A 57,671-nucleotide genomic window follows, 5' to 3' on the forward strand; every position below is an offset into this window, starting at 1 on the left:
ATCTTGTGTGGTTTCAACTGTGAAGGTTTTGGTTGTTTCTCCAGTTGCAAAGGTGAGGGTTTCGGTTTTGGCTGTAAAATCTGTATTACTGGCTGTATCACCTGTATTTATGGCTGTGGATACAGTTACACTTTGATTAGCTTGTGCGTCTCCTGTGCGGGTGATGATGAAAGTGATTCCAGTTCCTTCTGTTGCTGATGCTGAAGCAATACTAAATACTGGCGCTGGGTCATCATTAGTTATAGTTCCTTTCGCTGCACCTGCGGTAGGACTAATAAGTGATTCACTTGAAGCATCACTTAAAGTCACACTAAAGGTTTCATCTGCTTCAAACAGACTATCTTCTGTTGTGGCAACTGTGAAGGTTTTGGTTGTTTCTCCTGTGGCAAAGGTGAGGGTTTCAGTTTTAGCTGTAAAGTCGTTAGTACTAGCTGTATCACCTTCATTTATGGCTGTGGATACAGTTACACTTTGATTAGCTTGTGTATCTCCTGTGCGGGTGATGGTGAAGGTAATTGCACTTCCTTCTTCTGCTGATGCTGAAGCGATGGAAAAAATAGAAGTCTCAAACCCAAAATCGTCAGGAGTAAGTGTATTAGCTTGGATACCTCTTAAAATTCCTAATTCTCTGACAGTACCGTTGATATTAGCCTTAACTGTTGTATCGTCTCCAGTTTGCTCTAGGATCAAGTCCGAAAATTGTTTAACTTGGGGGATGCCAGCAACTATGACTTTATCATCTCCTTGAGTAAAGTCATTGACTACCACAGGTACATCGGGAATAGCTGCACTGGTGAGATAGAAACGGTCTGCACCTGCGTCTCCTGTTAATTCGCTGCCTCCTTTGCCACCAAAGAGTAGGTCGTTACCTAATCCACCAAACAAGCGATCGCTCGCTACACCACCAATCAGAATATCATTATTTTCGCCACCTTCTAAAATGTTATTCCCTGTTGGGTTACTGGCATTTAGTATATCTTGACCCAAACCACCCCGGAGAATATTATTCCCTGTTCCACCAGATACAACTAGCTCATCGTCTCCTGCTCCACCTTCTAGTTCATTCTCACTACCTTCTAGCACAAAAAGGCGATCGCTGTCTTCTCCCCCATTCAGGTTGTTCTTACCTATACTGCCTACGGCAAATAAACTATCTTCTCCTATGCCTCCTATTAAAATATCATTATTGTTGGCTAAAAGGCGATCGTTCCCAGGTCCCCCATCAAGAGTGTTATTTCCTGCACCGTTGGAAGCATCTAAAATATCATCTCCCTCTAGTCCAAAGACTTCTTCATTTCCTGTCTGCACAAACAACTCATCATTATTAGCAGTACCATTAATAGCCATAATTATCCCTATTACCTACAAGATTTATTAAATACACACAATAGACATCTCATAAATATATTAATTTATCACTATTAAAACGTTATGAATATATTAAGATCAAATGAATTACTGAATATTTTTTGGATTCGGATGTGTGATTTCTTTTTTGGCATACATGATTTTTAAATTTTCAGTGACGCTAAACCCCTCACAAAGGAGCGAAGAAACTGGAAATTTAGTTCCCTCCCCTTGGCAAGAGGAGGGTTAGGGAAGGGTAAAACCCGGATTTACAATACCTTAGTCCCGCAAGGGAGGAGGCTATGCAAACACAAAGTTAGCAGATGTAAGACTACTAGATGTAATTCCCATCAATGATGCCAACTCGGTAGTACCGAGTTTCACTAAGGTGTTATTACCATCTTGCATTAATGTCAGTTGGTTGAACTGAGTCACACCAATACCACCAAGTCCCATCACATCTGTTCCTGGAACAAAGTCCATCACGATATTCTTGCTGGTTGGTAAACTAGCATTAGCAATCCAGAACTGGTCAGCACCACTACCACCGGTTAAACGATTACCACCTGCTTGACCGGCAAACAGTTGATCATTGCCATCACCACCATACAACCAATCATTCATGTTGGAGTAGAGTTTATCATCTCCAGAACCACCAAACAGACGGTTTTGCTCGCCACCACTGGTTAAGGTATCATTGCCAGAACCACCAAAGAGCATTTGACCTGAACCCTGGACTACTTCTAGATTATCCCCACCAGCAGCACCAAATAATTGATTGGCAGTTTGGCTTTCAACTATTTTCAGAGTATCATTACCTTCACCACCGTTGACATTGGTATTGCTGGCTGTGCCATTTTGACCGATAAACACACTATCATCACCCCCACCAGCAAAGACAGCAGAGTCGCTACCAACTAACACCAAGTCATTACCACTGCCGGCAAAGATGGTATTATCATCGGTTGAATTGATGGTGTCTGCACCATCTCCACTGAAGAAGGTTTGATTGGGTTGAATTGCTAGGTTATCATCACCAGTGCTACCGAAGTTGATAACTGCTGGTTGAGGTTGACCCACACCAGGAGCAAGATTGAGGGGTTGATCTAACTTTAACAGAATGATTTCGTTATTGTCTATCGCTGGAGGACGACCTACCGAGAAGGGATAGTTGTTATCGTTAGCAACCAAAATGGTGTCTTTGTCGATTACTATCACATTTTCAATGGTGACAAAGGGGAAATCAAAGGTAGTTTCACCATCTCCATTTAAGTCGTTGGGGTCTTGAATATTTAAGAGGTCTGCTACTTCTACCTTCTCAACAAAGCCGTTAGCATCTTTTTGGGAGATGTTAACTTTGAAGATTTTCTTGAACTGAGCATTTTCTCCTTGACCACCATCTCTTTCTATCACCAAGTATTCATTATCGTTGATGACGGCAAAATCACCAATAGCGTGATTGGGATTTTCCATTTTATAGAAACCTTGCAATCCTTGGTACTGCTTAGAATCTACATCAAATTTATAGATTCGCAGCGAACCAACTGGATCACCAAACACTGTTCCTTCTAATAATGGATAGAGGGTTTTTTCATCAGGACTAATAGCTAATCCTTCAAATCCTCTAGAACCTGCAAGGTTGGGGAGAATTTGTTCTCCCACGAATTGGTCACGAACTAAATCACCTGTACGGGGGAAGTCGGTAAAATAACCATCAACACCCAATTCGATAAACTGTTCGTATTCTTTTTTGGGGTCTCCTGCGTAGTCTGATGCGAGGAATAGTCCTTCGTTGCGGAAGGTGTAGGGATGTACTAACAAGTTGGCATTATGGGCATCTTGGACTAGGGTTGTAGGAGTACCCAGGACTCTATCGGCTTCGTTAATTGTTCCATCATTATTTAAATCATCTGGTTGACCATCACCATTTGCATCTACGGTGTTAGCGGGAATAATTAACCGTTTGCTAGGACCAATACCAGCAGCGTAGTCTGCAATTTTATCCAGTTCTGCGGGTGTGGTAAGATCGCCGTATGTGCGGGGGTCGTTACTAACTACAAAGTCGTAAGGTCTTCCTGTTGCTCCACCAAATAATTGAACTAATGGTAGGTCAATACCGGCCGCAGGCATGATAACGTCATTTAGTTCTTGGAGATTACCAACTTCAAAGGATTGGATAAATACCCGGTTAGGATCAGTAAACTCCTCAGCTACTAAAGTATTAACAAGTAGTTCACCCAAGTTGGTGTTAATTGGGGTTGTTCCATCCAAAAGTGTTCCTTCTGTGGCAAAGAAAGTAGGGTGTTTGGTTTCTGGATAGATACCAATTTTCCGACCTGTTTCTGTTTCTACCTGTTTGACTAAATCAATGATTTCACTGAGGGTGGGAACTTTGAGGTTGTCGTTGTCGTATCTTGTCCCCCGCAGGGCTGGTAGACGTTCAATGGATTTGAGGGTTTTGATTTCTGCTAGGGTTAAATCCTCGGTAAACCAACCTGTGATGGTGCGACCATCAACGACTTTGGTTGTGAGACGGTCGGCAAATTCTGGACGTTCATTAATATCGGTGCTGGTATCTGTGCGGTTGACGCTACCATCGGCATTGAGAATGGCTAGGGCGTTTTCGTGACGGGCAATGAGTATACCATCTTTGGTGGCTACTAAATCGGGTTCGATGAAATCTGCACCATCAGCGATCGCTAATTTGTACGCTTCTAAGGTATGCTCTGGCCGTGAACCACTCGCACCTCTATGACCAATTACTATCGGTGCATTACCACTGAGGGTGTTAAATTCAGTCTTAGCTAAAACGGCTGGGTTTTGGGGCGATCGCACCAACTCACTCACAATTTTATCCCTGGCTGCGTCTCCTGTGCCTGGGAAGTCGGTAAAATAACCATCAACCCCTAAATTGATGAATTGTTTAAATTCCTCCTCTGGGTTGCCCTTATAGTCGGAGGCTAAATAACGTCCTTCGTTACGGAAGGTGTAGGGGTGTACTAACAAACCGTTAGCATGGGCATCTTGGACAAGGGAACTGGCAGGAAGGATGGTTTTATCGGCATCATTAACTACACCGTCACCATTCACATCATCTGCTGCACCGTCACCGTTAGCATCTACACCTTTAACGGAAACAATCATCCGTTTCCAAGGTCCAATTCCATCGGCATATTCAGCAATTTCTGCTAATCCGGCGGGTGTTTGCAAGTCTCCATAGGTGCGAGTGTCACCGTTAACGGTAAAATCGTAGGGACGGGCGTTGACATCTTGATAAATCAGTGAACCGTCCAGGGCAACATCATAGGCATCCAATAACTGTACCAAGGGGAAATCAACACCAGCCCCTGGCATAATTGTGTCGTTCAAATCTTTGAGATTGCTGACTTCAAAGGATTGAATAAATACCCTTTCAGGATCTGTAAACCCAGTTTCTTTGAGAGTATTAATTAAGGGTTCTTCTAAAGATAAATCCAGTTCATCGTGGAAAGTTGGATGTTTGGTTTCTGGATAAATACCGATTTTGCGACCTGTTTGTACTTCTATCTGCTGAACCAATTCGATGATTTCCGCTAAGGTAGGAATTTCATACAAATTGTTAAATACTTGAGGACGGAAGCTTTGGGGCATTTTTGCCCGTAGGGTTTTGATTTCTGCTAAGGTAAAATCAGAAGCAAAGTAGGCAGTGTATTCTACACCATCTACCATCTTGGTAGATTTGCGATCTGCACCAAACACCTCTGCTACGTTGGTGGTATCATCCAACATAGGTTCATGACGGGCAATTAATACACCATCCTTAGTAGAAACTAGGTCTGGTTCGATGAAGTCTGCACCGCGTTCAATTGCCAGCTTATAAGCGCCTATAGTATGTTCTGGTAGTTCACCACTAGCACCACGGTGTCCAATAACTATGGGTGCTTTACCATCTAGGGTATTTAATGTTGTTAGTTTAGGGGTAGGTATGGGAGCAGCTAACAATTTACCACTAGCATCGAAGTGGAGTAAATAGGGTCCAAATTCTTCCCCAATCCAGATTGTACCATCTTCAGCAAAGACAAAAGATTCAAGATCAAAGTCTGCACCGGTTAGTAATCTTTCGCTAGTTCCTTCATTGACAATTTTAAAAGGAACTTTGTTATTAGGGTCAGATAGTTGAATATAGTCTAAAATTTTAACAGTGCGATCGCCTTCGGCGGGGCTTTGCCCATCGCCATTTTCTGTTCCCTTAAAGCTGGGATCTACGCGATGAATCCGTAGCAAATAGTCTGAACTATTATCTTTACTACCGTAACCGTTATCTGAAAGGAAGTACAAGTTATTGCTATCAGCAAATTGTACACCACTGAAACCTTGAATTGGTTGTCCAGAGAAAGGAACTGTTACACCGTTGGTGTTACCCGTGATCTGAGTACCAGATTGGGGTCCATCACCAATTGTATTAGCAGGTAAGGATGCGAAACCTATTAATTCAGTCATGTTTTTAAGCTGCGGTTATTTTATTGACTGCTATTCAGAATGGATAAATGAGGATGAAAAGGCCAGACTTACCCTGATAACTGATGTAGCGATATCAATAATTCCATTCGTAGTTTAAGAGAACAATAACTTGTATAAAATAACTGGTTAAATAAAAGATTAAAAAGATTAACGGATATTAGAGAAGTCCACAAAAAAAGATGATCCAATCTTGTGGCATGGGCATCCTGCCCGTCCTTATTATACTTCGCAAGGGCATAAATTGAGCTTTTGCTTAAAAAGGATATATGGATTAGGACTTATGCAAAAAACGTCTCAAACTCTTATTTCTCCGTGTCCTCTGCGTCCTCTGCGGTTTGATATTCCGTAATTCCTATGGATGTAAAAGCGCAAATTATGGACTTCTCAAGTATACAATCCCACTCTTTTAAGGGTGGGTTTCCTCCTGCCTCCTGCCTCCTGCCTTCTGCCTTCTGAAACAGATTGGTTTTATTATGACCACTTTACAGCTAACATGGTGACATCATCAAACTGTGGTGCATCGGCGATAAAATCAAACAAGTGGGTTTTGATATTATTGAGTAATTCTTCAGCCGAATTGTAAGGCTGTTCTAAGAGCGATCGCAATCTTTTATCTGTAAATAATTTACCATCGGGGTTTTTTCCTTCCGTTACTCCATCGGTATAACCAAGCAATATATCACCGGGTTCCATCTGTATTTGCTGGACGTTAAATTTCATATTTGGCATCATTCCCACTGCTGGACCAGTTGATTTGAGTGTTTTTTTAATGCCGCAATTGTTGATAATATAAACTGGTTCATGTCCACCGTTGATATAGGTAATTAAACCTGTTTCTGGTTCTAAAACTCCAAAAAACATTGTTGCAAACATACTCAATTGCCAGTGATTTTGAGATACATACTGATTAGTGAGGTGAACTGCTTGCAGAGCGTTAATGTGAGCTAAATTGGTAGATGTAGATTTACCAATCCATCCATCAGGAACAGGCTGTTTTTCCTTTAAAATTTGATTGGCTATACCTTGCCATTGAGTTTCTGAAGAGAATATGCGAATTAAACTCCGCATCAAAGCCATAAATAGTGCTGCACCCACACCTTTATCACAGACATCAGCAATTACCAGCCCTATGTGATTATTCTTGTTACCATTGATCTCAAAGGTGTCGTAAAAGTCTCCAGCTACCTGTCTGGCAGGATGGAAGCAAGCCGCAATTTCACATTTGGGCGATTTTAGGAGTTCATAAGGTAGAAAATCTATTTGAATTTGTCGCCCTTTTTCTAATTCAGCATCAAGGGCTTTAGAATATTTGTTCAGTTTAGAATAAAGACGAGCATTTTCTAAGACTAGGGACATTTGATCAGCCGTTAGCTGCATTAATCTAGCAGTTTCTTCAGTAAAGTGTCCTGGTTGGGAATGTAGGAGGGTGATAATTCCTAGCAGTTCTTCACCTCTGAGGATGGGTACGGCCAAAACAGAACGGACAATATAAGGCTGATCTGGAAATGTCAACCAGCGATCATCATGATCGGTATCTATAATCAATCCCACTTGACGATTACGGACTACCCAACCAGCGAGTCCCTTATCTATCACATTGCCGATCAGACTTTTCCGCCTTTCTGGTGTCACTTCTGTCCGTGATAAAATTGCGTCGGATACTTTGCCTGAAGGCTCAAGTAAAAATAGACTGCCTTTTTCTGAGTTTGTTTGGTCGGTAGCAACATCTAAAGTAGCTTGTAAAGCCTCTTTTAGCACCTCTCCTTCAGTAGAAGACCGTGCCATTGCCACTAACTTTTCTAGCAATTTACTTTGGGCTTTAAAAGCAGCTTCTTCATTTCTGAGTTCTGCTACTTCCCGACGCAGTGATTCTAATTCACTATAATTGCTTTCTTCGTCTTGATTTTTAAAATCCATATTTCCCCGCACCCAATGATTCAAACTGTCGATTTAAACTGAGTTGTCCTAAATAGATGTTTGAAACCTTTGTTTGATAAACTACACCTGAATTGATAGAGAACTGATTTTGATTAAGCTTGTTTAATTGCTTAACTTAGGTAATTTAAATTTAAGTATTGTACCACCTATTTGCAATTAACGATGAAAATATTGCGATTGCGATCGCCCACGCGCTCATAAAGATACTGATCTACGCCTTCTAGGGCTAAAAATACGCCTAATCCACCCATTTGGCGATCTTCTAAAGATTTATTAAACTCTTCTTCTTCCACACTTACCTTTTTAGTGGGATCATATTCGTGGCCAGTGTCTTCAATGGAAATGGTTAAGTTTGACTCATTAATTTCGGCAGAAAGGGCTAATTCTCCTGTTAATCCTGCTTCATCATAACCATGTGTAATGATGTTGGTAGCTATTTCGTCCACTGCTAACCGCAATTTATAGGCAGCTTTTTTATTCAAATCGGCAGATGTTGCGGCTTCCATAACGAATTGAGCGATCGCACTCAAAGAGTCTAATGTTCCCAATACTGTTAAACTTTTCATAGAAATACTAGGTAAGTGGGAAACTCAGTCATTTTACTGCTGAGAGGGAAACAACTTGTGCGATTTTTAGTCGCAGTCAATTTATCTTGAAATTATAAATCTACTCGGTAAATGTAAAAAGAGTGTATCTTGAAAACATAAGATTTGTTTCGAGTTCACGAATTTCCTTGATTAATAAGTATATTGAATAACTTTTTGTATTGACATTAATAAACATTATAACTGAGAACAAGATCAATAAAACTGTAGGATTTACGCACTGTACAAATTGACCGTCATGTGTTTAAACGAAATTAGGTTGTTTCAGGCTTTGGAGGATGAAATTCAGATCAATAGCGATCGCTCAAGTGATAATTTATAAGTTCTCTTACTTGAATTTATTAAATAGTTCATTAAAGAAATCTTCTGCTTTTTCTTTTCACTTTACTACATTTGTTCTAAGCCTAGTTTAACAAATCTTGATTAGTCTTATAAAGTTCTTCAACTATTTTTAGCATATCTAATATTAAAAAATTCCAATCATCAGGGGTTTCAGGTAATAAATCATTTTTTTGGTTTGGGCGTAAATGAACTATTTGATTTCTCAAATTATTCAAATAACTACTAGGGCTAGTATTTTGTTCATTATTTTTGTTAGGATATTTATATCGGTAATCTATATTTATTGATTCCAGCAACTTTTTAAAAGAATCTTGAAATCTAGGTTCTAATTTTGTATTTTCAAAAAAATCATTATAAAATTCTTCAAGAGATTTACCCGTCAATCCCAATTTATCATAAAAAGGCTTGAAAAAATACAGAGGTTGTAATCTTTCGATGCACCTATACAAGTCCAAATAAGCAAATTTAAAATCAGAAGCTACATAACTCGCCAAAATATTTTCAAAAGGAATATATTTGTTTCCATTATCGAATATATTTTTAAACTCTTGCAATACTTCTGGAATATATGGTAACAAACAATAACCTTTACTTTCGGTTAATACAATACCTGTAATTTGACTTAATTCTTCTTTTTGAGAAAACCTGCTAATTATTTTATATAAAGCAATACTTGGAAAGTAATCTTTTAAGCCAAATCCATTAATTTCTTTCTCAATATTGATTTCTTTATATCCCTTTTCACTAATTTTCCACTCATGGTCTAAAATCTCGTCTAATATTGATATATCAGGATCTTTTTTAACAGATAAATCTAATTCATCAATAATGGCTACCCAAGAACCTGAATTAATATCTTCTTCTTTTAAAAATCTGGGACTTGGAGGTAAAAATTTATGATTAACTAATACCAAATAATTATCATTTTTATAAGTAAGCCAAGCACTATAAAAATCAGGAAATAAACGTACTTTATTATCAATTTTGATGTATGTCAACCAATCTATACAAGTATCATCACCATCAATAGTGTAGTTTTCTTGTGTAGTAACAACAGATTTTATTTTGTTTATAACATTTTCAATTGATATTTTTATTGTTCTGCTCATATTTTTAGTACATTTTATTCCAGCAAACAGCAAAAGAGTTAATTTCAGGTTCAGAAAAAATCACTTTAAAGGCATCTAAAAAAGCTTGTCTATGCTTCTCTTTAGGAATAAAACGTAATTTTTCTGTTAAAGTATCCAAAGCCAGAAAAGTATGATTTTGTTGAATATCCTGAACTTGAATTTTATCTCTAAGCTTCTTTAATTTTAAAATTATATTGTTAAAATTATCCTCTACTTGTGCATGGTTTTTTTCAACATTGCTTCCCAATAAACCAAAAATTTTTTCTGCACAAGCTACCATAAATCCAACTCTTACAATTTGATCATTAAAAACATAGCGAGTTTCGATCTTTGAAAGTAGTTGATCAATTTCAGTCATCAAGATAAAAATTTCTTCAAATTTATCAATAATATGTGCCGATTTTTCTCTGATAAGACTCATAATATCTAAAGCAGCATGATATTCAGCTAATTGTTGTTTTTTGTTAATTCTTACTTTTCGAGAAGTAAATGCTAAAAATAATTCAACAATTTCTGCTTGTTTATATAATTTTTGTGTTGATATCAAAGATTCTAAACTAGGGAATCTAGATTTTAACTTTTGTATAATTGGCTTAAAAACTATTTCTAGTTGTTTATCAAGTCCCCAAGGAATTTGACCAGAATTAAGTACCAACATTCTATATAATAAAGCAGCTTCATCTTGAGTAAACCAAAATTCAACTCTAAGATTATGATTAATCTCTCGGTGTTTTATAGCATCTTTTAAGGCTTGTATTCTTTGCATCCCATCTAAAATACTGATATCTTGTTTCTTTTTAATTAGTTTATAAAAATTATCTTCATTTATATTGTTAGTGGAAATACTACCTAAAACAATAGGCGGTAGTATTCCTCCCTGTAGTAAATCTTCCACCATTTGATTACGAATAATTTTAGCAGACCTAGTTTGTAAAACTTCCCTCTGCTCATCAAGGTTGCCTTTTTGTTCATGAATATCATTGATAAATTCTATAAAATCAGGGATTCTCACTACTGTAAGCACAGAGTAGCAATTAAGATTTGTATCTTCTTGAATATCAATTATTTTGAACTTCATAGATAGATCCATATTTTGTCTACTTATATAGATATTTTAACTATACACTCAATACTCACTGTTATGTTAATTATAATTCAGGAAAACTATAATCCCCTCTTACCTACATACAAAAGTGCAAGGTTTTTCAGACACAAGACGCTATAACCTTGCACCTACCGTCTTTTTTATGAGCTTCAAGCCTTGAATTTATCAGGCTTTTGGGTTTATTAAGCAACCCCTATATAAGTAAAAAAAAGGGCGTATTGTAATACGCCCCTACCCCCTTCTGCCTTATCCCAACGACAATTTTTAAGGCTCTTTTTTAGTGCATGTATGGCTATACAGTTTCTATTTTTTCTGCGTCGTATTTATCTAGCAAATAAACACTCTGGTCAAAGCCAGTCTTTTGAATGGTATCTAAAACATTTTCTTGAGCGCCTACGATATAAATATCAACTGCACCCATTTGTTGTTTAGCGAAGATTAACATCCGCAGCCCAGCACTGGCCATATATTCTAGTTCTTCCATGATAAAAACCAGACGTTTGGGATGTTGCTTAACAGCTTCTTCGATCTTAGCTTTTAAATCTGGTGCTGTATTTGCATCCAGTTCTCCACTTACAGTAATTTTAGCGATGTCCCCAATGGTTTCTAGAGTTGCGGTGAAAGCCATAATTTTCTCTTGGTAGTTAAATTTGTAGAAAAAGTGGAAATTTGGATTATTTACCAACTAGAATGACTACAGAGCGATCGCCCAATAGTAATCCCCCTTGATTTTCTAGTACGGGTTCTGTACCGGGTCGCCAACTATCAGGATTTGCGCCAGTATTGGCTGAGATATGCCATTTCATACCCAGAGGTAAACCAGGAATCTCAAACCACAGGGATTGCCAGTGCATATTCATGGCTACATAAATGTAGTTATCTTCGACAGTTCCCTGTTTGGCGTGTTTTCCGCACAGCATAAAAGCCAGAGTGCGACTACCAGCAGACCAGTCTGCATTCCAAGCCCTTGTACCATGCCAGGTAATATCTGCATAACCACTACCGACATAATCACGATTTTGGAAATGCCATTGATTTCTCAATACTGGATGGGCATTACGGAAAGCAATACAGTTTTTAGCGAATTGAAACAAGTCGTTATTGGTCTTTAACAAGTTCCAATCTAACCAGTTCAAATCATTATCGTGACAATAAGTATTATTATTGCCGTATTGAGTGCGTCCCATCTCATCACCCATGAGAATCATCGGCACACCTTGACTTACCATCAGTATGGCTAGGGCATTTTTAATCTGACGGTGCCGCAAAGCATTAATTCCCTGGTCGTTTGTTTGTCCTTCCCAGCCACAGTTCCAACTATCATTATCATTAGTGCCATCGTTGTTGTTTTCCCCGTTGGCTTCGTTGTGTTTTCCGTTGTAAGAAAACAAATCCATCAAGGTAAAACCATCGTGGGCAGTGATAAAATTAATGGAAGTAGCCGGCGCACGACCAGACCAAGCATACAGATCAGGAGAACCTTGCAGTCGTTGGGCAGCGTCCCCAACTGTACCATCTCCCTTTAAAAACTTACGGATGCCATCACGGTATTTACCATTCCATTCTGCCCAACGGCCGTAAGCTGGGAAAGAACCTACTTGATATAAACCGCCGGCATCCCAAGCTTCAGCAATTAGTTTACATTTAGCCAAAATGGGGTCAAAGGCTAAAGATTCCAGCAAAGGGGGATTTGCTAAGGGTGCGCCCCAGGGATCCCGTCCTAAAATCGCTGCTAAGTCAAATCTAAACCCATCAATATGGTATTCTGAAGCCCAGTAACGCAGACAATCCAATACTATCCCCCGGACAATGGGGTTATTACAGTTGAGGGTATTACCAGTTCCACTGAAGTTGTAATAATACCCTTCTGGGGTAAGCATATAGTAGGTCTTATTGTCAATCCCCCGGAAGGAAATTGTTGGACCATGTTCGTTACCTTCTGCTGTGTGGTTAAAAACTACATCTAGTATTACTTCAATACCATTTTTATGTAATTCTTTTACCAGTGCCTTCAATTCATCCACTTGCATCCCAAATTTGCCTGTGGCTGCGTAACCAGCTTTAGGTGCAAAAAAGCCAACGGTGCTATAACCCCAGTAATTATATAGGGTTTCACCGGTTTGGGGATTAGGACGACTGTTTTCAAATTCATCAAATTCGTAAATGGGCATCAATTCCACAGCATTGACACCCAACTCTTTCAGGTAAGAGATTTTTTCGCGAATACCGGCAAAGGTTCCTTGATGTTTTTCCTTCACACCAGAGGAGGAATGACGGGTAAAACTGCGGACGTGCATTTCGTAAATGATCTGATCTTCGGGGGGAATTTCTAAAGGGCGATCGTCTTCCCAGTCAAAATCATCAAAAGCAATTCTAGCACGGTGGTGATAAACATCATTCCAATCTGGAGTAACACCCCAAACATCCCGTCCACCAATAATTTTGGCGTAGGGATCCATGACTATTTTACTGGTATCGAACCAATGACCTTGCTGGAAATTATTGGGACCATCCATCCGATAGCCATATTCCAAATTTTCGTAATCAAGGTCAAAAACTGTCATACAATAGACGTTACCAATCCGAAATGCTTCGGGAAAGGAAATTTCTATTAATGGTTCTTTGGCGTGTTTCTTAAATAAGACTAAAGTACAGGATGTAGAGTGACTGGAAAAAATCGAGAAGTTCACCCCACCTGGTACTAAGGTTGCCCCGAAGGGAAATGGTTTTCCGCAACGTAATTTGAAGTCTTTGTAAGTATGCGTTGGATGAATATCAATTCGTTCCATATTTTTCTCAAGAAATCTAGATGATTGGCTGATTTACTTTTTTAGGACTTACGCAAAATATCTCTCAAAACCTCATTTCTCTGTGAACTCTGTGCCTCTGTGGTTAGTTTTTCAGTGATTTGTGCGTAAGTCCTATTTTTATTTGAGTAATTCTAATCCGGTGGCGAGAGTCTCACTGGTAATAAAATGCTCTAAAAATCCGGTTACAGACATAGTATCTTGTACTTCTTCCACTAAACCTACTAAGACTAATTTGCCTTCTTTGGTAGCGGTTTGACGATGTAAAGAAAGTAGCATTCGCAGTCCAGCACTGGACATATATTCTACTTCTGTCATATCGAGGAGAATTTTACTATTTGGTGTAACTAAGGCCAAAACTTCTTTAGTTACTTCTTGGGCTGTATTGGCATCTATGTCGCCTACAAGCACTGCTACATTTACGTCTTCAATGGTCTTGATGTTAATTTCCATATTGCCAAAGTTTACTAAATTCGTATTCGGGAAGGGGAAGCAGGGGAAGCAGGGGAAGCAGGGGAAGCAGGGGAAGCAGGGGAAGCAGGGGAAGCAGGGGAGGTAGAGAAAATATTTTTCTTTCCTATTACCTATTACCTATTTCCTATTTCCTGTTCCCTGTTCCTTGCTATACAGGCACAATTTGTACCTTAACTTTGACTCTTTCGCTCGTTTTGGGTAAAGTAACGGTTAAAGCCTCAGCATCGAAGTTGCTGTAAGGTTCTCCGTCAATTTCACATTTACCAATTTTCACGCTACCAGGAGGCAGAATATCTGGTGATACTCTGAGAATGTTATCAGGGAATCCACCGGGTATGGGTTTGAAGTAAAAGTCCATTGGCTGCTTAGTAATTAGCAGGTTGGTATAAACTGCTGCCAAATAGCACAATTCAAAAGAGTGATAACCACTCATGGAGTGAGAACCTTTACCCCGTTCGTTACCACCAGCTAGGTAGGGAATACCATTGGCTAGAACGTTAAAATAAACGCCACCTTCTTCTAAATCTAAGAACCAAGCATTGTAGAAAGCTGCGGCTTCTCTGGCTAAACGATGATATTCTTTGTTATTGAGTGTGCCTGTGAGGATCATATAAGCTAGGATGGCCTGTTCTTGTTGCCACCAAGCCTTGCGATCGTGCCAAACAAAGCGGTAGCTATCTTCACCTTCAGCTAAGGTTCTTTCTACAACGTCATACCACCCGCCACGTTGTTGATCACTACCCACATCTGGCATCAAATCAGCGATTTTTTGGGCTAAATTCACATAGCTTTCCTTGGCTTTGAGGCTTTGCATCCGCATCAAGTTCCAAGAAATTTTCAGGTTATGACCAACTACAGCCCGGTTTTGTTGCCATCCCCAGCTTTGATCGTGGGACCAGTCTTCATGAAACCGTTCTTGGACAAAGGGGCTATTGTCATAGTCAGGGAAATATTTTTCGATGGTGTCGAAGGTGTACTCCAACATATCGGCGTATTCTTGTTTACCTGTAGCCAACCACAGGTTAATTAAGTAAGCTGGAGCATGATCGCCAACGGAGTTCCAATTCTTTGTCCCTTTGTTGTGTCCCAGTGTTTCGCTGCGGGGATCAAGGGTGAGGGGGTCGAGGTGGGAGAAATAACCACCTTTTTCGGTTTTATCAAGGAAAAACTCGTTAAAGAGCTTAATGGTTTTCTCAGTGTCATCCATAATCCGTGGATCGCCTGTACAGCGATAGGTTTGGATGGGTCCAGCTAGGGCGTAAATTTGCTCGTAAGCGGGGATGGCGTAGTAGTCGTCGCCAAATTCGGAAGCGAAGATTTTATCTTCTTTCTCTCCCTTGACATCAATACCGTGATACCAGTAGACGATGCCTTCATCTAAGTCCACAAATCTCATGTGTTCCCGCAGGTATTCTGTACCTCTTTCGGCGGCTTTGAGGAAGCTATCGTTGCCGGTCATCATGAATGCGGTGGCGAAACCATATACTAATCGGGAGATGGTATCGGTTTCTTGGCGGAAGTTGGTGGTTGATTGAATGCCGCTTAGATTGAGTGTGGTGCGATAGTTGCGGTAGTCGTATTCACCTTCGCCAAATTGAGCTTTTAGGTAAAATTTACCCAGGGCGTTGACTTGTTTCACCCACCAATCTTGTTTTTCAAAGACGTAATCGGTTCTTTGACGACCAGCAAAAACAATCTGTTTGGCATCAAAGCGATCGCTATCTGGATAAAATACCCCATAAGTAAATAAATACCGTCCAGGTAACAACATCGCTCTCATGGCAGCAGTCGCATCAGGATAGCCTTCGTCAAAGTTCTGAATTACTTTAGCAAAAGCCATGGGACTAATCTTAACTTGGAACTCTCTGCCATCAGAAGTTTTTAGTCCAAAGGTGTCGCTGTTACCGTCATATTCGGTTACATAGCCAGCGATTAAATCTGAAAAGGTAAATTCTACCTTTGTGGTCATAATATTTCCTCTTGTTGTTAATAGTTAAACAGCTAATTTTTTTCAATCTCTTTGACAAAAACATCCATAAATTGGTCTACCATTCCTGGATGTTTGCCTGTAATCAAATTTCCATCTATGACTAAATCTGCTGTCTGATCTCCCTCATATACAACTTCCGCTCCAGCATTTTCTACATCACAGATAATGTTATGGGCGCAGGTAACTTTCCGATCTTTAAGTAAATCGGTATCTGCACAAAATAGCCACAGACTATGGCAAATTGTTCCTAATTTTAGATTATCTGTATTTGCTGCTTTTCTGAGAAAAACCACGGCTGGGGCTTGATTTTTTTCACCTTTTTTCACAGTTGCTTGATACCGCAACCGATCCATTGCATAAGCACCTATACAAATGATCCCTTTATAGTCGGCAGGATCAATGTCTTTGACTTCTGTGGTGACAGTAACGTGATATTCTACTTGATCGTTTTCTGGGTTAGACCCGAAGTGTAGCTCTTTGTTTCCCCACAGGTGAGAAATATATTCTACTTCATAACCTTGTTCTGGGAAATATTCATTAAAACGGCGGAATTCTGTACCGTCAAAATGTTCTTCAATTAGTACACCTATTTTGCCTTTGTTTTCTGTTTTCATTATTTTTGTCTCACGCAGAGGCGCAGAGGCGCAGAGAGGAATCAAGAGGGTGGTCTGAATAGATGAAAATTACTGGGCTAGAAAACCGCCGTCTATGACTAAGGTGTGACCAGTAATATAGGATGCAGCATCGGAACAAAGCCAAATTAAGGCATTGGCAATGTCGGAGGGACTGCCGAGTTTTTTCATGGGGATAGCTTGGGCAAAGGCTTCTGTATGTCCACCACTAGCCATTCTCAGCATATCTGTTTCTATGCCACCAGGAGCGATCGCATTGATCCTAATTCCTGAATCTGCATATTCAAATGCCACACTTTTAGTCATGGTGACTACGGCTTGTTTGGAAGTATTATACAATGCCAAGCCTGGTGCAACTGACCTAAAGCCGTTAATTGAAGAAGTATTGACAATCACACCACTATTGTGTTTCAACATTTGCTGAATTTCGTATTTCATGCTCAAGAATAGACCCTTGAGGTTAATATCAAAAATGTGATTATATGAATCTTCACTTTGATCAGCTAGAAGTCCTGGTTGTCCTAAAATACCAGCATTGTTAAAGGCAAGATCTAAACGACCGTAGGTAGTTACTACCTTTTCAACCATTGCTTGTACATCTGAACTTTTAGAGACATCTGTTTGATGAAAAATTGCTTCACCACCGACATCTTTAATCAAATTTATTGTCTCTTCACCTTCATTTTCTCGACGACCTGCAACTAAAACCTTGGCTCCATTTTGGGCTAGGGTAATTGCGGCTGTACGACCAATTCCTGAAGTTCCGCCTGTTACTAAGGCTACTTTTTCAGCAAATATCATCATTGTTCTCCTTTACTTAATAAGTAAAATGTCTGAATCAGGATCTCCAGGATTAAAGGATTTACAGGATTAAAAAACAATACAGTTCAGTCAAAAATTTATTCTTATCATTTCTCTGTGTCCTCTGTGCTATGCCTACGGCACGCTACGCGAACGTTTAAAAAAGAGTTTCTGGCTTAACTGAACAGCCTCAACTAGATAACTAGCAACTTGAGTTAGTAGTTTGAGCAAAATTAGTTTTCACTCAAACTACTGTAGAAACCTATTAGGTTATCGCTTGATGATAAATTTCGTACATATGTCCATCTGGAGAGAACTCTTGTAATGGAATTTTACCACTCATTGCATTTTTAAAGAACTCTGCACTTTCCCATTGGGCATAATTTACAACCCTTGTTCCATCTAAACTCCTGTGTAAAGTAGAGGAAATAAATCCTGGTTGATGCTTCACATAACTTTCCAGGTACTCAACAATATTATTCAAAAGTTCTTGCTGCTTCCATGTTTCTACTTGAAACACCACAATTATAGGGAACACTTGGGAACTCTTGTTTTTATCCAGAGCAACGATTTTACCAGCAGCTTCACCCCAAGGGGTCATATCAGCGTAAACTCGCCATTCACTGACCTTATTACCCCGCATCCGATAAATATCACAGCAAGCTACCTTAACGTGCTTCTTACTTCCCACCATTTCATATTTAGCATCCATTTCAATGGTGATGATATCTGGTTCTATCCAAATTTTTCTGGCATCATGACCATAGAATTTGGCGGTATTTTTAAAGGTGTGTTTGAAGAAATCGACCACAGCATTGGGTCCATACATCGCTTCACCAGAACCGACTTTATACAGCAGATCATCAGTTAAATAAGTCTTGACCTTTTCCCAATCTTCCGCCATAATTGCGGCTGATAGTTCACCGATCGCTTGTAACTGTTCCGATGGCATTGGCACATTGCTATCTATAGCCCATTTCGGTCCAGCAGTTGACCATTTTGGTACAAATCCCTGAGCTACCCTTTGTTTACCTTCAGGATGTTCAGCAAAATGTCTCCGCATTGTTCCCGGAGGAATCATTTGCTTACCTTGGCTGAGTGTCAACACAGAAGCAGATGGGGGAACTGGAATTGAAGGATCAAATACTGGATTTACATCCATGAAAATCCGCAATTCACTAAATTTATCTCCCTCAACTCGGAAGATATCAAAACAAGGAAGTGAAACAACTGAACCATCTTTACGCCAGTATGTCACATCCATTTCTACAAAAACCGCATCCCCTTCTTCCCAGATCATTTTGATCTCGTGGTACACAGCGTCAATTTGACTGAAGAAGGCATCGGCTGATTTCTTAATTGATTCTTTATCCACACACACATCAAAGTTACCAAATTGATAAACTGGTGTGTCGGTGAAAAAAGTCACAAAACCTTCTGAATCAAAGGCTTCTCCTCTAGAAAACAACCGTTTAACTAAATCTGTATTTGTGCCAGAAATTGCTTCTGTTGTTGGTACTTTACCATTACCATTTGAGCCTTGTGCCATCAATTCACCCATCATTGATTCCACAACTTGGCCAAATACTAAATGAACTTTACCAAGTGCTGCTCCTAGTTCTTCTTGGCTTAATTCATAACCATTTTCTCTAGCAATCTTCACAAACTGCTCGGCTGTGTCAGCACCATGTAGTTTTTCTTGTAAATTTGGCTGATCAAACGCTGCTTGTAACAGATCAATTACTTTGTTTGACATCACTATACTCCTCAATTATTTTAATCAGGACTTAGGCAAAATATCTCTCAAAACCTCATTTCTCTGTGAACTCTGTGCCTCTGTGGTTGGTTTTTCAGTGACTTGTGCGTAAGTCCTATTAGCTTTGCCAAGGGGTCATATCAGCGTAAACCCGCCATTCACTCACCTTATTACCGCGCATTCGATAAATATCACAACAAGCTACTTTAACGTGCTTCTTACTTCCCACCATTTCATATTTAGCATCCATTTCAATGGTGATGATATCTGGTTCTATCCAAATTTTTCTGGCATCATGACCATAGAATTTGGCTGTATTTTTAAAGGTGTGTTTAAAGAAATCGACCACAGCATTGGGTCCATACATTGGCTCACCAGAACCAACTTTATACAGCAGATCATCAGTCAAATAAGTCTTGACCTTTTCCCATTCTTCCGCCATGATTGCGGCTGATAATTCACCAACTACTTTTAATTGTTCTGGGGAGGCTTTGCCGTTTTCAGATTCCACAGTTCCTATACTCCATTTAGGTCCAGCAATTGCCCATTTAGGTACAAATCCTTGAGCAACTCTTTCTTTACCTTCAGGATGTTCAGCAAAGTGTCTTCTCATTGTTCCCGGAGCAATCATTTCCTGTCCTTTACTGATTGTCAACACAGAAGCAGATTGAGGTACACAAATTCGCGGGTTAAATACAGGATTTACATCCATAAAAATCCGCAATTCACTGAATTTATCTCCCTCAACTCGGAAGATATCACTACAAGGAAGTGAAATCATTGAACCATCTTTACGCCAGTAAGCAACGTCCATTTCGACGAATACCACATCTCCGGCTTCCCAAATCATCTTGATTTCGTGGTAAACAGCGTCAATTTGACTGAAGAAGGCATCAGCAGATTTTTTAATTGAGGCTTTATCTAAACAGACATCGAAGTTACCAAACTGGTACACTGGTGTGTCAGTGAAGAAAGTGACAAAACCTTCTGAATCAAATGCCTCTCCTCTGGAGAACAAACGTTTTACTAAGTCTGTATTAGTCCCCGGTAATTTAGTTTTCATCAAGTTTTTCCTATCTGTTATTACTGCTACTTTTTGCTTTTCAACAAATTCTTTGGCGCTAAGTACAGATTGCTGCATAGCGTTGTAGAGTTTTTCTTGAATTTTGCCAGCTATTTTGTGACCTTCTTCATTCAAAGGTTCCCAGTTCAGGGTATAGCTAATAGTTGAGGGAGCATTAGTTGTGGGTCGGACAACTTGATTGATGATTTGTCCTTGAAAGTAAGGATTATCTACTAAGGTATGTGTAATTGAGCCTAATGCTTTGTTAATGGTAATTCTTTCTTTGATGATCATGCCCAGGGCATTCATTTGCCGCATCATCCCATCGCTATACCTCGCTAGAATTTGAGGATTTTGAGCTTCAGGATTGTAGCGTGATGTGTTTTCGATTTTGTCTAAAACTACATTCCAAACGTTTTCCCAATCAGCATTCACTGGAATACTAAATGTAAATTGTATTTGGTTTTTTGCTACTTGTTGATGATCTAATTTGCCATTACTAAGCTGATGAGATTTGCCATTTCCTACAATATTGTCGGGAAAGGTGAAGGATGTTCCATTGGCTTGGTTATATTCCTCCATTGCTGTTTGGAAGCTGGTTTTGACCTTGCGGGTAACTTGGTTAAATTCCAATTGTTCTCCATTTGGTCCTTTGCAGTAAAATAATGACCAGCCTTCCATTGGGTCATGACTCCAATCTATTTCTGGCTCACCTGCTGCTAATGATTCTGGTTCGTTCCAAAATTTAAAGGAATTGTATCTCAGGGCAACGGCTCTTCTTTCTGCTTCGGATTTGACGTGAACAATGCGGTTACAAATGACATTATTCATCCCTCTATTCCGACATTTTTCTTCTAATGCTTTGGCAAATTCACTTAAATCAACGCCTTCTTTAACGTTGAAGGAAATGTGCATGGCATTGACATGACCAATGTGGGAGGGAATGGTGGAAACTGAACTACGAGGAGCGTCTAGTTTTCCTGCGTCTCTGAAATAGATCAGTTCTACAACTGTGTTACCAAAGGAGATGAATTTAACATCTAAAGCGTCTTCTTTGCCGCTTCTGAGTTGGGGAAGATCCTGGCTTTGTAAGTTTTTATTTTGGGCGTAGGCTTCTAATTCTTCTTTTTGAAAAAGTGTATTTTGAATTACGTCGCCTACCAATTGGTTTTCACTAACAACAAGTTTCCCTCCTAAAACTTCGGTGTAAAATTCGAGGGATTTATTCATGTCTTCAACTGTTACGCCAACGTGTTGCACGCCTTGTAACAAATGACCTAAATCGGAACTTGTTTGTTGTTTATATTGGGAATAATCATGACCATTTTTGCTTGCACCATTGCCATTGGTATGATTACTTTCGCCACCAATCATCAAGGAAACTATGTCGTTGTTGATTTGATTGGCTGCACCAATTTTAGTAATTAAGTCGGCAACTTTGGCGCTTCTTTGACCGGCTAAGGTCATCTGGCCATCGTAGACAAAGGTATAGGCTGTGCGTTCTGGAAAGGGTTGGATTTGTCTGATGTATTTAGGAGCGTCTTGAATGGCTCTAGCATAGTCAGAAGAGGCGAAAAACTTTTCCCTTTCTAAATGATTGGCAAAGGCAATTTCATAGGCGGCATGATATTGTTTTGCTGGTGGTTCGTAGTGGCTGACTCCTGCTGCATCTGGTCGGGAGTTGTCTACTTCTTCAAATAGGTGCAATCTGAATTTGAGTAGGGCATCACTGTTGCTGATATGTCTGGCAAATGTGCCTGTGAGATACTGCCGGAAGGCTTCTGTACTCACGCCGTCGGCTTTTTTGACCATGACGTGAAATTTGATGGCTCCAACGTCACCGTTGGGGTCGCCGGTGGGGATTCCGTCTTTGTAGGTGATGGAGTTACCAGGGCTGCTGTTATAACCGATCGCTTTGCGGAACAGGTTATGCTCATCATCCATTAATATAGACGAAGCTTTGAACCATATATGGCGATCGCTCTCACTCTCGAAGGTTAATTCGGCTATGCCATCAAAGTTGTCTTCTTGATCCCAACTGTAGTCCAATCCAGGTATCTGTGGGCAGAAACCCCCCTGGTTATGGGCTACATGAAACTGCCAATATTGATATTGTCCGGGTAATCTGGCGCAGACGGGTCCGTGTACGTCTTTCCAGTAATTATCAAATAGGTCTAGGGAGATTCCTTGTCTTTTCCACAGGAGGACGTAGAAGGCTACTTTCCCTTTTTGATCCCGTGCTGAATAATCGGCGTTGGTTGCCTTTTTACTCTGTGCAAGCATTACTGCTGTCCTTGGTGTGCTGTTGATATGAGCAAAGATCAAATTCAGGGTAGGGAAGCAAGCCGCAACTTTGTTAAAACCTGCATAAACACAGAGGAATAACAGTAGTTCTTCAATTTCTTCAGGACTTGCTCCTTGCTGGAGTGCGGTGTTGACGTGGCTGGCAAAGAGGCTGCCAGAACCCAAATGATCCTGATTGACGACATGAATAGCGATCGCAATTAGGGCTTTGGTTTTTTGGTCAATTAGTGGTAAACTCCAGGCTTCACCTGCTACCCGAATCAAAAAGTCACCAAACTTGGGATTGATCTGTTTTAAACTCTTTTGAAGTTCTTGGTCGTCCAGAACTGCATTTTTAGATGCAATTTCTTGTTTCATCTCAAGCTGTGGTGATCAATGTCAACAGTTCGTTAGCAGCAAATACATCACGGTAGAAGGTCAGTTGTTCGGTTTTCAAGTAGCACGCCCCTCTATGACCACGACGCACCCAAGTCACGTTACCTTTAGCGAGGGTTTCGTTGGTTTCGTCGTCTACACATTTCCATTCAAAGTAAGTATGTTCACCAAAAAACATTACTATTGGCCAGCACATGGTAACGCCTGGTTGAGCAATCAACGCCCACCAATGCTTTTCTCTTTCTTTTTGTTGTTCTAAACCTTGGTAGGGTCCATCTTGACAGAAATAAACCAAATCATCCCGATATTCGCCAGTTAAGATGTCTCCTCTACCCTGTCTCAAGGCTTCACAATGGGTAGGCCACCAATATCTGTTTTCTTGTTCGATTTGTTCCAGGGTGTAATAGGGTCCAATTTCTGGCAATCTAGGCTCTTTCATGGCCACGATTTTTTCAGCATCCTCAATCAGCTTGTTAGCTACATAGGGACTTACTAAGCCAGGACGAGAATAATCGGCTGATAAACCTGCGTAATAATTGGTGCGCTTTTTGGTTGGCTTTGGTTGGGTTGCAGGGGTGGAAGAAAAACCGTTGGTGGTGGGGGTGTAAAGGGTGTGGTTTAACATGAGAGATTTTATATCCTCCTGAAGTTGATTTACTGCTCCAATTTCTGTCACCAGTTCAGCGACAGAAGAACTCCTTTGACCGGCAAGGGTCATCTGACCATCGTAAACAAAGGTGTATGCTGTGCGTTCTGGAAAGGGTTGGATTTGTCTGATGTATCTAGGAGCGTCTTGAATGGCTCTAGCATAGTCAGAAGAGGCGAAAAACTTTTCCCTTTCTAAATGATTGGCAAAAGCTATTTCATAAGCGGCATGATATTGTTTTGCTGGTGGTTCGTAGTGACTGACTCCTGCTGCATCTGGTCGGGAGTTGTCTACTTCTTCAAATAGGTGCAGTCTAAATTTGAGTAGGGCATCACTATTGCTGATATGTCTGGCAAAGGTGTCAGTTAAATAGCGTCGGAAGGCTTCTGTACTCACGCCGTCGGCTTTTTTGACCATGACGTGAAATTTGATTGCTCCAACGTCACCGTTGGGGTCGCCGGTGGGGATGCCATCTTTGTAGGTGATGGAGTTACCGGGGCTGCTGTTGTAACCTATGGCTTTACGGAACAGGTTATGCTCGTCATCCATCAATATGGCTGAGGCTTTGAACCATGTCTGACGGTCGGCTTCACTCTCAAAGGTTAGTTCGGCTATGCCATCAAAGTTGTCTTCTGAGTCCCAGGTGTAGTCTAGTCCTGGTATCTGGGGACAGAACCCTCCTTGGTTATGGGCTACATGGAATTGCCAATATTGATATTGTCCTGGTAGTCTGGCACAAACTGGACCATGTACGTCTCGCCAGTAGTCGTCGAAAAGCTCTAGTGAGATTCCTTGTCTTTTCCACAAAAGGACGTAAAAGGCTACTTTTCCTTTTTGATCTCTTGCGGAATAGTCTACCTTGGTTGGTTGATTGATGACTGAGAGCATTATTGCTATCCTTTTTCCATCACTACTGAATTTTGATTTGTATCACTTAATTTGTGATCAAGGCTAAAACTTGAGAAAAATTACTGTTTTTAAATCAAGCGATCGCCCTTTTTTGTTGTTTTCTATCTCTTGCTATTTGGATAGAACAAGTTTATACAGCGATAATGTTCAAATTGCGTGATGAATTTGGCTCAAATTTACCACATTTATCATGATCAACAATCAATGATTTTATTTTTCTGCTCTTAGTCCATTACAGTAGTTACTGATTAATACCGTTATCACGCTTAGAGTTCATTTGTTTAACTCTAAACATTTTCTTAACTTCGTTTACATCGCTGTAACTACTTGGTATTGATCAAGTTGGAACTTATTTCCCCAGAATTTCGTTCAAAGCACCAAAACATCCCGCTACTTTGTTGAATCCTGCATAAGCGCAAAGGAACAAGAGTAGTTCTTCAATTTCTTCAGGGGTTGCACCTTGCTTGAGAGCCATATTGACGTGAGCGCCAAAGGGACTTCCCGGACCGTTTTGTCCTTGATTAATCACATCCACAGCGATCGTGATTAGGGCTTTGGTTTTTTGATCAATTAGCGGTAAGCCCCATGCTTCACCTGCTACACGTGTTACAAAATCACCAAATTTAGGATTTATTTGTTTTAAGCCCTGTTGAAGTTCTAAGTCATCTAAAACTGCATTTTCGTACTTCATAGCTTGACTTTTCCCTAAGTGTTCTGACATTAATTAAATATCTAACCATTAACGCTGAAAATTAGTAACCCCTTATCAAGATGCTAATTATTACCCTCTACTTTCCATGAAGATGTAACTAACTTTTTGTAAATATACAATATAAACTCACATAATTTACCACATATTTCCACTCACCTTATTTTCCCGTAGCTGCTGACTTAATAACTTTTTACATAAGAGCAAATTACTGGAATTTACGGATTGACAAAAAATAGTATTTATGTTTTTTTAAATGGCTTGTACCTTGCACTCTCCACTCCATACAAGCACTCAAAAGAATCTAATCAGTACGGCGTAAATAAACCAACCATTTGAAATTGCTAAAAAGCCTATACTGTCTTCCTTTGGACTAGGATCAAGACAACAAGAAAAGATGTTCAACGTTAATTCAAATGTTGAGGTATCGCTAGTATTTAAATAGACATGGCATTACTGATTGTTTCTCAAATCTAATTGCACCTGTACACCATCATTACCATCAAAACTTTGACTTGCTGGTTGCAAAAAAACTGAATTGCTTGGTAGTGATATTGATTCAGTCAGAGGTAATTCTTCAGAACTACTGTTGTTCTCTCCTTGATTGCTAGAAAAGTTGCCAGAATTTTGCTCAAAAAATTTGCCAAAATCAGATTCTGAACTTCTTTGATCAATGTTGATCAAAGAATCACCATTTAAAATAAAACTTCCTGACTGTGGTTTCATTGGTGTTGACTGTGCATACATTGAGATATTCAGGCTTGAAACAGTAACGATAGTGACTAAAACAGTAGTAATTTTAGTGTTCATGATCATTTATCCAAATCTTTTAAAATCGCTTATCCTTAATTTTCTAACAAATTATCGAAAATAACCAGAGTATAGTCTCTGAATTAGATGAGCGTAGTAGAATATACGATATTTATTAATGCAACTTATTATTCAAAAACCACTGTTCGATTACCATAAACTAATACACGATTTTGTAAATGTAATCTGACAGCCCTAGCTAAAACGACTCGTTCTAAATCTTTACCTTTTCTAATTAAATCATCCACTTCATCTCGATGACTGACGCGCACAACATCCTGTTCAATAATTGGTCCTGCATCTAAATCAGCAGTAGCATAATGTGCCGTTGCTCCAATAATTTTTACCCCCCTTTCAAAAGCTTGATGATAGGGATTAGCACCAATAAAAGCTGGTAAAAATGAATGATGAATATTAATAATTTGGGGAAACTGTTTTATAAAATCGGCGCTAATAATCTGCATATATTTTGCTAAAACTACTAAATCAATGTTATAATGATTTAATATCTCTAGTTGTTTTATTTCTTGTGCTTGTCGATTTTCTTTAGTAATGGGAATATAATGATATTCAATATCAAATTTTTCTGCTACTTCTTGTAAATGTCTATGGTTACTGATAATAATGGGGATTTCAGCATTAAATTCTTTTGCTCTTTGTCGCCAAATTAAATCAAATAAACAATGATCTTGACGACTTACCCATATTGCTATGCGGGGAATAGTATGAGAAAAATGTAATTTCCAGGTAGCATTTAAAGGTTGGGCAATGGCATTAAAGGCTTGACTAATTAAATCTTTTGGTAAATTGAACCCATCCAATTGCCATTCTATGCGGTTAAGAAATAAACCTGCTTCAAAATCTGTATGTTGGTCTGCATGAATGATATTACCTCCATTAGAATAGATAAAATTTGCAAATTTTGCTACTAAACCCCGTTGATCAGGACAGGAAATTAAGAGTGTTGCTGTTGGTTTAATCATGTTTAAGGTTGATGATTATTTTTTGGGTAAATTTTCTAAATTCAGACTAGGCAAAGGTTGGGATTCCCTATCAGTTTTTAATTCTCTCCATTCAGATAATTGTCGATTTACGGCATTAGCAAAATCTTTAGATACCAGGAGTAAATTAATATTTTCATTGGTTGTAGGAATGGGATCTACTTGAGCATACAAAAAATTATTATTAAAATCAAGGTTTCCTAAAATTAATTGATGGGTTTGTTGATTTTTGAGCTTAATATCAATTTTTGCTTGGGGTTTATCTAAACCAAATTTCGATAATTCACCAGTTGATGTTGATACGGTTTTTTCACTTTTACCCTTGACTAATAAATCCATCAAATAAGAAACAATAGCATCATTAGCTGGTTCTGATATTGGGGATTTAATTAACCACTGAGGTTTTGCTGAGGAGGTTCTCTTTTCTAGTTGCAATGTAATATCTTTAGTTTTAATAGTCATAGCTTGGACATCTTCAGGTGTAAAAGAGAAAATTTCCTGCTGTTGTTGTTTAACTTCTTCTCGGTGATTTGCACCTTTAATTTCATAAAAATAAACGAATCCACCCAAACCAAGGGCTAATAATAACAAAATCAAAGTTGTTTTTGGCAATTTCATCAATTTTGAATAGATATTGGGAACTTTTAAGCCTGTGTCTATTACATATTACTAGAAAATTTGAGTGATTGTGCTTTACATTAAGTAACGTAAGTTGCTAGTTAGATCCAATAAGGTGCGTCAGAAACTTAAAATTAGCGATCTTAGCCTAAATTATTCTGTCTGACGTGGTTGGTGAGCTTGCCGAACCACACCCTACACAATATAAAATATCCGAAAAATTAATAACTAGCAACTTGAGTTAAGTAATTTATATCGTAATTAGCTAAAACATTTCTTGCCAAGTAAAATTAACATCAGGAAAAGCCAGCATAGAAAATGTATCATTCTCTTCGTAGCGCTGCATCCGTTTATAGCCTGTTGTTGATAGTTGAGAATATCCTTCAATCGCTTTTCTATTAAGATCAAATAACCACATTTCAGGGATTCCTGCCGCCGCATAGAGTGGCATTTTGATTTCCCGATCATAGGTGATTGTGCTGTCAGCAACCTCAATAATTAATAAAATATCTGGAGGTGTTGGTAAATTTTCTACATAAAAATCATCACGAAGTTTTAAAATAGCTAAATCTGGCTGTGGCTCTGAATTATTATCTAACCGAATTGGATTCTGTACCCAAACCATAGTGCGATCGCTGAGTTTTTTCTGCACTATTCTGTCGAGACGAGCCACACAAACGGCGTGTTTTTTACCAATTGGGGACATTTCTGTGATTTCTCCATTAATTAACTCCAGGCGATCGCTCTCTGAAAAAACACCTGCTTCGTGCATCAGATGATATTGCTCTGTTGTAAATTTATGTTTGAGTAGTTGAACTGTCATAAAATTAATGTTCCTGATTATAAGTTTTTGTATGAATCACTAAACCTTGAAATTAAATTGCATATTTTGTAATTTTTAATCCACAGAATTTACAACGTAATTAGCTAAAACATCTCTTGCCAAGTAAAATTAACATCAGGAAAAGCCAGCATGGAAAATATATCATTTTCCTCGTAGCGCTGCATCCGTTTATAGCCTGTTGTTGATGGTTGAGAATATCCTTCAATCGCTTTTTTATTAAGATCAAATAACCACATTTCAGGGATTTTTGTCGCCCCATAAAGTGGCATTTTGATTTCCCGATCATAGGCGATTGTGCTATCAGCAACCTCAATGACTAACAAAATATCTGAAGGTGTTGGTAAACCCTCTGCATAAAAATCATCACGCCGTTTTAAAATTGCTAAATCAGGCTGTGGTTCTGAACCATTATCTAAGAGGATTGGGTTTTGTGACCAGATTTGTACTTTATATAACAAACGTGTAAAAAATAACTCATTTAAACGAGCCACACAAACCGCGTGTTTTTTACCAATTGGGGACATTTCCGTAATTTCTCCATTAATTAACTCCAGGCGATCGCTCTCTGAAAAAACACCTGCTTCGTGCATCAGATGATATTGCTCTGTGGTAAATTTATGTTTGAGTAATTGAACTGTCATAAAATTTATGTTCCTGATTATAAAGGTTTAATCATTGTATATAAACCAATTTTACGCCTTTTCTGGGGATTTTAACTGTAGGGCGATCGCTAACTAATGCCCTTGACAGAAATGCCCCTTACCCTTTAATCTTAACCGTTGACCTTTGCTTGTGGTTCACACATCTATCTATGGTTAGAAAAAACCAACGGTTGTTACTACTTGTTATTTGTTGTAGTGTGTCGGGTGTGATTTTAGGGGGAACATCTGGATGGGCAGAAAGCAGAATATGTTTACAACAGAGTACAGTTTCCAGTGATTGCATTACTCAAAATCCCATACAGAGAACAATTCAAGGCATGAGTACGGGATTAGTAGCCGGGGCTGGGGCTGCTTTTGGTGCGACCTGGAATTTAGGACATAAAGAATAGACATCTCCAAAAAAGAATGTAGAGATGTCTTCTAGAACGTCTCTACAAAAATTGTAGATAACGCATATTTAATTTTTACCCAATAGACATCTCCGATAAAGTAGAGACGTTCCATGGAACGTCTCTACAGGGGTTTTAGTCCACACGTATTTAATTTTCGGAGATGGCTAATGTTAACCTTTAAAAACGATAATTGCGATAGCCTCCCCGACTTCTGTTATCGCGTATCCACAAACTAACCGGGACAGCATTACCTTGAGGATCAACTTTTAGCTGGACTATTATTCCCGATACTCTACCATTTCTAGTTGGCTGAGATTGCAATTCATTATTAATCCTTTGGCGTTGTTCATCAGGGATGTAATAATTGTCTAAACCGTAGTTAATGAAACCATCCTGATAATTACCTTTTAAAGCCACTTGATTGTTAGAAAGAGAAGTAGGGCGATCGCTACTCACACGTATAGGTCGCCAAGCAGTTGGAACACCTTGATTTCCAGAAAATCTCTCTTGCAAAATCAAATATAATGTGCTTCCAGGAGAAATCTGTCTATTTCTCAGAGTATTTCTGTTTACCCATTCCCTCCAACCAGGAAGTCTTCTCAAAGTTTGCAGCCTAGAAATATTGTAATTCAACGTTAAAGAATAACTCCGTAACAGATCATTACGATTAACAGGTAGGCTTTGCAAAATAACTGATTTACCCGCCACATCAGTATAAAGTGCTTGGCCTGGAACCGCCATAATTAGCCCAACTTGCAACAACAGAGGTGCAATTAATCGCCAAATTGGTAAAGGTTGATTTGCTTTCTGTTCAGTAGCTATCAAATAATCCCGAAAAGTCAACTTTTCAGAAAACTCCATCTCTGGAGTTAAGGTTTTTTTTGATTCAGATGAGTTACTTTTCATGACATTAATTCATAATTAAGAATAGACAAGAAGGGAGAAGCAAGAAATTAATCCTGTCACCCATTACTCAGAAATATTAGATAGGAATTTAAACGCAGAGATTTCTTGAAGAAGGAGTCAGGAGTCAGTAGCCAGGAGTCAGAATGAATTAGTGGGGGATTCATACTCACTACTTTCTTATTGACCACTAAATCTATGATTTTGTGGTGGTCTTAAACCCAATTATACATCCGCCAGTCGTACATAATTCATTCTGATTTCTGACTCCTGGCTCCTGTATTCTTTTTGATAAAATATCTTAGTTGAAAACGAGTAACTTCGATCTTACTTCTTATTACCAGAATTAGATCCAGAAGATAACCGACGTTCAAACCACAACCCAGCAGTAATCAAAGAATAACCGCAGGTCACAAATACTAACGACCTAAAAAGTAAATCTGTATCGTACTCCAACACCCGACTGATAACTTGCAAAGTTAACAACAACATCCCGCCCCAGAAAGAACGTCTGTTGCGTAACTTCAATCCTTCTTGAATTAACCCCCAGGCTAATGTTATCAACAAGATATTGAAAATAAAAAGACCGAGTTCTGTAATCCGACTAATTCCTTGATGCCAAAAAGGTATGATGACAATAAAACCTAGAAAAGTCAGAATTACAGCAGTCGTGAAAAATACTTCTTTTCGGGTTGGATTATTTCTTTGCCTCACTAAAAACAACCATTGCAATACTGCCAATCCACTAAGAATACCCAAATCAATTATTGGTAAAGATCGGAATACATTAGAAAATGTACTTGGTGAAGAAGTTCCTAAACCAAAAGATTGCCATTGCCAACGAAAAGACAACAGATAAAAAACAACACCAAAACAGATCAATCCTAAATTACGGGCTAAAGATTGAAATACCCGATAATTTACAGTGGGAAAAAGTAAATCATCATAACTCCATAATAACGCAGGTGGTAAAGCTAAAGCAAAAGAAGCTACCCAAGGCACCGCATCAGAAAAAGTTAGAAGTGGTAGAGGATTGATGTTGTATTGCAAGGAAATAATAAAGGCAAATATTCCCAGTCCAAATACCACCCGTGAACGACACAAGTAGGCTAAGGGAATGAAGAACAACCACGACAATAAGGGCATATGTCTAATAGCTAAACGCGCCCAATTTAAATCGCTAGGAGATGACCAAAATTCTCCTAATCCTACCCAATAGCCAATTTGAATGAGAATGATGGATAGTATTCCTAAAGAATTTAGGGATAGGCTATAAGCCATCACTAACACACCAAAACCCCAAGCCAAAAATAATTGAGAAGCTGAACCGCTAATATTAAATATTTGCGCCATCAGCAATAGGTTTGCCCCTAAAATTAAGGCACTGAGAACTATTAAAGCCTCCCCTAATAAGCGTTTACCCCGTTGTGATTTTTTGCCTTCGGAATTTCCTAATACAGGTTGTCTCCAAGTATAAAATCCAGTAATACTTGTTGATAAGAACAAACTCATTAATAAAATGAATTTGACATCTCTTGGCCAGATTAACCAATTTGCTGCTACAAAGGTCATTATACCTAATACTAAAAGCAAGCTACCTATAGCAATAGCAATTAGGACTGAGTTTTCCTTTGACTCTGATTCTAGTTTATTGAATTGGTAGCGATTTGATAGTTGATCGTACTGGGAAGAACTAATAAGTCCTTCATCTCGCCAACGTTGCGCTTCTTGGCGTAATTGTCTGGTAAAATTATTGAGTATCATCACCCTCTCTGGTGTTTTGGTTTGCTTGGTGTTAAGAAGAATATGGATTTAATCAACCGCAAAGAACGCAAAGAACGCAAAGAGAAGAAAGCAAGAAGATAGGTATTCTTGCGCTGGGATTTGAATGGTGTTCACGATATTTTCAGTATGGGGCTAAATATATTATTTGCGTTGTTCTGCTGTAACACTTTTTTATCTGACTTAATTAATAGAGATAGACAAGACATCTGATGAGAATTACAGCAATTTTCATGTATTTAGACCACACTCTTGATTTCTCTCCGCGCCTCTGCGTCTCTGCGTGAGACAGGAAAATGTGGTTTATTTACCCGAAAATCGCTGTAAATATGCGTTTCTTAGAACCGTTGTAGAGAAGTTCCATGGAACGTCTCCACTTTTCTGGAGATGTCTAATATATCCCCGACTTCTTGAACCCACATTCCGCACCCTGAACTGTCACATATCAAAAAAGCCTAGCGAGTAGTACATAATGACTAAGGATCATTCCAAGGGTAAGAAGCTTAATGAGAATAGTAGCATTAAGCTGGACATGGAGTGAGAAAGTGGAACTTCGTAACGGGACTGAAAGAAAGAGAAAATTCGATATGATTAAAAAATTAATTGTTCACAAAAGCAAGAAATGAGAGAATCACAATATAACAAGTAGAGGAATCTGTTGTGAAATTAAAACCCCAAGAAATAGAAATTCAAAACATAGATCATCTAGGGATAGTAGCAGGGATGATAGATTCAATCGGAATAGTAGAAATAATAAATGAATTAATAGGAGTTGAAAAAAGCGAGAAAGTAAGTGCAGGTCAAGTAGTAAAAAACAATTCATCATAGAAATGATATGTTCAGGAGATGGAGACATACCAATATTTTTAAAACTAGCATCAGGAAACCAAATAGATTCATCATACTTGGGTCAAATAGCAGTAGAATATCAAAAACAATTAGAAGTTAATAGTCTCATCGTTGCTGACGCTGCTTTATATACAGAATCAAACCTGAAAATGATGTCAGAATTACGTTGGTTATGTCGAGTACCCTTAAGCATAAAAGCAGCAAAATCATTAATATCAACATTAAATTAGAAATGCTCTGAAAGATTCTAAATCAACAATTAAAAATCAATTAGGTAAAGCAACTGACCGTCCTACTTTACGCTGGATTTTTCAATGCTGTCAGTGTATTCATGTAGTTGAATATAACAACGAACAACACGTCTCTAATTGGACTCAAGATAGCAATTTTATTCTGAATCTTTTACCAGATGATTGTTTTCGTTACTATCAATTAGCCACTTAATTCTTTTCTTCATTAATTTAATTAATATCAGATTTAGGAGCTAATCTGTTTGATTTATTGCTCTATTTTACTATGTCTATAATTTCGTTTTTTACTTCAATTTATTAGTCTAACTTATAATCTGTATCTTGAATATCTTCATTTATTGGGGTGCGGAATGTGGGTTATGGTTATAACGAAAATGAATACTTTGGAATGGAATGTAAGCGAGTTAGCAGTACAGAACCAAATAGATATTTAGCAACAGATTATGTTAGAGAAGGTGTAGAAAGATTTGTTGAAGGTACATACAGCTTAGGTCATGACTATGCAGCAATGTTAGGTTTTGTAATTGATGGTAAAATTAATAACTGTATTGATTTAATTTGCGATCGCCTGAATAAATATAAAAATGATATATGCTTAAAAGAGGATTGGGCTGATGAGCAAAGTTTTGGAACAACACAAAATATATATCGCACTCGTCATCTGCAAAATGGACAAAATATAATGTCTATCCTCCATTTATTTCTTGTAGTTAGTTAGTTTTAATGATTACAGAGTGATAGTCAATAATTATTGTTAACATAATCAAATTTTAGGGCAATTAATCTCAAAATTCTCAAATCGCTTCTGATACTTAGCCGTGATAGCAAAAGTCATCAAACATCGTTGACAAACTCCTAATTCCCATAAGGCAGGGATTTTAAACTTAGCTTCACACTTGGGAGACTTGGAAAGTAAACGCAAATTATGGCGATCGCTGTTTCCGCATAGCAAGCACTACATAACCGAATGGGTTCATGCTGCATACCCACCCCAGCAGGTGACGGCATTTTGGCTAACCTTTGGACATCTATTTCTACCACAGGTGCGAACTGCTTGCAGCAGCGCTTCCAACTCTCTTTGACTAGGACGAGGATTAAAATGAAACCTTTCCCTAGACCTAAAGGTGGGGTATTTATATTATACTGTATGAGAAGACAAAACTATTTTAAAATAAAAAATATGTCATAATTAGAGGCAGAGTAATATCTTAACCACTTATGTACACTTTGCAAAAAATCAAAACCCAAATCCCCATTGATTATGAGCAAATTGCCGCATTTTGCCAACAATGGAAAATTATAGAACTTGCTTTATTTGGTTCTGTGCTGAGAGATGACTTTCAGCCTGATAAAAGTGATGTTGATGTATTAGTGGTATTTGATCCAGATGCTCATTGGACGCTGTTCGACCTTGTTGATATTCAAGATAACTTAAAAGATATTTTGGGTAGGGATGTTGATTTAATTGAGCGTGAAAGCATAGAACAAAGTTTTAACCATCAACGCAAGAAAGAAATTTTAGGATCTTATAAAGTTGTATATGCTACCTCGTGAAGATAACTATTTGATGGATATGCTTAATGCTGCAAAATTAGCTCAGGAGTTTGTCGCAAACGTTAGTTGGGAAAACTTTCAGTCTGATTTAATGCGTCAAGCAGCAGTTACTCGTCAATTTGAGATTATTGGCGAAGCAGCCCGGAGAATTTCTGAAGATTCTCATGCAGAAATGCCCGAAATTCCTTGGCATCAAATTATTGGGATGAGAAATCGTATAGCCCATGAATATGATCGCATAAATTTGGTTCGACTTTGGGATACTATTCACATCGCTTTACCTGAATTAATTGCTGTGCTAGAAAAAATTATCAAGACTATAAAATCATCAGGAGTATAGATCATTGAGTTCTCAAAGAAGTTGGGGATCTGGGTATTGTATTTAGTAACCGCCCAAATATTGACGAAACATTACTCGATATCGTAAAATTATGGTATTAGTTTATCAGTAATAAATCACCTAGATCCCCGACTTATTAAAAAAATCTGGGATCTGAGTATAACCTAGTAATTGCACCTGTATTGTGGCTGAAGCGATGAAATGAGTTACCATAATTAAATAAATCACAGGCAACCAGCAATGATTACAGTACCTTATAATCTGCCCACTGCCGAAGACCTACCCGATGGCGACGAAACCCCAGTGGATAATGAACTACAAAACGATATTCCCAATATTCTCTTAAATATATTGAAATGGATTTGGAACAGTAGAGAAGATTGGTTTTGGGGTGTAGATATGTGCATCTACTATGAACCAAATATTGAAGAACCCATCAAATCTAAATCAATTGTTCCCGATGGGTTTTTAGCTTTAGGAGTAGAACGACTCAAAAATGAAGGAGGTAGATTAAGTTATGTACTGTGGCAAGAACAAGTATTACCAATTTTAGTATTAGAAGTAGTTTCCCATAAATACAACGGTGAATATGATGATAAATTACAGGAATATCAAAATTTAGGAATTTTATATTATGTGATTTACAATCCATTGAGTGGCAGAAGGGGATTATATAAAAAACACCAGTCTTTGGAAGTTTATAAATTAATTGATAGAAAATATGAATTAATACCAGCTATATCTAAATTAGCAGAAAATGGCAAAATGTTCTGGATGCCAGAAGTAGGGCTAGGAATTGGCTGTGAGCGTGGGAATAGTGGCAAATGGGAGCGAGAGTGGGTTTATTGGTACGATCGCTCTGGGGTGAGGTATCCCACTGCTGAGGAACGGGCTACAAGTGCTGAGGAACGGGCTACAAGTGCTGAGGAACGGGCTAAAAGTGCTGAAGAACGGGCTGAATTAGAACGGACTGCGAAAGAACAAGCAGAAATAGCTGTTCGTGAAGCATCTCGCATAGCACTTCAGGAGCGCCAAGAAAAAGAGAAACTAGCAGCTTACTTAAAATCTCTGAATATAAATCCCGATGAAATTTAATTTTACATTGTCGTGATGGCAAGACTTGGGGGACAAGGGAGAAAAACCGTACAAGCATTGACAGAAAATACCGAATATGTGTAGGGGTTTAGCAGTGCTGAAAAGGTGAAACTTTGATAGGATCTTCTTCTGGTAGTTCTTCTACAACTTTTGCCTCATATCCTGCCGTGAGGACTCTTTTAGAGACGTTCCAGGGAATCTCTCTACATTTTGCGAAAAGAAGATTATTTGTAGAAAACGCTTCATTTCTACAAGATTGTGATATGATATTATTTACGTTGGGTAATTATCTCTTATAAAAATAAGCGGCTAATTTGACTGCTAAAATCGGAAAGCTTTGTCTCAAATTATACAAATTTGCTCCTTATGCAACAGTAGTCCGGTTGATCAAAAACTGGATGATAATTTTACATCCTTAGCGATCGCTGGTAATATTGTTAATCTAAGCGGGTTTTAAGGATATAAACTCAAAATTGTCATCACTGAAAAAATGTTTTAGCAAAAGCGGCTGTTTGAGTCAGTGCGAAAAAAGACAAAAATAACTTACCATTTTAACACGAGTTACATCAAAACCAAACTCGACGTTAAAATTTTTTTCCCTAAATTTTGGTGATTATGTATTTCTGCATCACTAAAATTAGAAATTTTTTCTCAACAGTAGTGGCAAAATCCGTAACTCAATCTTTCAGGAACAGAGTATGAATCATCAGCATTTAGATCAGGGTCAAAACATCAAATTATCAGATATGCAAGGACAACCGTGGCTAGTGGAAGAACGAGATGCTTGTGGTGTGGGTTTTATCGCCCAGCGTCAAAACATTGCCAGCCATGAAGTTGTAGACAAAGCCCTAAAAGCCTTAACCTGTCTAGAACACAGGGGTGGTTGCAGTGCTGACCAAGATTCGGGAGATGGTGCAGGTATATTGACAGCAGTTCCTTGGGAATTGTTCCAAAATAATTATGTCTTGGGAGAGATTGACTTTTCTACTCCTGAAAACATGGCTGTGGGAATGATATTTTTACCACAAGACCCAGAAGCAGCAGCCAAAGCCAAAGCCACATTTACCCAAATAGCCACAGAAGAAAATTTGACTGTACTGGGCTGGCGAGTAGTCCCCGTGCGTCCAGACTTGTTAGGAGTGCAAGCCAGGGAAAATCAGCCCCAAATTGCCCAAGTTTTCTTAAAATCGGCTGATAAAACCGGAGAAGAATTAGAACGGAAACTGTACATTACCCGGAGACGGATTTTTCAAGTAGCCAAAGAAATTTCCGAAGAGTTCTATATTTGTTCTTTATCTAGTCGTACAATTGTCTATAAAGGCATGGTGCGATCGGCAGTATTGGGAGACTTTTATGAAGATCTGCAAAATCCCGCCTATAAAAGTGCCTTTGCAGTGTATCATCGACGGTTTAGCACCAATACCATGCCTAAATGGCCTTTAGCCCAACCAATGCGGCTGTTAGGACACAATGGCGAAATTAACACCTTATTAGGAAATATTAACTGGATGATGGCACGGGAAGCCACCTTAAATCATCCGGTGTGGGAAAATCGCTTCGACGAACTCAAGCCCTTAGTTAATATTGATAATAGTGATTCAGCTACCCTCGATAATATTTTAGAGTTGCTGGTACGTTCTGGACGAGCGCCCGAAGAAGCTCTGATGATTATGGTGCCGGAAGCCTATAAAAATCAACCATCTTTACAAAACTATCCAGAAATTGTTGATTTTTATGAATATTACAGTGGTCTACAAGAAGCCTGGGATGGACCGGCACTGTTAGTATTTAGTGATGGACAAAGAGTTGGAGCGACCTTAGACCGGAATGGTTTAAGACCAGCCCGTTATCTAATTACTAAAGATGACTATATTGTGGTGGCTTCAGAAGCGGGTGTGGTAGAGTTCCCAGAAGCAGATATTATTGAGAAAGGCAGATTGGGTCCTGGACAAATGATTGCGGTGGATTTAATTACCCAGGAAGTGCTGAAAAATTGGGAAATTAAACAGCGCATTGCTAATCATCATCCCTACGGAAAATGGTTGGAAGAGTATCGTCAAGAACTGAAGGAATTGGTTGGTAGTGAATCCTTGGGGGGAAATGGGAATGGAAATGGACACCATAGCAATGGAAACGGCCATTCACCTGTAGATAATAAACAGGTTTTACTCCAACAACAAATAGCTTTTGGCTATACTACAGAAGATGTGGAAATGGTGATTCAGCCCATGGCGGCGACCGGTGCAGAGGCGACTTTCTGCATGGGTGATGATATTCCTTTGGCTGTTTTATCAACCAAACCCCATTTGCTGTATGACTATTTTAAACAGCGTTTTGCTCAGGTGACAAATCCACCAATTGACCCTTTGCGGGAAAAATTGGTGATGTCTTTGACGGTGGAATTGGGTGAACGGGGGAATTTGTTAGAACCCAAGCCCGAATATGCTCGTCGATTGAAGTTAGATTCGCCGGTGTTGACGGAAGCAGAGTTAGACGCAATTAAACTGTCAGGATTTGCGACGGCTGAATTATCAACTTTATTCCCCATTGAATCTGGTCCACAGGGTTTAAAGGTGGCTGTGGAATCTTTACAAAAACAGGCGGCCGAGTCGGTACGGGCTGGGGTGAAGATATTAATATTGAGTGACAAAGCAAATCCAGGAATTGGGGCAGAATATAGTTATATTCCCCCTTTATTGGCTGTTGGTGCAGTTCACCATTACTTGATTCGCCAAGGGTTACGGATGAAAACGTCCTTGGTGGTGAATACGGCTCAATGTTGGAGTACCCATCATTTTGCTTGTTTGTTGGGTTATGGTGCGGGTGCTGTTTGTCCGTATATGGCTTTGGCTACGGTGCGAGATTGGTGGTCTGATTCCAAGACGCAGCAGTTTATGGAAAGAGGAAAAATTGCGGCGGTGAGCTTGGAAGGTGCGATCGCTAATTACCGGAAAGCGGTAGAATCAGGATTGCTGAAAATTCTCTCCAAAATGGGAATTTCCCTCCTTTCTAGTTATCAAGCCGCCCAAATCTTTGAAGCCATTGGAATCGGTGCAGATTTGTTAGCCCTGGGTTTCTGGGGAACAACTTCCCGCATTGGTGGGTTAACGATAAGTGAATTAGCCCAAGAGGTGCTATCCTTCCACAGCAAAGCCTTTCCAGAACTGACTACCAAAAAGTTAGAAAACTTGGGTTTTGTCCAATATCGCCCCGGTGGTGAATATCATAGCAACAGCCCAGAACTAGCAAAGGCGCTGCATAAAGCCGTAGATGGTAAGCAATACGACCATTATGCAGTTTACAAACAACATCTAAAAGATAGACCAATAACCGCGTTGCGTGATTTATTGGATTTTCAAAGTGACATCCCCTCTATCCCCATCGAAGAGGTAGAATCGGTTAGCGATATTGTCAAACGCTTCTGTACTGGGGGAATGTCTCTAGGTGCTTTATCGAGGGAAGCTCATGAAACCTTAGCGATCGCTATGAACCGCATTGGTGGTAAGTCTAACTCTGGGGAAGGTGGAGAAGATCCAGTTCGTTACAATATTTTAAATGATGTAGATGGTTCCGGTCATTCCCCGACTTTACCTCATCTAAAAGGCTTACAAAATGGCGATACAGCCGCCAGTGCTATCAGACAAGTAGCATCAGGACGGTTTGGTGTCACTCCCCAGTATCTCGCCACAGCCAAACAAATAGAAATCAAAATGGCGCAAGGTGCAAAACCAGGGGAAGGTGGACAGTTACCAGGACCCAAAGTTAGCCCTTATATCGCCATGTTGCGACGTTCCAAGCCTGGTGTAACATTAATTTCTCCACCACCACACCATGATATCTATTCCATTGAAGACCTAGCCCAGTTAATTTTTGATTTGCATCAAATTAGCCCAAAATCTAAAGTTTCGGTGAAATTGGTGGCAGAAATCGGTATTGGCACAATTGCGGCGGGTGTAGCTAAAGCTAACGCCGATATTATTCAAATTTCTGGTCATGATGGGGGAACTGGTGCATCACCTTTAAGTTCTATTAAACACGCTGGTTCACCCTGGGAATTGGGGTTAACAGAAGTACATCGGGTGTTGATGGAAAATAGTTTGCGCGATCGCGTAATATTAAGAGTTGATGGTGGACTCAAAAGCGGCTGGGATGTCCTCCTCGCTGCCTTAATGGGTGCAGAGGAGTTCGGCTTCGGTTCTATTGCCATGATTGCTGAGGGCTGCATTATGGCGCGGATTTGTCACACCAATAACTGTCCCGTCGGTGTCGCTTCCCAAAAAGAAGAACTGCGAAAACGGTTTACAGGTATACCAGAAAACGTCGTTAATTTCTTCTACTTCATCGCCGAAGAAGTCCGCAGTTTGTTAGCTAGACTAGGCTACCGTTCCCTATCAGAATTGATTGGTCGCGCAGATTTATTAACCACCCGCACTGATACTAAACTGACTAAAACCCAGTCCTTAAACCTCGATTGTTTAACTCAGTTACCCGATACAAAAACCAATCGTAGCTGGTTATTCCATGAAGAAGTCCACAGCAACGGTGCAGTTTTGGACGACCAAATTTTGGCAGATGCGGGTGTTCAAGTAGCAATTAAAAATCAGTCCACTGTTGACAAAACCTACGCTATTGTGAATACAGACCGGACTGTGGGGGCAAGATTGGCTGGCGCAATAGCTCGTCAGTACGGTGATAGTGGTTTTGAAGGGGCAATTAACCTTAACTTCCAAGGTAGTGTAGGACAAAGTTTTGGTGCATTTAACCTAGCTGGTGTCACCCTTAGCTTGTCAGGAGAGGCTAACGATTATGTTGGTAAGGGGATGAATGGAGGGGAAATTATCATTAAGCCCTCACCAGATGCTACCTACAATCCATCAGAAAACGTGATCGTTGGTAATACTTGCCTTTATGGTGCTACTGGTGGGGTGTTGTTTGCCAATGGTTTAGCCGGAGAACGGTTTGCTGTGCGTAATTCCAAAGGTACAGCCGTAATTGAAGGTGCTGGAGACCATTGTTGTGAATATATGACTGGTGGGGTGATTGTCGTCTTAGGTAAGGTGGGACGCAACGTTGGTGCAGGAATGACTGGGGGATTAGCTTATTTTCTAGATGAAGATGGTTCTTTCTCAGAATTGGTCAACCGTGCTATTGTTAAAACCCAGCGAGTGATCACAGTTGCAGGGGAAAAACAACTGCATGAGTTAATTAGATTGCACAGCGATCGCACAAGTTCCCCCAAAGCTAAACAGATTCTCGAAAATTGGACAGAATACCTACCTAAATTCTGGCAATTAGTTCCACCCTCTGAAGCAGACAGTCCAGAGGCTAACCCTGAAGTGGGAGTACAGATAAAACAGTTAAGTTCGGTAAATTAGTAATGGAAATCAGGATTTTCACGTCCTGAAAATGAACAGGATTAATTGAGACTAGATACTTTGTAGAGACGTTCCATGGAACGTCTCTACATAAGGGTTTTGATGGAACATATATTTAATTTTTGGAGATATCTTTTCATCAATTTTGAATGCTTCAGTATGAAAAAACTTTAGTAGGAATAGATAAATATTGATCTGGTTGTTCATGACTTTGATAAATTGCCAAGAAATATTGTTCGATTTTCTTTAATATTCAAAACATCATCCTTTCAACCAAAATCCTGAAAATCCTCAAATCCTGGACATCCTGATTCAGACAAATTATTGAACGCAGATAAACGCGGATAAACGCAGATGATTAATTCAGTTTCGCCTTGAGCAGTTCTTAATTTATCTTGACTTAAAAAAGACCAATCAAGACCTTGGATATCTTGTTTATTCATAGCTAAATGTTCAGTAAATCCTGTATCTAACATTGTTTCCACAGGAAAACTGAAATTATCTCCACCAATTAAATCAATTTCAAAATAAATTTGTCCATTTTCTCCAAATCTTCCCTCAATCATATTCTGCCACTAACTCCTGTTTCATTAATGCCAAAAATATGATGAATCACATTAGGATACTTTTCTTTCGCCATTTTACTTGCTATTTCTTTGTCTTGATCAATAAAATAATCACCACTATCAGGTTCAATGGCAATATACCAACCAGAGTATTTATCTAATATTTCTGGTTTTAACTGCTCGAAAATGATCCAACAACGCTCATAAAAAGCCTGTCTTCTAGCTTTGTCTTGGACTTTTTGTTCTTCAGTCCACTGAATTTCAGGAAACACTCGACCACGCCGGACAACTCTTTGGGGTGTAGATTGTGTCATGACTAAATTATCTAAAATTTACTGTCTATTATAATATATAAATTATTAGCCCCTCAAATTAATATTCATACACGTCATCCTTTCAACCAAAATCCTGTAAATCCTTAAATCATTGGCAATTGATGCCACCATCAGAAGTAGGTACACCCACAAAACAGTTAAGCTCAGTTATGGGTAATGCGTGATAGCTAGATCCCCGACTTCTTAGAGGATGTTTGAAAAGTTTCCGGCGATTATAAATCGCTACTACACAAACAAAGTCCGCCTGCGCGGACTAACGGAAAATAAAGGGTTTACAACCCACGGAGGTGGGTTTTGCCTGTGTAGCCGCGACTTCTAGTCGCCAGGGCGAGTATGAATTTAGACTTTTCAAACACCCTCTTAGAGAAGTCGGGGATCTGAAATTCTCCTGTTCCCTTACTTTTTATTAGCAATAACTTTTTGGCTTTGATCTTCCATTTCTAATAGTTCAGGAATAGTCACAAATTTATAGCCTTGCTTGCGAAATTTACTAATAATTTCTGGTAACGCTTGCACAGTTTGGGAACGATTACCACCACCGTCGTGCATTAACACAATCCCACCAGGTCTTGCTCCCTTAAAAATATTGTTAATTAACCTGGGGACAGAAGGGCGAGAATAGTCTACTGAATCAGAAGACCACATAATAATGGCGTACTTGTTGTTTTTTGCATAATTAACTACCCCATTGTGCATTATTCCCCCCGGTGGACGAAATAAACCTGTTTTTACACCAGTCGTTTGATAAATAATATCTGTTGTATTAGCAACTTCATAGGCCGCTGTTTGGGGATTCATGTAATGATACCAGTGATGCCAAGTATGATTCGCAATAGTGTGACCTTCTGTAACTACCCGCTTGGCTAAGTCTGGATAAAGCTTCACATTTTGCCCAACAACAAAAAATGTTCCTTTGATCTTGTTTTTATTGAGAATATCCAGGACTTGCGCGGTAGTCTGAGGCCAAGGACCATCATCAAAGGTGAGAGCAATAACTTTTTGATCTGGAGCGAGCTTTGCTTCTTTAATAGTTTTCCCTTGAAAGCGTGATGGTACATCAGAGATAACACCCCTAACTTTTGCCTCTTGCTGCCAAATGGTTAACATTGTTGCCTTAAATTGCTCAACTCGTTCCTGAGTTCCTAAATTTGCAGCGATATCTTTGACATTGGTTCTCTGGCTATCTTGAGCCTCAGAGATGTTTGGTTTAACAAGCATCATCATCCCAATGCTTAAAGTACCAGCCAAGCTAACCAACGCAATCAAAATCCCTTGCGTCCAAAAAAGTGACTTATTGTTTTCCACGGCATAGCTCCTTCAAGGGTTTAACCATCAGCTATAGTTCTGACGGTAGGTTATAACACATTTTTCTTAGAAATTAGTTACTCAGTTATTTACTGGTAATTATGAAAGTTGAAATACGCATTTAGATTAATTCCCCATTTTTAGTAAATAGATTACACTGACTTACTTGAAGTCTCGGTAATTCTAGTTTTCTAAAATTGCTAATTATGCCCCACTTACTCGCACGGTTCAATACTCACATTTGTATTGCTGTTAATGTATATCCTTGTGCAGGTTCAGTGCTTCCTTTTTTTAAAAAAGTTAAACTTTCAATCAAATATTCTTGTTGGTCAAATCCTACAAAATATATAGACGACTATTAACTCACCATAGTTTCTCATTTCTCAAGATAATTTAGTAGTTATGGTAGATACTGTTCCAGCATTCAGTAAAAATAATCTAGCAATCCGGGCTGACTTTATGTATATCTTAGTGGGTTCTATTAATTAAATATAAAATACATCCCCGGCTTATTGAAAAAATCCGGCATATCCACATTATATTTACACTCTAGATTAATGGAGTTAAGCGGATTCGAACCGCTGGCCCCCTCAATGCCATTGAGGTGCGCTACCAACTGCGCTATAACCCCGTGAAACTCATATCCTATATTGCCTTAATAATTGTGTTTTGTCAAGTATTTCTTGATTGACATGAGAACGTTAACCTTAGCTCTCATAATTTGTCAGTTGATTATGTTACTTGTAACAAATAGGTCATACAGTGACCCATGAGAAAGTAGACTACCAACATGGCCGCAGCAGCTAAAGCGACTAATGTACCAGCCAACATCAGGGAAAATTCCTTATTCTCGTAGGCTTTTTCCATTAGGTGCAGCGACCAGGCTACCAGTGCCACATCAAAAAGTAAAATAGGAATCAACATATTAGTTAATATTTCTTCATAGTAGTTAATTTATATTAACATTGTTTTGTCAAACTGTCTCTAACCTGGGATAGATGTATTTAGTTGCTACACTGTAAGTTCAAGATAGGAGTCGGACGGGAATAGTTCGCTCGTGTAAGTAATTTTTAATTTGCGCCACGCTTAACTGCCCGTAATGTAACAGAGATGCTAATAATGCGGCTTCTGCCTTACCTTGGGTCAAAGCGGCGTGGATGTGTTCACAATTACCTGCACCACCGGAGGCGATAACGGGAACTTCTACGGATTGAGCGATCGCTCTTGTTAACTCTAAATCGTAACCAGCTTGAGTACCATCTGCATCCATGCTTGTAACTAACAATTCACCCGCTCCCCGACTTACTACTTCTCGCGCCCACAATAGGGCATCTTTACCAGTATTTTCTCTACCCCCCCGCACATAAACATCCCAGCCTGGGTTCTGGGGATCTATCCTGCGTCTAGCATCAATAGCTACAATTATGCACTGATTACCGAAGCGATCGCTGGCCCGATTAATTAAATCAGGGTCGCGTACTGCCGCAGAATTAATACTAACCTTATCTGCGCCGGCTCGTAACAAACCTTTAACATTTTCTAATGTTTGGATTCCCCCACCGACAGTTAATGGAATAAAGACCTGTTCAGCCGTTCGGTAAACGACATCAATAATCGTATCCCGGTCTTCATGAGTGGCTGTAATATCTAGAAACACTAACTCATCTGCACCGGCTTCATTGTAAACCTTGGCCAGTTCTACCGGATCACCTGCATCTTTAAGATCAACAAAGTTCACCCCTTTCACAACCCTGCCCGCCTTGACATCTAAGCAAGGTAAGATTCTTTTACACAACATAATGACTTTTTGACTCCTGGTAATTGCCGGAATTTAAATTGTAAAGGTAATTGGCGAATAGGTGACAAGAGGATAAAAGACTTAGGGGCTGATAAGAGGTCAGGAGGAAGGGGGTAGGAGGCACTGACAGGTGTAGGTTTTTAATATTATCTGTGAAGGCAGGACTTGGAAGACAAGGAGGTATTGTAGACAAGGAAGATTTTATACAAGAAATGGTCTATTGAGCTTCAGTTTTTGTGACCAATCGTATATTCTTTGTACAGTTTTCCTCCCTTGTCGCCTTGTCTACCTTGTCCCCCAAGTCTTGCCCTTACGACAATGTAAAATACCTACCCTTGTGAGCCTCCTGCCTCCTGCCACTGTCACCTTTTTTCTAATTTAGCTTGATCAGCGCCAGTATAACCAGTTGCTAACCACATAATAGCTCTAGCTCCATCACGGATAGATTTTTCAATTGGTTCTGATGTGTTTTCCGATGGAACTGGTACTGCTTGGAAATCAATGCCCCGACTACCTAAAACAATTTGGGCAATAACTGAAGCACGACGCATATGAAAATCAGAAGTAATTAAATAAACTCTTTTGATGCCACGAGCGTGTAAATCATCTACTAATGTAGTAAAATTTGTAACTGTATCTATCGCTTCATAGTCCAAGTTTAAGCGCCTAGTATCAACTCCAGCCTTGGTAAACACCTGTTGAGTGAATTTCGGTGGACTTCCCCCAGTAATCCAAATTGGTATATTTGGATGCTGGTGAGCAAAATGGGCTGTAAACTTCTCTCGTTCTAAACGTCTGGTCGAACCACCTAAAACTAACATTGCTTGTGGCTGTACAAATTGGTTTTGTATTTCTTGGTATCCCCACAACACGAATAATGGTAGGGAAAAAGCCATCAGCCGGAATGATTTACCTGTAAAGAGTAGCTTATTCAAGGCTCTAGGGTTATATCTGGGAAAATTAGGATTTTTTGCAGAAATTAAGATAGATCAGAGCAATATTTGAGCTATATCTCACCAAATAGGATTTTGGGCGATTTTTCGCTCACTGTTCACTGTATCAAAATAATTTGATTTTATAGCGATGAGTAATTTTATCTTAGTATTTAGGAATTGATCAAAGGGGTTTAAACCCATCTAACATAATTTTATTTGTTTTGAGGTAACGGGACTGGTGCGACTTGAACGCACGACCTGTCGCTTAGGAGGCGACCGCTCTATCCAACTGAGCTACAACCCCAAGTATTGAGCATTTACAATATAGCAGTAGTTTTAGTCAGACTGCCAATTTTCATCCCAAGGACTACCTCCTATTTCTAATCCACAAAGGTTACTCTCTGCTTTCAGGATGATTTTAGATTTGCTGAGACTTAATTCTCGCAGTTCTAAAGTTAGTTTCCCTTGCATGGTGTCTCGGCAACAGTATGTTAAACCATTGGTGGTGGGCGCACGTAGAGGTGTACCTGGTAAATTGGTAGTTCCTATGAGTTCGATTTCGTAGTTTAGGTTTTTAGCTTGCATTTGCCATCTACCCCAGGGCTGAATTTTCCAAGTTACTTTTGAGTTCCAGGGTACAAATTCATAAAATTTGCCTTGGTGGTGAATCCCTATCATGGCTACTGATTCGGTCCACCACAATACACCACGTTTTCCGCCGCCGGCTGTTAGGGCTAGGTCTGGTTGATCGAGGAAGGAGTTACAATTTAACCAAAACCATTTTTGGGGAAATGCTCCACCCCAATTTTTTTCGCTGTATGCTGGGGCGTTGGTGAAGTGGTAGATTTTCCCATTCCAGTCTATCCAACCTGTGGCTAATGCGTGAGCCATTAAAATTTGCCATCCTGGTTCAAATATCTGTAAGAATGATAGCCAGCCGGCGGTTGATTGTTGTATGCTATTTTGATTACCCCAACCGTATATGGGTTTAATTTGGTATTCCCAACGGCAGTAGTTACCTGTGGCGGGATCAGTAATTATGCCTTGGTTTAAGGTGGCTGTGGCTTGATAGCCTTGTTGAATATGCTGTGTAAATTGTGGGGGTGGGAGTTGGTGGGGTGGTGTTTGTAAGTCGGTTTTACCCCAATGTCCTAAGCCTAATACATCTTCGGTAGCCCAAAATTTGTTAACATCAGGGAAGGTACGACACAGATATTCGTCGTTTGGTGCGAGTATTTGGGCTGCACCGCCACTGTGGGGTTTACCGCCAATGGGATCTTCGATAGAGTACATGAAGGCGAAGGTTTGCCCAATTTCAGGCAGTGTAACACGATAATACCAACCTTCAAAAAAACGGCGATCGCTCTGATCCCAATGGTAGCCGCTATGGGGTGTTTGTAGGGGGTTTGGGGGATTATTACGCATCATTATAAATTCGGCTGTATGTAAGAATATTATTTTCAGGGCGATCGCTCTGATTCTACATTAGTAAAATTTAAAGGTGCAACAGCTTAATAAATGTCTAGACGAGATGATTTACATTTTTCTCTGTGTCGTACTTTAATAAAAGATGGTTGGACAATCACTGATGATCCATTAGTCTTAGTTTTAGAGAAAACATTACTAAAAGCTGATATTGGTGCAGAGAAATTTTTTATGGCGGAAAAAGAAAACTATAAAATTGCAGTTGAAGTTAAAGATTTTGATGCTCCTTCTATAATTAGTGAATTGGAAAAAGCAATGGGTCAACTTCAGCTTTATCAATGGGCTTTAGAAGCACAAGAACCAGAACGGCAGCTTTTTTTAGCTGTGAGTGAGCCTGTTTATTTAAAACATTTCCAAAAACCTATTTTTCAGTTAGTTATAAAACGGAATAAAATTAATTTACTAGTTTATGAACCAATAGATGAGGTCATTGTCCAATGGATAATTCACTAAGATATTCTGAAATTTTAACGCGAGTATTACGGAAAGCGGCATCCGCACAACCCCGGTTACAGCCGATTTCAATTCATGCTGTATGTGATACTGAGTCAGGGCAATTTCTAATTATTGCCACAGGTTGGGAAAGAAATGTTTGGATCAATACCATTTTATTTCATGCTCGGTTGCTAAATGGCAAGGTTGTGATTGAAGATGATAATTTTGAGGAGGGTCTTACAGAGACATTAATTACTGATGGAATTGCACCAGAGGATATTATTACAGGACTTTCTGTAGAACAGCAATATTTGAGTTTACATTATTGAATAGGGATAAATACTGTCGTTCACTCTCTAATCTACATCAATAGTGCGTAGCAAAGCGAATTACATTGCTAAAGGAAGACTCTAGTACACTTTTTATTAACCTTTATTCTATGGAGTGTCATCAAAAACAGAGTTCAAATTACGACGACCACTCACTACTCGCAAGATTTCAATTCCATCATTTAAGACTCTATAAAAAACTATATATCCTTCAAGAGGTAATCCTCGTAAATCATCACGTATTTCTAAGTAGCTTTTACCGCTATTTGGAAAAAAAACTAATTGTTGACATTTACGATTAAATTCCTGGAAAAATTTCTCACCAGCTTCTAGATTGTTTTGTGAAAAGTATTCAGCAATTTCATTTAGATCACGACTAGCGAGAATATTGATAACGTAACGATTCATTTTTCTGTCTGTCTTTTTTGCTGAAATTGCTCTAGAATTTGATTTACAAATGTCTCGCCATCAATAGGTGGTGTGTGGTCTGAAATTTCAATCGCTGCATCAATTTTTTCTCGCACATCCCGAACCCATTCTGTTTCAGCACGATCATATTCATCTAGCAACCGGAGAGCTATTTCTAGAACTTCTTCTACAGAATGGTATTTTCCAGTTTCCAGCTTTGTTGCAATAAAGCGTTCTTGCTTAGGTGTGAGTGTGAGACTGATGCTCATAATCAATTTTGGTAAAATCGGCTGTAGATAAGAACCATTATAAGTCAAATTGAGTAGACATTCTTAAATAGCGATCGCTCTGTAATTTACATCAATAGTGTAGTGTGTAGCAAAGGTCACTGTTACTAAGGTAGCTTAGATTGAAACTTTGTTTAAAAAGTAGTTTAATATTAATAGTTAGAAGTATACAGAATTATTATGGATGCTTTAATTGAAGAACTAAGTACAAAGTTAAGTTACTGGCAACCTACTGTAGCAGAACAAGTTCGCCATTGTATTCTAGAAATCATCGAAATGGCAGATCAGGATGTTTTAGACATTCTCAGAACCCGTACAGTAGAGCAAGAAGTTTTGGATTTGTTAGATGAACCCTAAACTTGGTGAAATCTGGCTTGCTGATTTGGGGATAGCTGCAAAAACACGCCCAATTATCATTATATCCCGTGATGACCCAGATCCACCACGAGCTTTGGTGATTTATGTACCACTAACTACCCAAAATCGAGGAAGTCTTTATGAGGTTGTACTACCTCGACTACAATTTCTTGAACGGGATTCCATAGCTAATGTTCAAGGTATTGGATCTATTCCAACGGTAAGACTGGAGCGAAAATTGGGCAAATTACCAGAGGAAGTTATGCTGGAAATTCAGCAAGCGATTAAATTCGCACTTGATTTACAGGATGTAGCTGAATAATTGCTCTCAATACTAGATTAGAAATGCGATCGCGTAGGGTTCGGCACGAAAGTTATTGTTATGAATACTTATACATTGGCGTTGGTTCAGTTCGGAAAAAAAACTGTATGTTTCCACAAAGGTTACAACGAATAGCCTCGCAAGGAATTGACGAATCATTTGCACGATTTGTACCAGATTGAATGGGCTGATCATAACAAGAAGTTTTCAGAAAATCACAGTCAATCTTTTGATAAGTACCTTCACCACAAAAACGACATCGTGAACCAACTTTACCAGAATAGAAATGCTCATATATTAAGCGTCTAACTGTTTCAGCAACTTCTTTCAACTCTGAAACAGTTAGACGCTGATTAGGTTCTTCAACAACTGATTTGGCTAATATTCTTTGTGTTACATAATCGAGTTGAGGATTTTTACATACAGTTGATAAGTTGTTAGAGTCGTTGTAGTTTTCCCTAGCAAATATTGTTCCAGTCAGCAAAAAATACAATATTTTGCCTAATGCGTATGAATCGACAGCATCAGTGACTTGATCAGTGCGTCCATTTTCTAATTCAGGTGCAATATAATATAGAGAGCCGACTTGTTCCTTAGTCTCAGTGAAACGGTTATTTTCGTCTATGTCTATAAAGTAGCAGATACCAAAGTCAAGAATTATGGGATTATCATCTTGATCAAGAATGATATTATCGGGCTTTAAGTCACGATGTACTATACCTTTTTTATGTGCATAATCTACGATGTTGCATATATCTATAAAAACTGTCAGTGCTTTGATTGGTTCTAGGGGTGCTACTTTAGTTAGAACATTACCTTCATAGTATTTAGTTACAAAATAATAAGGTTCAGTTTCTAGATTTGTATCTAAAATTGGGGGAATCCGTTCATGCTTCAATTCTTTTCCAGCCCTAATTTCTTGCTTAAACCTGTCAAGTCGGTTAGGGTTTTTTAATCTTTTCAGAATACAGACTTCAGTAAATTCACCCGATAAATCTTTGACTCGATATACCCAAGACTGACCACCTTCACCAGATGAATCAATAATTTCCCATCTATTACCAAATTTTTTTCCCATATTTTAAAATTATACTAAATACGGCTGGGAGATGTACTTTTACAAGATTACAAAAGACCTGGATTTGTAGCGGTTTAGCAGTGCTAAACGTCTAGTTTAGAATGAAACTATTAAGCCTAAGCCGTTTTCAGTATACCTTATCATCTGAAATATTCTCAACCTGATTTTAGCGATCGCTCTCAATCATCCCCAATAAATTTTGCTACAATGTGATTAGGCTTTTGCTCTCACCCATGTTTAATGATTTGACTAACTCCCTAATTCCCAATACTGCGCTTTCAGTGGGGGGATTAACTGATTATCTGCGATCGCTCTTAGAACAAGATCAAATTTTACGCCAAGTATGGATCACTGGTGAAGTTTCTAGTGCCAATCATCATCGTAGTGGATTATTTTTTACCTTACAAGACCCTGATGGTACTGCGTCTATTAAGTGTGTAGCCTGGAATAATCAATTGGCAAAACTGGCACAAACACCAATTTCTGGGGAACAGTTAATCATTTTGGGCAGTATTCGTCTTTATCCCCAACGAGGCGAATATCAATTAACGGTGTGGCAATCTTTACCTGCTGGTGTGGGTTTACAGGCTTTACGCTATCAACAACTAAAAAATCGCTTACTGGCTGAGGGTTTGTTTGATCTCGAAAGAAAGCGATCGCTCCCTACCCATCCTCAAATTATAGCAGTTGTCACCTCACCCACTGCCGCAGCTTGGGGGGATATTCAAAAAACTCTCAAACACAGATACCCCGGTTTACAGGTGTTATTTTCTCCTGCTACAGTCCAAGGCGAACAAGCTCCAGAATCTATCGTTAAGGCGATTGAACGGGTAGAAAAGGATGGGCGGGCTGAAGTTCTCATTTTGTCAAGAGGAGGGGGTGCAGTTGAGGAATTAGCCTGTTTTAATGATGAACGGGTAATTATGGCTGTTGCTAATTGTCCGATTCCGGTAATTACTGGTATTGGTCATGAGAGGGATGAATCTTTGGCAGATTTGGTGGCTGATGTTTGCGTACATACACCTACAGCCGCAGCCGAAAGGGTTGTACCAGCGTTATCTGAGTTGTATTTTCAGCATCAACAGAGAATTACAGCTTTGTTGGAAACGGTAAATTCTGCTTTGGGAATGGGAGACAATCAACTCCAAAGTTTAAAAAATCGGTTGCGGCGGTTGGGTTTAGATAGACAATTACAGCAAGAAGCCCAGAGGTTAAGTTGGCAACGTCAGCAATTATTACAGGTGACTAAGGGTAAATTACAACAATCTACCCAGCATTTAGAGATGTTGCGGCAAAAGTTAGCTAGTATTGACCCGAAAGCTGTGTTACAGCGTGGTTATGCGGTGGTGAAACAAGAAAATCGCATTGTTCGTTCTGCTTCTGAATTAACTTTAGGTGAAGAGTTATTGATACAATTGGCGCAGGGTGAAGTGAAGGTTAAAGTTATGGAAGTAAACGAACCGCAGAGACGCAGAGGACGCAGAGGGGTTAATGGTTAAACGTAATAGTGCTGCTAATGATGATTTAGCAGGTAGGAGTTATGAGGAGAAGGTGGCGGAAATTGAGCAGATTATCCTCCGCATTGAAAAGGGTGAATTGGAATTGGCTGATGTGTTTGAACAGTTTACTCATGCTGTGGAATATTTACGCCAATGTGAAAGTTTTTTACAGCAACGACAACAACAGGTAGATTTATTAATTGAAACTTTGAAGGATGATTAGAAAGTTGATAACACGATTTGTTGGGAGAATAAAATGACTAAACGACCATTACTTGATCCCAATCGTTCATATACTTTTAGTAATTATTTTGAATTGGGATTTAGCGTTGGTGATTTAGTAACTGAATTTGGTTATTCTTTAGAACGCAAATTTATTGATTTACCACAATATTCTGGCAATTTAGACCGAATTATCGACCTTAAACAACGGATTGAGGAAGTTTTGCCTTATGTAGATTTAGAAAATGAAACCACACGCCGAGAAATATTAATTGCCCCAATTATTACTGATTTAATTCATTATTCCCACGCGAAGTTACGAATTGAGTATGCAATTAAAGTTGATAATAAACTTCAAGGGAATTTAGATTATTATCTTCACACAAAGTACAATTTAATTGTGATTGAAGCCAAGCAAGCAGATATAAACAGGGGTTTTACACAGTTAGCAGCAGAAATGATTGCCCTCGATAAATGGAGTGATTCTCCTCAAAAAGAAATATTAGGAGCAGTAACAACAGGTAATATTTGGCAATTTGGTATATTACATAGAGAAAGACAAAGTATAGAACAAGCAATTAATCTTTACCGCATCACTGAAGAGTTAGAATTGGTAATCAGAATTTTGTTAGCTGTACTCATTAACGAAAACTAATCCTTTAAAGATCATTGTCAAACCAACAGTTAAGGATTTTTGTAGGTTGGATTACAGCGCAACCCAACAAATGCTTATAAATGTTGGGTTATGCCTCCGGCACACTATAGACATCTTGCATAAATACTTTGGTGTCGCCAAGAATATTCTTGAAAAGCTCACGCAATCGCGCTTTTCTGCGAAACGCTACGCGAACGCGTTCGTGTAACGTGCCGGAGGCATATCCCGTTCGCGTAGCGTGCCGTAGGCATAGGGTAGGCGCAAAGACGCAAAGAAGAATTTGAAAATCACGACTTTTGCAAGAGGTCTTATGTGTTCACGCAGTGTCCCGCAAGGATACGTTCCTCAAACCAACCTTGTATCTTAGAGGATGCCTCAATCACTGAAGTAAGGTCAGGGAAAAACGAGAATCTACAAGATCAATAATTTCTAGATTGGACTTAGTTATCGTTTTTAGATTAAAAATCGAAATAACACATACAAAGCTGAAACCACAAGTTGTAGTAGCATCACCGGAATCCCATAACGAAGAAAAATCTTAAAGGAAATTCGTCTACCATGTTGTTCAGCGATGCCGGCAGCAATAATATTAGAAGATGCTCCCACCAATGTACCATTACCTCCCAAGGTCGCACCAAACATCATCGCGTAAAATAGTGGCAAGACTTCCGGGGGAAACTCTCCTTGAAAATTAGTTGCTAAAACTTCTGATGGTGCCAAACCTACAGTGACAAGATATTGTTTTAATAATGGAACCATTGCCACAACTAAAGGAATATTGGGAATAACACTAGATAATATTCCCACTAAAAATAACAATACCAAAGAACCGAGTAAAATATTTTTACCTAAAATAGTTGCGAAGATTCCTGATAAACCTTTAATTACACCTGTTTTATCTAATCCTCCTATTAATACAAAAACACTCATAAAAAATATTAATGTACTCCAATCTACATCTCTCAATATATTATTAACAGTATCAATTCTACTGTGATGAGAAAGCAACAAAGCTAAAGCTGCCCCTAATAAAGCTACAGCAGCAGGTGATATTGGTATTGGTAGAGATTCCCCAATTACAAAAAATATCAACACGAAAATAATAATTACTGTACCCGCAATTAAAACTCGTGGATGATTAATTTGGGGATGGGGTAATTCTTCCAGATTCTCTATAGTTGTATTCCAAATTTTACGAAATAAAAATGGTAATGTCAGCACTACAACCCCAACAGCCAAAACTCCCCCTAAACTTAATTGCCATAAATAATCTGTAAAGCTAATATTTACAGCATCACCAACAATATATGTAGCCGGATCTCCCACTATAGTTAACAAGCCAGCACTGTTAGCAACAAACACCATCAAAATTAATAATGGCACAAAATTGATGCCTAATTCTTCTGCCATGGGGGGAATTAACGGTGCTAACAACATGACTGTAGTGGCATTTGGTAAAACGGCACAAATTGGGGTAACTAATCCTACTATTCCTAATAGTAACCGCTTACCTTTTCCTTGAGCTAGAATAACAATTTGTGTAGCTATATAATCAAATATTTTAGTCGGTTCAAATGCCCGTACTAATACCATAACCCCAAAAAATAAACCCAGAGTTCCATAACTATTGCCAATGTAAGCAACTGCTTCTTGCAATGTCATGATGTTGACAAAAACAAGTAATAATGCTCCTAATAAAGCAGCAATTGTTAGATGCACCCATTCCGTCATAATTAAAGCAATGACGGTGATAAATGTGATTACACTCAAAATAGCTTGCCAGTTTTCCATATAATACCTTTCCAAATTTTACAATGTTGATACTAGCTAAAAAGCCACCTGAACAATAGGTGACTTATAAATAAACGTAATTTCATGAAAAATCACTTTAATTGAGAATAGTGATTAATCATCCATACAACTGGGAATCCCCAAAACAGCGCAAGGAAAATTACTTCCTAACTTTTTAATCATCGGATGATTGCTAGATTGACAACCCAAGAATAAAATATCAGCAGATTCTAATTCCACAACTTTTTGAAGTTCTGTACAAATGCTGCCAAACTGCAAATGGGATTTACAAGAACTCTCCCATTCTTCGGCTAAGATATTAGCTTGGGAAAAAATTCTATTTGTTTGGGTGAGGTAATTTGGCGAAATTGTTGTTAATTTTGGTTGAGTTAATACCAAAGTGACTGATTTTGATAAATCACTGACTGGACACTCTAACTGAGGTTGTTGATGAACAAAGGTGAATTTATCTGAATATTGATTTATGGGCTTTTCTTCTACCACATAAACAACATGGACTTTAACTTGGGTATTGGTGGCTAAACGGGTTTGATAAGCAATCCAAAAAGCAATATCTAGGGCAGTATGACTTTCAGGTGTGTCATCATAACCAACGACTATTTTGACAGATTGTTCTTGATATTTTTGAGAAAATAATCTTTTTGGCTCTGGTAATAATACCATTTTTTCAACTAGGTCATCTCGACCAATAGCACTTTGCAAACGTGCCAACATTGTTTTTATTTTCACAGTTTTAACTTCTCTCCCATGAAATGAATAATGAGAAGCAGAGATGCTAATTTTAGATTTTTCTCTAAAATTATCAACGCAAAATTGGTTTAGGAAACTGCTATGAACTAATCGGTATCTACTATACAAAATGCAGATGATATGTATGAACGAAATTTCCTAGTTTCAGGCTTTTGGAATCCCATATTAGTGCGGTGCGTCAGATAAAGAAAATCTGTTACATACTCAATTATCGGGTCTGACGCACCCTACAAGAGATAAAATCCATCATTCTTATGTAATAAATTCTGTTAATGCGTAACTCCTAGAGTTATATAATCTCAATACAAGTCTTGCCTGTCTTCATTATTCAACTTAATCACAGTGTTATAGCCAAGATTTTGGGTATTCTTGACAATGCTTGAAGTATTTTTTAGCTGCAAAGATGGCAGATAAATTGAGTTGGAATATCATGTTTTCACCTCAACAGAGTTAACACGGGTACAATGAAGCTAGTAATAAATGACCGTGGAAACTGATGAGAGCATAATATTAAAAAATGCTTTCTCTTCAGTCTCCTCTCAATGCTTACGAAGTTAGCTGACGGGCTAGGACTGAGAGATGTCCTTTTTTGCTTGATTAATCCAAACAGAAACAAGCCCCAAATTTTGGTTCCTCCGTTCTAACGCTGCTGAGTTTGCTGCGCTAGATTAAGCTGACTTACTGTTAATTCGTAACTTTAGGAACTATAGCATTAATGGGTTGTAATAACTTCAGTATTGAAAATAAATATTATTTACCTTTCTAATGGGACGGCACTGATACTATCTTTAATTAGATGACCATCTTCCATGTATATAATTCGGTCGGCGATATCTAAAATGCGGTTATCGTGGGTAACGAGCAAAATTGTACAACCTTGTTCTTGGGCGAGTTTTTGCATTATTTCGACGACATCACGGCCAGATTGTTTGTCTAGTGCGGCGGTTGGTTCATCTGCTAGAACTATTTTAGGCTGACTGACTAAGGCGCGAGCGATCGCTACTCGTTGTTTTTGTCCGCCTGAAAGGTTATCTGGGTAATAATTGAGGCGTTCTCCCAGTCCTACTGATTCTAACATGGCTTGCGATCGCGATCGCATTTCTGAAGCAGAAATTTTTGGTTGTACTTCTAATCCCATTCGCACGTTCTGAATGGCTGTTAAACTTCCATGTAAGTTATGTGCT

The 57,671-nt window shown here is 39.0% G+C and carries 51 protein-coding genes, 2 tRNA genes, 1 pseudogene and 1 riboswitch (1 of these 55 running past the window's edge); of the genes and pseudogenes, 15 read left to right on the forward strand and 39 right to left on the reverse strand.

Annotated elements, in window-relative coordinates:
• From VB711_RS14435 to VB711_RS14535, 21 genes and pseudogenes are all read right to left on the reverse strand, one after another.
• Nucleotides 1-1,347 (reverse strand): Calx-beta domain-containing protein (locus VB711_RS14435; RefSeq protein WP_323286796.1); only part of this gene is annotated, 1,347 nt, incomplete at its 3' end.
• A 300-nt stretch (nt 1,348-1,647) separates the two neighbouring features.
• Nucleotides 1,648-5,817, reverse strand: a pseudogene (locus VB711_RS14440) (glycerophosphodiester phosphodiesterase family protein); the annotation flags it as partial.
• A gap of 501 nt (nt 5,818-6,318) precedes the next feature.
• Nucleotides 6,319-7,764: a PP2C family protein-serine/threonine phosphatase gene (locus VB711_RS14445; RefSeq protein ID WP_323286797.1), complete on the reverse strand. Its 1,446-nt coding sequence runs from the start codon at nt 7,762-7,764 to the stop codon at nt 6,319-6,321.
• A gap of 167 nt (nt 7,765-7,931) precedes the next feature.
• Nucleotides 7,932-8,351 (reverse strand): ATP-binding protein, encoded by a 420-nt coding sequence (locus VB711_RS14450; protein WP_323286799.1) that lies wholly within the window; start codon nt 8,349-8,351, stop codon nt 7,932-7,934.
• A 443-nt stretch (nt 8,352-8,794) separates the two neighbouring features.
• Entirely contained in the window at nt 8,795-9,841 is a 1,047-nt protein-coding gene (locus VB711_RS14455; RefSeq protein WP_323286801.1) for a hypothetical protein, read from the reverse strand.
• 4 nt (nt 9,842-9,845) lie between these two features.
• The gene (locus tag VB711_RS14460; protein ID WP_323286802.1) at nt 9,846-10,940 is read right to left on the reverse strand and encodes a hypothetical protein; all 1,095 of its coding nucleotides are present in this window, start codon (nt 10,938-10,940) and stop codon (nt 9,846-9,848) included.
• A gap of 319 nt (nt 10,941-11,259) precedes the next feature.
• On the reverse strand, nt 11,260-11,595 hold the full coding sequence (locus VB711_RS14465) for an STAS domain-containing protein (RefSeq protein ID WP_323286803.1): 336 nt from the start codon (nt 11,593-11,595) through the stop codon (nt 11,260-11,262).
• Between the two features lie 46 nt (nt 11,596-11,641).
• Complete coding sequence (gene glgX / locus VB711_RS14470) at nt 11,642-13,756, reverse strand: glycogen debranching protein GlgX (RefSeq protein WP_323286804.1); 2,115 nt, start codon at nt 13,754-13,756, stop codon at nt 11,642-11,644.
• 138 nt (nt 13,757-13,894) lie between these two features.
• Nucleotides 13,895-14,227 carry an STAS domain-containing protein gene (locus VB711_RS14475; protein ID WP_323286805.1) on the reverse strand — a complete coding sequence of 111 codons (333 nt, stop codon included), beginning with the start codon at nt 14,225-14,227 and terminating at the stop codon, nt 13,895-13,897.
• A 169-nt stretch (nt 14,228-14,396) separates the two neighbouring features.
• Nucleotides 14,397-16,217, reverse strand: a complete 1,821-nt coding sequence (locus VB711_RS14480) for an AGE family epimerase/isomerase (protein WP_323286806.1) — start codon at nt 16,215-16,217, stop codon at nt 14,397-14,399.
• 32 nt (nt 16,218-16,249) lie between these two features.
• Entirely contained in the window at nt 16,250-16,852 is a 603-nt protein-coding gene (locus tag VB711_RS14485; protein WP_323286808.1) for a DJ-1/PfpI family protein, read from the reverse strand.
• Between the two features lie 69 nt (nt 16,853-16,921).
• Nucleotides 16,922-17,674: a glucose 1-dehydrogenase gene (locus VB711_RS14490; protein ID WP_416233578.1), complete on the reverse strand. Its 753-nt coding sequence runs from the start codon at nt 17,672-17,674 to the stop codon at nt 16,922-16,924.
• 262 nt (nt 17,675-17,936) lie between these two features.
• On the reverse strand, nt 17,937-19,427 hold the full coding sequence (locus VB711_RS14495) for a nuclear transport factor 2 family protein (RefSeq protein WP_323286810.1): 1,491 nt from the start codon (nt 19,425-19,427) through the stop codon (nt 17,937-17,939).
• 118 nt (nt 19,428-19,545) lie between these two features.
• Complete coding sequence (locus VB711_RS14500) at nt 19,546-23,151, reverse strand: nuclear transport factor 2 family protein (RefSeq protein ID WP_323286811.1); 3,606 nt, start codon at nt 23,149-23,151, stop codon at nt 19,546-19,548.
• A 1-nt stretch (nt 23,152) separates the two neighbouring features.
• Entirely contained in the window at nt 23,153-24,703 is a 1,551-nt protein-coding gene (locus VB711_RS14505) for an EthD domain-containing protein (RefSeq protein WP_323286812.1), read from the reverse strand.
• Nucleotides 24,704-25,073: 370 nt separating this feature from the next.
• The gene (locus tag VB711_RS14510; protein WP_323286813.1) at nt 25,074-25,445 is read right to left on the reverse strand and encodes a carboxymuconolactone decarboxylase family protein; all 372 of its coding nucleotides are present in this window, start codon (nt 25,443-25,445) and stop codon (nt 25,074-25,076) included.
• A gap of 441 nt (nt 25,446-25,886) precedes the next feature.
• Entirely contained in the window at nt 25,887-26,243 is a 357-nt protein-coding gene (locus VB711_RS14515) for a hypothetical protein (RefSeq protein WP_323286814.1), read from the reverse strand.
• 128 nt (nt 26,244-26,371) lie between these two features.
• Nucleotides 26,372-27,226, reverse strand: a complete 855-nt coding sequence (gene purU / locus VB711_RS14520) for a formyltetrahydrofolate deformylase (RefSeq protein WP_323286815.1) — start codon at nt 27,224-27,226, stop codon at nt 26,372-26,374.
• Nucleotides 27,227-27,241: 15 nt separating this feature from the next.
• Nucleotides 27,242-27,862, reverse strand: coding sequence for a DUF4340 domain-containing protein (locus VB711_RS14525; protein WP_323286816.1), 621 nt, complete (start codon nt 27,860-27,862; stop codon nt 27,242-27,244).
• A 265-nt stretch (nt 27,863-28,127) separates the two neighbouring features.
• Entirely contained in the window at nt 28,128-28,685 is a 558-nt protein-coding gene (locus VB711_RS14530) for a Uma2 family endonuclease (RefSeq protein ID WP_323286817.1), read from the reverse strand.
• A gap of 104 nt (nt 28,686-28,789) precedes the next feature.
• A complete protein-coding gene (locus VB711_RS14535) occupies nt 28,790-29,347 on the reverse strand; it encodes a Uma2 family endonuclease (protein ID WP_323286818.1) in 558 nt (185 codons plus the stop codon).
• Between the two features lie 170 nt (nt 29,348-29,517).
• Between VB711_RS14535 and VB711_RS14540 the strand changes: the two genes are divergently transcribed.
• Nucleotides 29,518-29,757: a hypothetical protein gene (locus tag VB711_RS14540; protein ID WP_323286819.1), complete on the forward strand. Its 240-nt coding sequence runs from the start codon at nt 29,518-29,520 to the stop codon at nt 29,755-29,757.
• A 180-nt stretch (nt 29,758-29,937) separates the two neighbouring features.
• Here the strand turns inward: VB711_RS14540 and VB711_RS14545 are convergent, their stop codons facing one another.
• Nucleotides 29,938-30,666 carry a GDYXXLXY domain-containing protein gene (locus VB711_RS14545; RefSeq protein WP_323286820.1) on the reverse strand — a complete coding sequence of 243 codons (729 nt, stop codon included), beginning with the start codon at nt 30,664-30,666 and terminating at the stop codon, nt 29,938-29,940.
• A gap of 324 nt (nt 30,667-30,990) precedes the next feature.
• On the reverse strand, nt 30,991-32,427 hold the full coding sequence (locus VB711_RS14550) for a DUF2157 domain-containing protein (protein WP_323286821.1): 1,437 nt from the start codon (nt 32,425-32,427) through the stop codon (nt 30,991-30,993).
• A gap of 678 nt (nt 32,428-33,105) precedes the next feature.
• On the opposite strand from VB711_RS14550, the gene VB711_RS26460 reads away from it, so the two are divergent.
• From VB711_RS26460 to VB711_RS14560, 3 genes are all read left to right on the forward strand, one after another.
• Nucleotides 33,106-33,273, forward strand: a complete 168-nt coding sequence (locus VB711_RS26460; protein ID WP_416233579.1) for a DUF4277 domain-containing protein — start codon at nt 33,106-33,108, stop codon at nt 33,271-33,273.
• A 2-nt stretch (nt 33,274-33,275) separates the two neighbouring features.
• On the forward strand, nt 33,276-33,524 hold the full coding sequence (locus VB711_RS26465) for a hypothetical protein (RefSeq protein ID WP_416233580.1): 249 nt from the start codon (nt 33,276-33,278) through the stop codon (nt 33,522-33,524).
• A gap of 373 nt (nt 33,525-33,897) precedes the next feature.
• Nucleotides 33,898-34,263 carry a hypothetical protein gene (locus VB711_RS14560; RefSeq protein ID WP_323286823.1) on the forward strand — a complete coding sequence of 122 codons (366 nt, stop codon included), beginning with the start codon at nt 33,898-33,900 and terminating at the stop codon, nt 34,261-34,263.
• A gap of 137 nt (nt 34,264-34,400) precedes the next feature.
• Here the strand turns inward: VB711_RS14560 and VB711_RS14565 are convergent, their stop codons facing one another.
• Nucleotides 34,401-34,586, reverse strand: a complete 186-nt coding sequence (locus VB711_RS14565) for a hypothetical protein (RefSeq protein WP_323286825.1) — start codon at nt 34,584-34,586, stop codon at nt 34,401-34,403.
• A gap of 177 nt (nt 34,587-34,763) precedes the next feature.
• On the opposite strand from VB711_RS14565, the gene VB711_RS14570 reads away from it, so the two are divergent.
• From VB711_RS14570 to gltB, 4 genes are all read left to right on the forward strand, one after another.
• The gene (locus tag VB711_RS14570) at nt 34,764-35,099 is read left to right on the forward strand and encodes a nucleotidyltransferase family protein (protein ID WP_323286826.1); all 336 of its coding nucleotides are present in this window, start codon (nt 34,764-34,766) and stop codon (nt 35,097-35,099) included.
• On the forward strand, nt 35,086-35,439 hold the full coding sequence (locus VB711_RS14575; RefSeq protein WP_323286827.1) for a DUF86 domain-containing protein: 354 nt from the start codon (nt 35,086-35,088) through the stop codon (nt 35,437-35,439). Before VB711_RS14570 ends, VB711_RS14575 begins: the two co-directional genes overlap by 14 nt.
• A gap of 240 nt (nt 35,440-35,679) precedes the next feature.
• Nucleotides 35,680-36,534 carry a Uma2 family endonuclease gene (locus VB711_RS14580; RefSeq protein WP_323286828.1) on the forward strand — a complete coding sequence of 285 codons (855 nt, stop codon included), beginning with the start codon at nt 35,680-35,682 and terminating at the stop codon, nt 36,532-36,534.
• A gap of 698 nt (nt 36,535-37,232) precedes the next feature.
• A complete protein-coding gene (gene gltB / locus VB711_RS14585; protein ID WP_323286829.1) occupies nt 37,233-41,909 on the forward strand; it encodes a glutamate synthase large subunit in 4,677 nt (1,558 codons plus the stop codon).
• 269 nt (nt 41,910-42,178) lie between these two features.
• On the opposite strand, the gene VB711_RS14590 is transcribed toward gltB, so the two are convergent.
• The 9 genes from VB711_RS14590 to VB711_RS14630 form a co-directional block, all read right to left on the reverse strand.
• The gene (locus VB711_RS14590) at nt 42,179-42,475 is read right to left on the reverse strand and encodes a hypothetical protein (protein ID WP_323286830.1); all 297 of its coding nucleotides are present in this window, start codon (nt 42,473-42,475) and stop codon (nt 42,179-42,181) included.
• Nucleotides 42,472-42,789, reverse strand: a complete 318-nt coding sequence (locus tag VB711_RS14595) for a hypothetical protein (RefSeq protein ID WP_323286831.1) — start codon at nt 42,787-42,789, stop codon at nt 42,472-42,474. Before VB711_RS14595 ends, VB711_RS14590 begins: the two co-directional genes overlap by 4 nt.
• 417 nt (nt 42,790-43,206) lie before the next feature.
• Nucleotides 43,207-44,115, reverse strand: a complete 909-nt coding sequence (locus tag VB711_RS14600; protein WP_323286832.1) for a polysaccharide deacetylase family protein — start codon at nt 44,113-44,115, stop codon at nt 43,207-43,209.
• A 558-nt stretch (nt 44,116-44,673) separates the two neighbouring features.
• A tRNA-Ala gene (locus VB711_RS14605) sits at nt 44,674-44,746 on the reverse strand.
• Nucleotides 44,747-44,847: 101 nt separating this feature from the next.
• Nucleotides 44,848-45,039, reverse strand: coding sequence for a hypothetical protein (locus VB711_RS14610; protein ID WP_323286833.1), 192 nt, complete (start codon nt 45,037-45,039; stop codon nt 44,848-44,850).
• Between the two features lie 100 nt (nt 45,040-45,139).
• Nucleotides 45,140-45,913 (reverse strand): imidazole glycerol phosphate synthase subunit HisF, encoded by a 774-nt coding sequence (gene hisF / locus VB711_RS14615; RefSeq protein WP_323286834.1) that lies wholly within the window; start codon nt 45,911-45,913, stop codon nt 45,140-45,142.
• 362 nt (nt 45,914-46,275) lie between these two features.
• Nucleotides 46,276-46,809, reverse strand: a complete 534-nt coding sequence (locus VB711_RS14620; RefSeq protein ID WP_323286875.1) for a YdcF family protein — start codon at nt 46,807-46,809, stop codon at nt 46,276-46,278.
• Between the two features lie 269 nt (nt 46,810-47,078).
• Nucleotides 47,079-47,152: transfer RNA gene (locus tag VB711_RS14625), tRNA-Arg, on the reverse strand.
• Nucleotides 47,153-47,184: 32 nt separating this feature from the next.
• The gene (locus tag VB711_RS14630) at nt 47,185-48,276 is read right to left on the reverse strand and encodes a tocopherol cyclase family protein (protein WP_416233581.1); all 1,092 of its coding nucleotides are present in this window, start codon (nt 48,274-48,276) and stop codon (nt 47,185-47,187) included.
• Nucleotides 48,277-48,366: 90 nt separating this feature from the next.
• On the opposite strand from VB711_RS14630, the gene VB711_RS14635 reads away from it, so the two are divergent.
• Both VB711_RS14635 and VB711_RS14640 read left to right on the forward strand, forming a co-directional pair.
• Nucleotides 48,367-48,786: a XisH family protein gene (locus VB711_RS14635; protein ID WP_323286835.1), complete on the forward strand. Its 420-nt coding sequence runs from the start codon at nt 48,367-48,369 to the stop codon at nt 48,784-48,786.
• A complete protein-coding gene (locus VB711_RS14640) occupies nt 48,771-49,097 on the forward strand; it encodes an element excision factor XisI family protein (RefSeq protein WP_323286836.1) in 327 nt (108 codons plus the stop codon). The genes VB711_RS14635 and VB711_RS14640 overlap by 16 nt, the downstream gene beginning before the upstream one ends.
• A 108-nt stretch (nt 49,098-49,205) precedes the next feature.
• On the opposite strand, the gene VB711_RS14645 is transcribed toward VB711_RS14640, so the two are convergent.
• Together VB711_RS14645 and VB711_RS14650 are read right to left on the reverse strand one after the other, a co-directional pair.
• Entirely contained in the window at nt 49,206-49,505 is a 300-nt protein-coding gene (locus tag VB711_RS14645) for a type II toxin-antitoxin system RelE/ParE family toxin (protein ID WP_323286837.1), read from the reverse strand.
• Nucleotides 49,502-49,774: a ribbon-helix-helix domain-containing protein gene (locus VB711_RS14650; protein WP_323286838.1), complete on the reverse strand. Its 273-nt coding sequence runs from the start codon at nt 49,772-49,774 to the stop codon at nt 49,502-49,504. The genes VB711_RS14645 and VB711_RS14650 overlap by 4 nt, the downstream gene beginning before the upstream one ends.
• 198 nt (nt 49,775-49,972) lie before the next feature.
• On the opposite strand from VB711_RS14650, the gene VB711_RS14655 reads away from it, so the two are divergent.
• Both VB711_RS14655 and VB711_RS14660 read left to right on the forward strand, forming a co-directional pair.
• Nucleotides 49,973-50,149 (forward strand): hypothetical protein, encoded by a 177-nt coding sequence (locus tag VB711_RS14655; RefSeq protein ID WP_323286839.1) that lies wholly within the window; start codon nt 49,973-49,975, stop codon nt 50,147-50,149.
• Complete coding sequence (locus tag VB711_RS14660) at nt 50,139-50,471, forward strand: type II toxin-antitoxin system PemK/MazF family toxin (RefSeq protein WP_323286840.1); 333 nt, start codon at nt 50,139-50,141, stop codon at nt 50,469-50,471. The genes VB711_RS14655 and VB711_RS14660 overlap by 11 nt, the downstream gene beginning before the upstream one ends.
• 58 nt (nt 50,472-50,529) lie before the next feature.
• Here VB711_RS14660 and VB711_RS14665 read toward each other — a convergent pair whose 3' ends face one another.
• Complete coding sequence (locus tag VB711_RS14665) at nt 50,530-51,549, reverse strand: serine/threonine-protein kinase (protein WP_323286841.1); 1,020 nt, start codon at nt 51,547-51,549, stop codon at nt 50,530-50,532.
• Nucleotides 51,550-51,782: 233 nt separating this feature from the next.
• On the opposite strand from VB711_RS14665, the gene xseA reads away from it, so the two are divergent.
• The 3 genes from xseA to VB711_RS14680 are packed head-to-tail and all read left to right on the forward strand — an operon-like array spanning nt 51,783 to nt 53,925.
• A complete protein-coding gene (xseA, locus tag VB711_RS14670; RefSeq protein WP_323286842.1) occupies nt 51,783-53,048 on the forward strand; it encodes an exodeoxyribonuclease VII large subunit in 1,266 nt (421 codons plus the stop codon).
• Complete coding sequence (gene xseB, locus VB711_RS14675) at nt 53,041-53,271, forward strand: exodeoxyribonuclease VII small subunit (RefSeq protein WP_323286843.1); 231 nt, start codon at nt 53,041-53,043, stop codon at nt 53,269-53,271. The genes xseA and xseB overlap by 8 nt, the downstream gene beginning before the upstream one ends.
• Nucleotides 53,272-53,304: 33 nt before the next feature.
• Nucleotides 53,305-53,925, forward strand: a complete 621-nt coding sequence (locus VB711_RS14680; protein WP_323286844.1) for a hypothetical protein — start codon at nt 53,305-53,307, stop codon at nt 53,923-53,925.
• A gap of 453 nt (nt 53,926-54,378) precedes the next feature.
• Here the strand turns inward: VB711_RS14680 and VB711_RS14685 are convergent, their stop codons facing one another.
• The 3 genes from VB711_RS14685 to VB711_RS14695 all read right to left on the reverse strand — a co-directional run.
• Entirely contained in the window at nt 54,379-55,716 is a 1,338-nt protein-coding gene (locus tag VB711_RS14685) for an SLC13 family permease (protein ID WP_323286845.1), read from the reverse strand.
• Nucleotides 55,717-55,830: 114 nt separating this feature from the next.
• Nucleotides 55,831-56,451 (reverse strand): universal stress protein, encoded by a 621-nt coding sequence (locus VB711_RS14690; RefSeq protein ID WP_323286879.1) that lies wholly within the window; start codon nt 56,449-56,451, stop codon nt 55,831-55,833.
• A 564-nt stretch (nt 56,452-57,015) separates the two neighbouring features.
• Nucleotides 57,016-57,172, reverse strand: a riboswitch (cyclic di-AMP (ydaO/yuaA leader).
• Nucleotides 57,173-57,241: 69 nt separating this feature from the next.
• Nucleotides 57,242-57,671: the 3' portion of a DevA family ABC transporter ATP-binding protein gene (locus VB711_RS14695; protein ID WP_323286846.1), read on the reverse strand. It continues 311 nt past the right edge of the window; the window shows 430 of its 741 coding nt (coding positions 312-741); its start codon lies beyond the right edge, outside the window — the gene reads right to left on this strand; the stop codon is at nt 57,242-57,244.

The sequence above is a fragment of the Cronbergia sp. UHCC 0137 genome (genome assembly GCF_034932285.1).
GTDB lineage: Bacteria > Cyanobacteriota > Cyanobacteriia > Cyanobacteriales > Nostocaceae > Cronbergia.

Bases quoted from the DNA above. Each gene is read 5' to 3' on its own strand.
- VB711_RS14445 (WP_323286797.1), bottom strand. From the start codon at position 7,764: ATGGATTTTAAAAATCAAGACGAAGAAAGCAATTATAGTGAATTAGAA.
- VB711_RS14510 (WP_323286813.1), bottom strand. From the start codon at position 25,445: ATGTCAGAACACTTAGGGAAAAGTCAAGCTATGAAGTACGAAAATGCA.
- VB711_RS14495 (WP_323286810.1), bottom strand. From the start codon at position 19,427: ATGTCAAACAAAGTAATTGATCTGTTACAAGCAGCGTTTGATCAGCCA.
- VB711_RS14685 (WP_323286845.1), bottom strand. From the start codon at position 55,716: ATGGAAAACTGGCAAGCTATTTTGAGTGTAATCACATTTATCACCGTC.
- VB711_RS14665 (WP_323286841.1), bottom strand. From the start codon at position 51,549: ATGGGAAAAAAATTTGGTAATAGATGGGAAATTATTGATTCATCTGGT.
- glgX (WP_323286804.1), bottom strand. From the start codon at position 13,756: ATGGAACGAATTGATATTCATCCAACGCATACTTACAAAGACTTCAAA.
- VB711_RS26465 (WP_416233580.1), top strand. From the start codon at position 33,276: ATGATATGTTCAGGAGATGGAGACATACCAATATTTTTAAAACTAGCA.
- purU (WP_323286815.1), bottom strand. From the start codon at position 27,226: ATGATTAAACCAACAGCAACACTCTTAATTTCCTGTCCTGATCAACGG.
- VB711_RS14525 (WP_323286816.1), bottom strand. From the start codon at position 27,862: ATGAAATTGCCAAAAACAACTTTGATTTTGTTATTATTAGCCCTTGGT.
- VB711_RS14655 (WP_323286839.1), top strand. From the start codon at position 49,973: ATGGATGCTTTAATTGAAGAACTAAGTACAAAGTTAAGTTACTGGCAA.
- xseB (WP_323286843.1), top strand. From the start codon at position 53,041: ATGGTTAAACGTAATAGTGCTGCTAATGATGATTTAGCAGGTAGGAGT.
- VB711_RS14490 (WP_416233578.1), bottom strand. From the start codon at position 17,674: ATGATGATATTTGCTGAAAAAGTAGCCTTAGTAACAGGCGGAACTTCA.
- VB711_RS14645 (WP_323286837.1), bottom strand. From the start codon at position 49,505: ATGAATCGTTACGTTATCAATATTCTCGCTAGTCGTGATCTAAATGAA.
- VB711_RS14630 (WP_416233581.1), bottom strand. From the start codon at position 48,276: ATGATGCGTAATAATCCCCCAAACCCCCTACAAACACCCCATAGCGGC.
- VB711_RS14530 (WP_323286817.1), bottom strand. From the start codon at position 28,685: ATGACAGTTCAACTACTCAAACATAAATTTACAACAGAGCAATATCAT.
- VB711_RS14545 (WP_323286820.1), bottom strand. From the start codon at position 30,666: ATGAAAAGTAACTCATCTGAATCAAAAAAAACCTTAACTCCAGAGATG.
- VB711_RS14580 (WP_323286828.1), top strand. From the start codon at position 35,680: ATGATTACAGTACCTTATAATCTGCCCACTGCCGAAGACCTACCCGAT.
- xseA (WP_323286842.1), top strand. From the start codon at position 51,783: ATGTTTAATGATTTGACTAACTCCCTAATTCCCAATACTGCGCTTTCA.
- VB711_RS14590 (WP_323286830.1), bottom strand. From the start codon at position 42,475: ATGATTGAGGGAAGATTTGGAGAAAATGGACAAATTTATTTTGAAATT.
- VB711_RS14660 (WP_323286840.1), top strand. From the start codon at position 50,139: ATGAACCCTAAACTTGGTGAAATCTGGCTTGCTGATTTGGGGATAGCT.
- VB711_RS14475 (WP_323286805.1), bottom strand. From the start codon at position 14,227: ATGGAAATTAACATCAAGACCATTGAAGACGTAAATGTAGCAGTGCTT.
- VB711_RS14595 (WP_323286831.1), bottom strand. From the start codon at position 42,789: ATGACACAATCTACACCCCAAAGAGTTGTCCGGCGTGGTCGAGTGTTT.
- VB711_RS14620 (WP_323286875.1), bottom strand. From the start codon at position 46,809: ATGGCTTTTTCCCTACCATTATTCGTGTTGTGGGGATACCAAGAAATA.
- VB711_RS14515 (WP_323286814.1), bottom strand. From the start codon at position 26,243: ATGAACACTAAAATTACTACTGTTTTAGTCACTATCGTTACTGTTTCA.
- VB711_RS14575 (WP_323286827.1), top strand. From the start codon at position 35,086: ATGCTACCTCGTGAAGATAACTATTTGATGGATATGCTTAATGCTGCA.
- VB711_RS14455 (WP_323286801.1), bottom strand. From the start codon at position 9,841: ATGAGCAGAACAATAAAAATATCAATTGAAAATGTTATAAACAAAATA.
- VB711_RS14505 (WP_323286812.1), bottom strand. From the start codon at position 24,703: ATGCTCTCAGTCATCAATCAACCAACCAAGGTAGACTATTCCGCAAGA.
- VB711_RS14610 (WP_323286833.1), bottom strand. From the start codon at position 45,039: ATGTTGATTCCTATTTTACTTTTTGATGTGGCACTGGTAGCCTGGTCG.
- VB711_RS14535 (WP_323286818.1), bottom strand. From the start codon at position 29,347: ATGACAGTTCAATTACTCAAACATAAATTTACCACAGAGCAATATCAT.
- VB711_RS14450 (WP_323286799.1), bottom strand. From the start codon at position 8,351: ATGAAAAGTTTAACAGTATTGGGAACATTAGACTCTTTGAGTGCGATC.
- VB711_RS14480 (WP_323286806.1), bottom strand. From the start codon at position 16,217: ATGACCACAAAGGTAGAATTTACCTTTTCAGATTTAATCGCTGGCTAT.
- VB711_RS14650 (WP_323286838.1), bottom strand. From the start codon at position 49,774: ATGAGCATCAGTCTCACACTCACACCTAAGCAAGAACGCTTTATTGCA.
- VB711_RS14500 (WP_323286811.1), bottom strand. From the start codon at position 23,151: ATGAAACAAGAAATTGCATCTAAAAATGCAGTTCTGGACGACCAAGAA.
- gltB (WP_323286829.1), top strand. From the start codon at position 37,233: ATGAATCATCAGCATTTAGATCAGGGTCAAAACATCAAATTATCAGAT.
- VB711_RS14540 (WP_323286819.1), top strand. From the start codon at position 29,518: ATGGTTAGAAAAAACCAACGGTTGTTACTACTTGTTATTTGTTGTAGT.
- hisF (WP_323286834.1), bottom strand. From the start codon at position 45,913: ATGTTGTGTAAAAGAATCTTACCTTGCTTAGATGTCAAGGCGGGCAGG.
- VB711_RS14465 (WP_323286803.1), bottom strand. From the start codon at position 11,595: ATGGCTTTCACCGCAACTCTAGAAACCATTGGGGACATCGCTAAAATT.
- VB711_RS14570 (WP_323286826.1), top strand. From the start codon at position 34,764: ATGTACACTTTGCAAAAAATCAAAACCCAAATCCCCATTGATTATGAG.
- VB711_RS14640 (WP_323286836.1), top strand. From the start codon at position 48,771: ATGGATAATTCACTAAGATATTCTGAAATTTTAACGCGAGTATTACGG.
- VB711_RS14680 (WP_323286844.1), top strand. From the start codon at position 53,305: ATGACTAAACGACCATTACTTGATCCCAATCGTTCATATACTTTTAGT.
- VB711_RS14690 (WP_323286879.1), bottom strand. From the start codon at position 56,451: ATGTTGGCACGTTTGCAAAGTGCTATTGGTCGAGATGACCTAGTTGAA.
- VB711_RS14635 (WP_323286835.1), top strand. From the start codon at position 48,367: ATGTCTAGACGAGATGATTTACATTTTTCTCTGTGTCGTACTTTAATA.
- VB711_RS14485 (WP_323286808.1), bottom strand. From the start codon at position 16,852: ATGAAAACAGAAAACAAAGGCAAAATAGGTGTACTAATTGAAGAACAT.
- VB711_RS14460 (WP_323286802.1), bottom strand. From the start codon at position 10,940: ATGAAGTTCAAAATAATTGATATTCAAGAAGATACAAATCTTAATTGC.
- VB711_RS14550 (WP_323286821.1), bottom strand. From the start codon at position 32,427: ATGATACTCAATAATTTTACCAGACAATTACGCCAAGAAGCGCAACGT.